The sequence below is a fragment of the Rodentibacter trehalosifermentans genome, from assembly GCF_002000545.1.
Lineage (GTDB): Bacteria > Pseudomonadota > Gammaproteobacteria > Enterobacterales > Pasteurellaceae > Rodentibacter > Rodentibacter trehalosifermentans.
Map to the genome: position 1 here is coordinate 1 of NZ_MLHL01000031.1, position 57,671 is coordinate 57,671.

At 42.0% G+C, this 57,671-nt stretch carries 51 protein-coding genes, 1 tRNA gene and 1 other RNA gene (1 of these 53 running past the window's edge); 30 read left to right on the plus strand and 23 right to left on the minus strand.

Going from position 1 to position 57,671, the window contains the following annotated elements; all coding sequences use genetic code 11:
* Positions 1-219: 219 nt before the first annotated feature.
* The 4 genes from mglC to BKK52_RS06095 all read right to left on the minus strand — a co-directional run bounded on the left by mglC (position 220) and on the right by BKK52_RS06095 (position 4,986).
* Complete coding sequence (gene mglC, locus BKK52_RS06080) at positions 220-1,230, minus strand: galactose/methyl galactoside ABC transporter permease MglC (RefSeq protein ID WP_077474595.1); 1,011 nt, start codon at positions 1,228-1,230, stop codon at positions 220-222.
* Between the two features lie 18 nt (positions 1,231-1,248).
* Entirely contained in the window at positions 1,249-2,769 is a 1,521-nt protein-coding gene (mglA, locus tag BKK52_RS06085) for a galactose/methyl galactoside ABC transporter ATP-binding protein MglA (RefSeq protein WP_077474596.1), read from the minus strand.
* A 59-nt stretch (positions 2,770-2,828) separates the two neighbouring features.
* Positions 2,829-3,824: a galactose/glucose ABC transporter substrate-binding protein MglB gene (mglB, locus tag BKK52_RS06090; protein WP_077478250.1), complete on the minus strand. Its 996-nt coding sequence runs from the start codon at positions 3,822-3,824 to the stop codon at positions 2,829-2,831.
* 160 nt (positions 3,825-3,984) lie between these two features.
* Positions 3,985-4,986: a substrate-binding domain-containing protein gene (locus tag BKK52_RS06095; RefSeq protein ID WP_077474598.1), complete on the minus strand. Its 1,002-nt coding sequence runs from the start codon at positions 4,984-4,986 to the stop codon at positions 3,985-3,987.
* A 225-nt stretch (positions 4,987-5,211) separates the two neighbouring features.
* Here BKK52_RS06095 and galT point away from each other — a divergent pair, with 225 nt between their 5' ends.
* From galT to galM, 3 genes are read left to right on the plus strand one after another with little or no spacing between them, the layout of a single operon-like run.
* The gene (gene galT, locus BKK52_RS06100; protein WP_077474599.1) at positions 5,212-6,264 is read left to right on the plus strand and encodes a galactose-1-phosphate uridylyltransferase; all 1,053 of its coding nucleotides are present in this window, start codon (positions 5,212-5,214) and stop codon (positions 6,262-6,264) included.
* Between the two features lie 60 nt (positions 6,265-6,324).
* Positions 6,325-7,482: a galactokinase gene (gene galK / locus BKK52_RS06105; protein WP_077474600.1), complete on the plus strand. Its 1,158-nt coding sequence runs from the start codon at positions 6,325-6,327 to the stop codon at positions 7,480-7,482.
* 9 nt (positions 7,483-7,491) lie between these two features.
* A complete protein-coding gene (gene galM, locus BKK52_RS06110; RefSeq protein ID WP_077478252.1) occupies positions 7,492-8,517 on the plus strand; it encodes a galactose-1-epimerase in 1,026 nt (341 codons plus the stop codon).
* Positions 8,518-8,534: 17 nt separating this feature from the next.
* Here galM and BKK52_RS06115 read toward each other — a convergent pair whose 3' ends face one another.
* Together BKK52_RS06115 and BKK52_RS06120 are read right to left on the minus strand one after the other, a co-directional pair.
* Positions 8,535-9,794: an NTP/NDP exchange transporter gene (locus BKK52_RS06115; RefSeq protein WP_077478254.1), complete on the minus strand. Its 1,260-nt coding sequence runs from the start codon at positions 9,792-9,794 to the stop codon at positions 8,535-8,537.
* 90 nt (positions 9,795-9,884) lie between these two features.
* A complete protein-coding gene (locus BKK52_RS06120) occupies positions 9,885-10,700 on the minus strand; it encodes an NAD-dependent epimerase/dehydratase family protein (protein WP_143531393.1) in 816 nt (271 codons plus the stop codon).
* A 195-nt stretch (positions 10,701-10,895) separates the two neighbouring features.
* Here BKK52_RS06120 and corC point away from each other — a divergent pair, with 195 nt between their 5' ends.
* The 10 genes from corC (at position 10,896) to BKK52_RS06170 (ending at position 19,908) form a co-directional block, all read left to right on the plus strand.
* Positions 10,896-11,798 carry a CNNM family magnesium/cobalt transport protein CorC gene (corC, locus tag BKK52_RS06125; protein WP_077478257.1) on the plus strand — a complete coding sequence of 301 codons (903 nt, stop codon included), beginning with the start codon at positions 10,896-10,898 and terminating at the stop codon, positions 11,796-11,798.
* 25 nt (positions 11,799-11,823) lie between these two features.
* Positions 11,824-13,362: an apolipoprotein N-acyltransferase gene (gene lnt / locus BKK52_RS06130; RefSeq protein ID WP_077478259.1), complete on the plus strand. Its 1,539-nt coding sequence runs from the start codon at positions 11,824-11,826 to the stop codon at positions 13,360-13,362.
* Between the two features lie 95 nt (positions 13,363-13,457).
* A complete protein-coding gene (gene mlaF / locus BKK52_RS06135; protein ID WP_077420316.1) occupies positions 13,458-14,252 on the plus strand; it encodes a phospholipid ABC transporter ATP-binding protein MlaF in 795 nt (264 codons plus the stop codon).
* Positions 14,249-15,034 (plus strand): lipid asymmetry maintenance ABC transporter permease subunit MlaE, encoded by a 786-nt coding sequence (mlaE, locus tag BKK52_RS06140; RefSeq protein ID WP_077420315.1) that lies wholly within the window; start codon positions 14,249-14,251, stop codon positions 15,032-15,034. Before mlaF ends, mlaE begins: the two co-directional genes overlap by 4 nt.
* A 12-nt stretch (positions 15,035-15,046) precedes the next feature.
* A complete protein-coding gene (gene mlaD, locus BKK52_RS06145; RefSeq protein ID WP_077420313.1) occupies positions 15,047-15,553 on the plus strand; it encodes an outer membrane lipid asymmetry maintenance protein MlaD in 507 nt (168 codons plus the stop codon).
* A 28-nt stretch (positions 15,554-15,581) separates the two neighbouring features.
* Positions 15,582-16,226 (plus strand): phospholipid-binding protein MlaC, encoded by a 645-nt coding sequence (mlaC, locus tag BKK52_RS06150; RefSeq protein ID WP_165688475.1) that lies wholly within the window; start codon positions 15,582-15,584, stop codon positions 16,224-16,226.
* A 4-nt stretch (positions 16,227-16,230) separates the two neighbouring features.
* Entirely contained in the window at positions 16,231-16,566 is a 336-nt protein-coding gene (locus BKK52_RS06155; protein WP_077474360.1) for an STAS domain-containing protein, read from the plus strand.
* A gap of 13 nt (positions 16,567-16,579) precedes the next feature.
* Positions 16,580-16,837 (plus strand): BolA family protein, encoded by a 258-nt coding sequence (locus BKK52_RS06160; RefSeq protein ID WP_077474359.1) that lies wholly within the window; start codon positions 16,580-16,582, stop codon positions 16,835-16,837.
* A 22-nt stretch (positions 16,838-16,859) separates the two neighbouring features.
* Positions 16,860-18,140: a UDP-N-acetylglucosamine 1-carboxyvinyltransferase gene (gene murA, locus BKK52_RS06165; RefSeq protein WP_077478261.1), complete on the plus strand. Its 1,281-nt coding sequence runs from the start codon at positions 16,860-16,862 to the stop codon at positions 18,138-18,140.
* Between the two features lie 163 nt (positions 18,141-18,303).
* Complete coding sequence (locus BKK52_RS06170) at positions 18,304-19,908, plus strand: tannase/feruloyl esterase family alpha/beta hydrolase (protein ID WP_077474357.1); 1,605 nt, start codon at positions 18,304-18,306, stop codon at positions 19,906-19,908.
* A gap of 99 nt (positions 19,909-20,007) precedes the next feature.
* Here the strand turns inward: BKK52_RS06170 and cysK are convergent, their stop codons facing one another.
* Both cysK and cysZ read right to left on the minus strand, forming a co-directional pair.
* Entirely contained in the window at positions 20,008-20,955 is a 948-nt protein-coding gene (gene cysK, locus BKK52_RS06175) for a cysteine synthase A (RefSeq protein WP_077420301.1), read from the minus strand.
* Between the two features lie 101 nt (positions 20,956-21,056).
* On the minus strand, positions 21,057-21,905 hold the full coding sequence (gene cysZ, locus BKK52_RS06180) for a sulfate transporter CysZ (protein ID WP_077478262.1): 849 nt from the start codon (positions 21,903-21,905) through the stop codon (positions 21,057-21,059).
* A gap of 137 nt (positions 21,906-22,042) precedes the next feature.
* Between cysZ and zipA the strand changes: the two genes are divergently transcribed.
* Together zipA and ligA are read left to right on the plus strand one after the other, a co-directional pair.
* Positions 22,043-23,002: a cell division protein ZipA gene (zipA, locus tag BKK52_RS06185; RefSeq protein WP_077474355.1), complete on the plus strand. Its 960-nt coding sequence runs from the start codon at positions 22,043-22,045 to the stop codon at positions 23,000-23,002.
* A 102-nt stretch (positions 23,003-23,104) separates the two neighbouring features.
* A complete protein-coding gene (gene ligA, locus BKK52_RS06190; RefSeq protein WP_077478264.1) occupies positions 23,105-25,111 on the plus strand; it encodes an NAD-dependent DNA ligase LigA in 2,007 nt (668 codons plus the stop codon).
* 302 nt (positions 25,112-25,413) lie between these two features.
* Here the strand turns inward: ligA and plsY are convergent, their stop codons facing one another.
* Positions 25,414-26,013 (minus strand): glycerol-3-phosphate 1-O-acyltransferase PlsY, encoded by a 600-nt coding sequence (gene plsY, locus BKK52_RS06195; RefSeq protein ID WP_077420293.1) that lies wholly within the window; start codon positions 26,011-26,013, stop codon positions 25,414-25,416.
* Positions 26,014-26,098: 85 nt separating this feature from the next.
* Between plsY and folB the strand changes: the two genes are divergently transcribed.
* Positions 26,099-26,452: a dihydroneopterin aldolase gene (gene folB, locus BKK52_RS06200; protein WP_077420291.1), complete on the plus strand. Its 354-nt coding sequence runs from the start codon at positions 26,099-26,101 to the stop codon at positions 26,450-26,452.
* A 29-nt stretch (positions 26,453-26,481) separates the two neighbouring features.
* Here the strand turns inward: folB and cpxA are convergent, their stop codons facing one another.
* The 4 genes from cpxA to yejK form a co-directional block, all read right to left on the minus strand.
* Positions 26,482-27,891 (minus strand): envelope stress sensor histidine kinase CpxA, encoded by a 1,410-nt coding sequence (cpxA, locus tag BKK52_RS06205; RefSeq protein ID WP_077478266.1) that lies wholly within the window; start codon positions 27,889-27,891, stop codon positions 26,482-26,484.
* A gap of 9 nt (positions 27,892-27,900) precedes the next feature.
* Positions 27,901-28,608, minus strand: coding sequence for a response regulator (locus tag BKK52_RS06210; protein WP_077420287.1), 708 nt, complete (start codon positions 28,606-28,608; stop codon positions 27,901-27,903).
* 67 nt (positions 28,609-28,675) lie between these two features.
* A complete protein-coding gene (bamE, locus tag BKK52_RS06215) occupies positions 28,676-29,089 on the minus strand; it encodes an outer membrane protein assembly factor BamE (protein WP_077420285.1) in 414 nt (137 codons plus the stop codon).
* 63 nt (positions 29,090-29,152) lie between these two features.
* The gene (gene yejK, locus BKK52_RS06220) at positions 29,153-30,169 is read right to left on the minus strand and encodes a nucleoid-associated protein YejK (RefSeq protein ID WP_077478268.1); all 1,017 of its coding nucleotides are present in this window, start codon (positions 30,167-30,169) and stop codon (positions 29,153-29,155) included.
* A 130-nt stretch (positions 30,170-30,299) separates the two neighbouring features.
* Here yejK and BKK52_RS06225 point away from each other — a divergent pair, with 130 nt between their 5' ends.
* The 3 genes from BKK52_RS06225 to BKK52_RS06235 all read left to right on the plus strand — a co-directional run bounded on the left by BKK52_RS06225 (position 30,300) and on the right by BKK52_RS06235 (position 33,476).
* Positions 30,300-30,518: a YejL family protein gene (locus BKK52_RS06225; protein WP_077420332.1), complete on the plus strand. Its 219-nt coding sequence runs from the start codon at positions 30,300-30,302 to the stop codon at positions 30,516-30,518.
* Position 30,519: 1 nt separating this feature from the next.
* A complete protein-coding gene (locus tag BKK52_RS06230) occupies positions 30,520-32,268 on the plus strand; it encodes a DUF3413 domain-containing protein (protein WP_077478269.1) in 1,749 nt (582 codons plus the stop codon).
* 215 nt (positions 32,269-32,483) lie between these two features.
* Positions 32,484-33,476: an amidohydrolase family protein gene (locus BKK52_RS06235; protein WP_077420279.1), complete on the plus strand. Its 993-nt coding sequence runs from the start codon at positions 32,484-32,486 to the stop codon at positions 33,474-33,476.
* Between the two features lie 271 nt (positions 33,477-33,747).
* Here the strand turns inward: BKK52_RS06235 and hfq are convergent, their stop codons facing one another.
* Together hfq and rluC are read right to left on the minus strand one after the other, a co-directional pair.
* Positions 33,748-34,029, minus strand: a complete 282-nt coding sequence (gene hfq / locus BKK52_RS06240) for an RNA chaperone Hfq (protein ID WP_077420277.1) — start codon at positions 34,027-34,029, stop codon at positions 33,748-33,750.
* Between the two features lie 92 nt (positions 34,030-34,121).
* On the minus strand, positions 34,122-35,090 hold the full coding sequence (gene rluC, locus BKK52_RS06245) for a 23S rRNA pseudouridine(955/2504/2580) synthase RluC (RefSeq protein WP_077420275.1): 969 nt from the start codon (positions 35,088-35,090) through the stop codon (positions 34,122-34,124).
* 400 nt (positions 35,091-35,490) lie between these two features.
* Here rluC and rne point away from each other — a divergent pair, with 400 nt between their 5' ends.
* Positions 35,491-38,286 carry a ribonuclease E gene (rne, locus tag BKK52_RS06250; protein ID WP_077420273.1) on the plus strand — a complete coding sequence of 932 codons (2,796 nt, stop codon included), beginning with the start codon at positions 35,491-35,493 and terminating at the stop codon, positions 38,284-38,286.
* A 132-nt stretch (positions 38,287-38,418) separates the two neighbouring features.
* Positions 38,419-38,508 (plus strand) — tRNA-Ser (locus tag BKK52_RS06255).
* A 220-nt stretch (positions 38,509-38,728) separates the two neighbouring features.
* On the opposite strand, the gene cmoB is transcribed toward BKK52_RS06255, so the two are convergent.
* Positions 38,729-39,694 (minus strand): tRNA 5-methoxyuridine(34)/uridine 5-oxyacetic acid(34) synthase CmoB, encoded by a 966-nt coding sequence (cmoB, locus tag BKK52_RS06260; RefSeq protein WP_077420271.1) that lies wholly within the window; start codon positions 39,692-39,694, stop codon positions 38,729-38,731.
* Positions 39,691-41,205 (minus strand): sodium/proline symporter PutP, encoded by a 1,515-nt coding sequence (putP, locus tag BKK52_RS06265; protein ID WP_077478271.1) that lies wholly within the window; start codon positions 41,203-41,205, stop codon positions 39,691-39,693. Before putP ends, cmoB begins: the two co-directional genes overlap by 4 nt.
* A 91-nt stretch (positions 41,206-41,296) precedes the next feature.
* Between putP and rng the strand changes: the two genes are divergently transcribed.
* Positions 41,297-42,772: a ribonuclease G gene (gene rng / locus BKK52_RS06270; protein ID WP_077420267.1), complete on the plus strand. Its 1,476-nt coding sequence runs from the start codon at positions 41,297-41,299 to the stop codon at positions 42,770-42,772.
* 165 nt (positions 42,773-42,937) lie between these two features.
* Here rng and clpB read toward each other — a convergent pair whose 3' ends face one another.
* The 4 genes from clpB to BKK52_RS06290 form a co-directional block, all read right to left on the minus strand.
* Entirely contained in the window at positions 42,938-45,508 is a 2,571-nt protein-coding gene (clpB, locus tag BKK52_RS06275; RefSeq protein ID WP_077420265.1) for an ATP-dependent chaperone ClpB, read from the minus strand.
* A gap of 138 nt (positions 45,509-45,646) precedes the next feature.
* Positions 45,647-46,213: a 5-formyltetrahydrofolate cyclo-ligase gene (locus tag BKK52_RS06280; protein ID WP_077420330.1), complete on the minus strand. Its 567-nt coding sequence runs from the start codon at positions 46,211-46,213 to the stop codon at positions 45,647-45,649.
* A 14-nt stretch (positions 46,214-46,227) separates the two neighbouring features.
* Positions 46,228-46,434, minus strand: a non-coding RNA gene (ssrS, locus tag BKK52_RS06285) — 6S RNA.
* A gap of 77 nt (positions 46,435-46,511) precedes the next feature.
* Entirely contained in the window at positions 46,512-46,808 is a 297-nt protein-coding gene (locus tag BKK52_RS06290) for a cell division protein ZapA (RefSeq protein ID WP_077416471.1), read from the minus strand.
* A 158-nt stretch (positions 46,809-46,966) separates the two neighbouring features.
* Between BKK52_RS06290 and polA the strand changes: the two genes are divergently transcribed.
* Positions 46,967-49,765, plus strand: a complete 2,799-nt coding sequence (polA, locus tag BKK52_RS06295; protein ID WP_077478272.1) for a DNA polymerase I — start codon at positions 46,967-46,969, stop codon at positions 49,763-49,765.
* A 34-nt stretch (positions 49,766-49,799) separates the two neighbouring features.
* Positions 49,800-51,104, plus strand: coding sequence for an L-cysteine desulfidase family protein (locus tag BKK52_RS06300; protein WP_077473652.1), 1,305 nt, complete (start codon positions 49,800-49,802; stop codon positions 51,102-51,104).
* Positions 51,105-51,224: 120 nt separating this feature from the next.
* Here BKK52_RS06300 and bcp read toward each other — a convergent pair whose 3' ends face one another.
* Positions 51,225-51,692, minus strand: coding sequence for a thioredoxin-dependent thiol peroxidase (gene bcp, locus BKK52_RS06305; protein WP_077420259.1), 468 nt, complete (start codon positions 51,690-51,692; stop codon positions 51,225-51,227).
* A gap of 104 nt (positions 51,693-51,796) precedes the next feature.
* Between bcp and dapA the strand changes: the two genes are divergently transcribed.
* The 3 genes from dapA to BKK52_RS06320 all read left to right on the plus strand — a co-directional run bounded on the left by dapA (position 51,797) and on the right by BKK52_RS06320 (position 54,541).
* Positions 51,797-52,693 carry a 4-hydroxy-tetrahydrodipicolinate synthase gene (gene dapA, locus BKK52_RS06310; RefSeq protein WP_077473653.1) on the plus strand — a complete coding sequence of 299 codons (897 nt, stop codon included), beginning with the start codon at positions 51,797-51,799 and terminating at the stop codon, positions 52,691-52,693.
* A 185-nt stretch (positions 52,694-52,878) separates the two neighbouring features.
* Positions 52,879-53,883, plus strand: coding sequence for an outer membrane protein assembly factor BamC (gene bamC, locus BKK52_RS06315; RefSeq protein WP_077473654.1), 1,005 nt, complete (start codon positions 52,879-52,881; stop codon positions 53,881-53,883).
* Between the two features lie 292 nt (positions 53,884-54,175).
* On the plus strand, positions 54,176-54,541 hold the full coding sequence (locus tag BKK52_RS06320) for a hypothetical protein (RefSeq protein ID WP_077420253.1): 366 nt from the start codon (positions 54,176-54,178) through the stop codon (positions 54,539-54,541).
* On the opposite strand, the gene BKK52_RS06325 is transcribed toward BKK52_RS06320, so the two are convergent.
* Complete coding sequence (locus tag BKK52_RS06325) at positions 54,528-55,436, minus strand: LysR family transcriptional regulator (protein ID WP_077420251.1); 909 nt, start codon at positions 55,434-55,436, stop codon at positions 54,528-54,530. The two genes, BKK52_RS06320 and BKK52_RS06325, sit on opposite strands and share 14 nt — an antisense overlap.
* A gap of 192 nt (positions 55,437-55,628) precedes the next feature.
* Here BKK52_RS06325 and BKK52_RS06330 point away from each other — a divergent pair, with 192 nt between their 5' ends.
* From BKK52_RS06330 to pyrG, 3 genes are all read left to right on the plus strand, one after another.
* On the plus strand, positions 55,629-56,765 hold the full coding sequence (locus tag BKK52_RS06330; RefSeq protein WP_077420249.1) for an alpha/beta hydrolase: 1,137 nt from the start codon (positions 55,629-55,631) through the stop codon (positions 56,763-56,765).
* A gap of 113 nt (positions 56,766-56,878) precedes the next feature.
* Positions 56,879-57,223: a cyclophilin-like fold protein gene (locus tag BKK52_RS06335; protein WP_077420247.1), complete on the plus strand. Its 345-nt coding sequence runs from the start codon at positions 56,879-56,881 to the stop codon at positions 57,221-57,223.
* A gap of 249 nt (positions 57,224-57,472) precedes the next feature.
* A protein-coding gene (pyrG, locus tag BKK52_RS06340; protein WP_077478274.1) for a glutamine hydrolyzing CTP synthase crosses the window boundary here: on the plus strand, positions 57,473-57,671 show its beginning. Its footprint extends 1,436 nt past the window's final position; 199 of the gene's 1,635 nt are visible here — the first part of the coding sequence; its start codon is at positions 57,473-57,475; its stop codon lies beyond the right edge, outside the window.

Below are 57,671 nucleotides of genomic sequence, written 5' to 3' on the forward strand. Positions count from 1 at the left end.
AACATCAACCTAATCAGCGATAGTGAAACAAAAACAAAGTGCGGTCGATTTTTCCGAAGTTTTTATTTTATGCTATCAGTCTAAAAACTCATGAAAAATCAGCCGCTCTTTTAGTGCAACCATCTTTACGATTTTGTTAAAACTACATATAAATTATGTCGTAAAAAAATCCACCTCTGTGGAAATTAAAGGTGGATATTTTGCATCAAACTTACTATTTTATTTTTTCTTCGCGTATTTTAGAGAATCAATAGCTACAGCTAAAATAATAATGCTTCCCTTGATAATGTATTGCCAATAAGGATTTACGCCGATATAAGTTAAGCCGTAGTTGATGACGGTAAAAATAATGACTCCCGTTACCACACCGATCACTGTGCCTACACCACCGGCGAATGACACCCCACCCACTACACAAGCGGCAATGGCATCTAATTCATACATGAAACCTAAATTGTTCGTTGCCGAACCTATACGACCGGCCTCCAACATTCCGCCGAAGGCATAGAACATCCCTGCGATGATATAGATAGCTACAAGATTGCGTGCCACATTAACACCTGAAACTTTAGCCGCTTCTGGATTGCCACCAATAGCAAAGATATTTTTACCGAAACGGGTTTTATTCCACATTACCCATACTAAGAAGGCGGCAATGGCAGCATAAATTGTGATATAGGAAAGTTTAAAGCTGCCAAAGCGGAAAAAGCCTTGAGCAAAAGCGGAGAAATTTTCGTTAAATCCGGCAATTGGAGAGCCACCTACTGCATCATAGTAAAGCGAGTTAAAACCATACACGATAATCATGGTGCCCATTGTTGCAATAAATGGTGTAACGTTTAAGTAAGCAATAACTAAACCATTGACCAAACCGATGACAGCTCCTACAGCGCAAACAGTCAGAATTACAACAGGAATAGGAATTTCTCCCAGCTCAGGGAATACTCGATTCATATTTTCCATAGATTGCAGTAAAGTTGCGGAGATAACCGCAGCTAAACCAACCTGACGACCGGCAGATAGGTCGGTACCTTGAGTAACCAGTAAACCTGCTACACCCAGTGCGATAATAAGACGGACAGAGGATTGAGTCAGGATATTACTGAAATTCATCAGATTTAAGAATGTTGGATCTTGTGCAATGATAATGCCGAGTAAAATCAATAGCACAAAATAGATCGCATTTTGTTTTAAAATATCAAAGGATTTATTTTTATCTAAGGCACTCATAATTCGTTCCTTTTGTTGTTATAAATATTTTGCTGCTAACTGCAAAATTTCTTCTTGGGAAGTTTTTGCGCTTTCGACAATGCCTGCCATTCTACCGTTACTCATCACGAGAATACGATCTGTGGTACCGAGTAATTCCGGCATTTCAGAGGATATCATAATGATCCCCTTATCTTTTTTGGCAAGTTCTTGAATGAGTTGGTAAATTTCAAATTTTGCCCCGATGTCAATACCACGCGTCGGTTCATCAAGCATAAGAACCTCCGGTTGGGTAAGTAACCAACGACCAATGATGACTTTTTGTTGATTCCCACCTGAAAGCGAACCAATTGTGGTTTTATGTGAAGGCGTTTTTACATTCATCGCATCAATCACCCATTGAGTATCGCTACGCATTTTTTTATTACTCAGCAATTTCCAAGGCGTGAGATAGGATTTCATATTTGAAATCAAAGAGTTAAATTCAATGCTTAGATTAGAATAGATCCCGGTGGAACGACGTTCTTCGGTGACGAGTGCAAATCCATTATTAATTGCCTCAAGTGCGGTTCGATTTTTCACAATTTTATCGTGAAGTTTAATCGTTCCACTTTTTAGTTCTCGTACACCAAAAATTGCTTCCACAATATCTGTTCTTTTTGCACCCACTAAGCCGGCAATACCTAGAATTTCACCTTTACGCAATTCAAAAGAAATATCTTGAATGGAAGGTTGGTTTAATGCGGTTAAATTTTCAACTTTCAGAACCACTTCTTTTGGCACATTGGTTCTTTCAGGAAAACGTTGTGTAAGCTCACGTCCTACCATCATCGAAACGATTTGTTCCATGGTTGAATCTTTGACAGAAACAGTATTGATCCATTTTCCATCACGTAAAATAGTAATTTCGTCACAAATCTTGAAAATTTCATCCATCTTGTGAGAAATATAAATAATACCGCAACCTCTCTCTTTTAATTTTTGAATGATTTTAAACAGATGTTCCACTTCTTTTTCTGAAAGAGAGGAGGTTGGTTCATCCATAATTACAATTTTGGCGTTATAAGAAAAGGCTTTCGCAATTTCGATCATCTGCATCTGAGAAACGGAAAGCTTGGCAACTTTTTCTCTTGGATCCACATCAATATCCAGTTCATCAAAAATCGCTTTAGTATCATTGTACATTTTAGTGTGATCTACGAACGGACCTTTAAGCGGATAACGTCCAAGCCATAAGTTGTCCATCACGGTGGTTTGGCGTACAAGATTAAGTTCTTGGTGTACCATTGAAATTCCATTTTCGAGAGCTTCTTTTGATGTTTTGAAATTTACAGTTTTTCCTAAAAAAAGAATTTCACCCTCGTCTTTGGCATAAATGCCAAACAGGCATTTTAACAATGTGGACTTTCCCGCACCATTTTCTCCCATCAAAGCATGAACAGAATGTGAACGAACGGTTAGATTTGCATTATCTAAGGCTTTTACACCGGGAAAGGATTTACTGACATTCGTCATAGTGAGTAACACTTGACTATCTTGACTTAAATTTTGAGCCGTCATATCAACCTCATTTAAAAATGGGGAAGAAAACTTCCCCTAAGGTTTATATCATTGAGTGATTATTTTAAGAACTCATCCAAATTATCCTTATCTACTCCGACATAAGGAATGCGTACAACACGATCTTTTAATTCCCATTTTGTACCTTCAGTTGCGCTTTTGCCTTGTGCAAGATTATTAGCTAATTGAACAACAGCTTTTCCTTGATTTACACCGTCATTTAATACTGTTCCGGCAAGCTCCCCTTTTTTGATAAGTTGGAGTGCCTCAGGTAACGCATCTACACCAAAAATAGGTAATTTTTTACCGTGAGCTCTTGTGGCCTCCAATGCACCTAATGCCATACCGTCATTATTAGAAATAATCACTTCAATACTATTCGCTTTTGAACTGGATAACCAAGCATCGACTTTATCTTTTGCCATCGCCGCATCCCACATACCGGTATCAATAAATAATTGCTCGGTTTGGATACCTACTTTATTTAATTGATCGACAACATATTTTGTACGGGCTTCCGCATCAGGGTGTCCCGGCTCGCCTTTTAAGAGAACAAACTGGATTTTGCCATCTTTATTTAAATCAAGCTCAGGCATCGCTTTCCATTGTTTGGCGATTAAATCGCCTTGGATAATGCCGGATTCTTTTGGATCAGTTCCCACATAGTAAGCTTGGTCATAGCTACCGATTGCTTTTGCACCGGGATCTTTATTGAAGAATACGACAGGAATATTATCTGGTTTGGCTTTACCTATGATGGTCGGTGCTGCAGCCGGATCAACCAAATTAATTGCAAGCGCTTTCACGCCTTTAGAAAGTAATACATCAGCTTGATCGTTTTGAATTGACTGAGCATTTTGTGAATCATTCATCAATAGTTCAATACCTTTTAATGCCTGTGCTTCCTTGTTAATTTCTTTTCGCATTAATGACATAAAGTTGTCATCGTATTTATAAATAGTTACACCAATACGATTATCTGCGGCATAGCCCGCTGTTGCTGTAGTTAAACCGATTGCTAATGCGACTGCACTTAATACTGCTGTTTTTTTCATAAAACACTCCTAATTGGAAGGTTGATGTGAACAAAAAATGTATTTACTTCTACAACTCGCTACTGAGCATACTTAAAAAATCTTCTTTAGTCTGTGATCAAACTCACATAAATGGAAACGATTACAAAACAATATTGAAATTTGTGATAATTATCACATTTTAACTTATCGATTCAACTGAGAAACGGCGTACTAAAGTTGGGTTAAATTGAATCACTGATGGCGTTTCAATTTTTTGATCGACCAAACTTAATGCAAGGTTTGCTGCATAAGTTGCCATTAAATCAATAGGATAGCGAATTGTTGTGAGCTTAGGGATCAAGTAACGTGCAATCGGCATATCATCAAATCCGATAATGGAAAACTGACCCGGTACTTTGATATTGTTTTCATTTAGGACCGAAATTGCCCCCGCCGCCATGGAATCATTGTAGGCAATAACAGCTGTTAAGTCCTTGTTATAACTGAGTAAATCAATCATTGCTTGTTCGCCTCCTTCAAAATCCGGTGAATTATGGGTGATGGCGTGTTCGACAATCGGATAATTATATGCTTTTAAGGCTTCCAGATAGCCGCTTCGACGTTCAACCTCATCAAAAATGGCGTGATTTGAACCGATATAAGCAATTTTTTTATGGCCATGACGGATCAACATTTCTGTTGCGATATAAGTGCCTTTTTGATTATCCAAACTGACACAGCGATTCTCGTATCCCTTAATGACACGATTAATAATCACCATACCTTTCACACTATTGAGGTAGTCTGTAAGTTCTTTATCGGAAAGTGCTTTTGAATGAACGACCAAACAGCTACAACGTTTCCGCAATAGGGTATTAATAGCTTCCCGTTCTTTTTCTGCATGATGATAACCAATACCGATTAAAATAGTTTTATGATGTTTTTCGGCAACTTTATCGACAGCTTTGACTAAGATAGCAAAAAATGCATCCGTGACATCGGTTACAACCACCCCAATCGTATCCGTATTTTGTACGGCAAGTGCTTGTGCATTAGCATTAGGTTGGTAATTTAATTGAGCGATAGCCTCCTGCACGGCAAGACGGGTTTTAGAGCTGACCGAAGGGTGGTTATTTAACACGCGGGATACTGTTGCCACGGAAACTTTTGCCAATTCTGCAACATCATGAATAGTGCTCATAATCTTCTCTCTATGATTTAGACTTATGACAAAATCATCATAATAATTTATTGTAAATTTGAAAACGGTTACTTTCTTATTTTGTAATAAAGATCACAAAATACCATTGTTGAATTTTGATTTTGTGATATGGATCACGGTTTACTTTGAAGAATTTAGGTATCTTAAGAAACCAATAAATGTAACCGATTACAATTTAATAAGTATAATGAAGGAGTCAAGTATATGAATAATGAGGTTGTATTTGAACCAACGAATCACCCGCACCGTCGTTATAATCCACTGATTGATCAATGGATATTGATTTCCCCTCATCGGGCAAAGCGACCATGGCAAGGTCAGCAAGAAAAAGTCAATGAAGAACAGAAACCTCATTACGATCCGAATTGTTATCTTTGTCCGCGTAATAAGCGGATAACGGGAGAAATCAATCCTAATTATCACAAGCCCTACGTATTCAAAAATGATTTTTCCGCTCTTTTAGAGGATACGCCCGCACCGGAAACATCACAGGATCCGCTTTTTCAGAGCTCGCAAGCTCGTGGTGAAAGCCGAGTGATTTGTTTTTCGCCGGATCACAGCAAAACATTGCCATTATTGACCGCACTTGAAATTGAAGAAGTCATTAAAGTTTGGCAAGCGCAGCTGCAAGAACTGGGTAAAAAATATCAATGGGTTCAGATTTTTGAAAACAAAGGTGAAACAATGGGGTGTTCTAATCCACATCCACACGGACAAATTTGGGCGAACAGCTTTTTACCAAATGAGGTTGTTCGTGAAGATCGCTCTCAGCACGATTATTTTCAAAAATACGGTTCAGTAATGTTGGTAGATTATGTGAAGCGTGAGTTGGAATTAAAAGAGCGAATTGTCGTGGAAACGGATCATTGGGTGGCTCTCGTTCCTTATTGGGCGGCTTGGCCTTTTGAAGCCTTGTTACTTCCTAAAACTCATGTGAAACGTTTAACGGAATTAAGTGACACTCAATCGAAAGATTTAGCCATCGCATTGAAAAAATTGACAACGAAATACGACAATTTATTTGAAACTTCCTTTCCTTATTCCATGGGGTTTCATGCTGCTCCTTTTAATGGTGAAGAAAACGAACATTGGCAGCTCCATGCGCATTTTTATCCGCCATTACTACGTTCTGCCACCGTACGTAAATTTATGGTGGGTTATGAGATGTTGGCAGAAAGTCAGCGGGATTTAACTGCTGAGCAGGCAGCAGAACGGTTACGGGCATTGAGTGAAATTCATTATAAAGAGAGAGCATAGCCCCTTTTAAACAAAAGAGCGGTCTATTTTTATAAAATTAATCAATTAGGGGATATAACAATGAGCCATCCAATCCAACAATCACAGCATATTTTCACACAAACATTTCATTCCCGTCCCTCACTTACCGTTTATGCACCGGGACGTGTCAATATTATCGGTGAACATACTGATTATAATGACGGTTTTGTGATGCCCTGTGCGATTAATTTTGGTACAGCGATTAGTGGAACAAAACGGAATGATTGCATTTGGCAGGTTTATGCGGCAGATTTAAACGAAACCGATGAGTTTTCCCTCAATGAAACTATTGAAAAAAGTACGCAAAAATGGGCGAATTATGTACGTGGGGTCGTGAAATTTATTCAAGAGCGTTGCCCGGATTTTAAGCAAGGGGCGAATCTGGTGATTTCAGGCGATGTGCCGCTTTCTTCCGGGCTAAGTTCCTCCGCTTCCCTTGAGGTTGCCGTGGGTAAATTTTGCCAACAATTGTCGGATTTACCTCTTTCCCATACGAATATTGCATTGATTGGACAAAAGGCAGAAAATCAATTTGTGGGGGCAAATTGCGGCAATATGGATCAACTTATTTCCGCATTAGGGCAGCAAGATCATTTATTAATGATCGACTGCCGTAGTCTTGAAACGAAGGCAACACCGATGCCACAAGATGTGGCGGTGATTATTGTGAATTCCAATGTGCCGCACGATTTAGTGACCGGAGAATATAATACCCGCCGCCGCCAATGTGAGCGTGCCGCAGGATTTTTTGGCGTGAAAGCCCTACGTGATGTATCTGTGGAAAAATTCAAAGAAAAAGAAGCGGAATTGACCGCACTTGATCCCTTCATCGCTAAACGAGCTCGCCATGTAGTGACAGAGAATCAACGCGTATTGGATGCGGTGGAGGCATTAACAAACAATGATTTAGCCCGATTAGGCGAATTAATGGCACAATCTCACGATTCAATGCGTGACGATTTTGAAATTACCGTGCCGCAAATTGATTATTTGGTCGAATTGGCGCAACTTGCCATTGGTAAAAATGGCGGCGCAAGAATGACGGGCGGTGGCTTTGGCGGTTGCATTGTTGCCCTTGCACCACATGATAAAGTGGATGCCGTGCGTAAAATCATTGAGGATAATTATGAAAAAACAACCGGCTTAAAAGAAACGTTTTATGTTTGTACCGCATCGCAGGGCGTGCGTGTCGTCTAAAGGAAAATTATGTTAGAAAAAACTACATTCAATGCGCCTGATGGCAAACCTTATCAGATTGTTTCCTTACAAAATGAAAAAGGGATGCGAATTAAATTAATGGACTGGGGCGCAACTTGGCTTTCTTGCCAAGTTCCTGTAAAGGATGAATTACGAGAAGTATTATTGGGTTGCAAAATAGAAGATTACCCCGTTCAACAAGCTTATTTAGGTGCAAGCGTGGGGCGTTACGCTAATCGCATTGCCAACGCTCAATTTGAGCTAAACGGGCAAATGGTGCATCTTACCGCAAATCAAGGGAAGCATCAGCTCCATGGCGGAGAGGGATTTGCTCAACGCCGTTGGGAAATGCAAAAGTGCGGTGAAAATTTCGTGTGTTTTTCCCTTTATTCCGCTGATGGTGATCAGGGTTTTCCGGGAAATGTAAATGTCACTGTGACCTACACTGTTACTGAAGATAATGCGGTGAAAATCGAATATGAGGGGGGTAGCGATCAAGATACCGCATTAAATCTCACCAATCACGCCTATTTCAATTTAGAAAATGCGGAGCAAGGTTCGGATATCCGTGAACATAGTTTACGTCTAAATGCGGATTTTTACCTATCGGTGGATGAGGAGGGGATTCCCAATTCGCCCCTTAAACACGTGGTGGGAACAAGTTTCGATTTCCGAGTGGCGAAAGCGATCAAACAGGATTTTTTACAAGACGATCAGCTAGCGACCAAAGGTTATGATCATTCTTTCATTGTGAACAAAGCCTGGCAGAAACCTTGTGTTTTATTGACTTCGCCCAACGGAGATTTAAGCCTCGAAGTGCGAACTTCCCAAGCTGCCTTGCAGGTTTATACGGGCAATTATCTTGCCGGCACACCAAAACGAAATGGCGAAAAATATGCCGATTTCGCCGGTGTCGCACTGGAAACCCAGTGTTTACCGGATACGCCGAATCACCCGGAATGGCAAAATTATGGCGGAATCCAAAAAGCAAATGAGCGGTATTATCAGTGGACGGAATTTCAATTTAGGGGCTAAGTTAAGCCCCTGTAGATTTAATTTTTATAAGGATTTTCTTTTTTGGCTAACCAAAAGGCTAAAAGAAACCAAATCCCACAGAGTGGCACTGCCAACCAAGAAATTGCTGTTAAGCTGAGTCCGAGTGCCGTTAGCCCTGCATAGCCCCAAGAGCCGATTTGATCTCCAGAGCGATAAATTAAGGTATCAATAACACTTTTCGCTTTATAGCGATCCTCACGATTTAGCCGGGTAAATAACACTTCACGTGCCGGACGGGTAAAGGCGAAATTGCTAACCCGTCTGGCGACTTGTACAAAGACAAAAACCGCCACAGTAGGATAAGCGGCCAACAGGGCGAAACTTGCCGCACTCAGTAATGGCAAGACGGCTAATACGGGAAGAATGCCAAAATATTTCATTAAGCGTCCGGTTAAGCCTAATTGGAAAAGTAAAGTCAGACTGTTTACCCACAAATCAATGTTGGCGAAAAATGCCGTTCGTTCCGCTTTATTTGTGATATTGGCGTTCACAATATCCGCTTGCTGGAAATAAAGTACCGTTGAGGTGATGGAATAAAGCAAAATAAAGGCGGAAATACCAAGTAAATAAGGGGAGCGAAACACTCGGATTAAACCCGACCAAACATTCCCACCAATTTGTTTATTATCATTCTGATGAGTTTGAATTTCTTTTGTGCCTAAGGTGGAAATCCGTTTGGCAGCGAATACGGTGATTTCCAATAAAAAGACCGAAAATGTAAGCCACACATAATGATTAAATGTCGCGGAAAAAGCGGAAACAAAAGCAGAACCGGCAATGCCACCCACGGTTGCCCCTGTTGCCAAAAAGCCAAATAAGCGTTTGCCTTGCTCGGTGGTGAAAACATCGGACATTAACGACCAAAACACCGACACCACAAAAAGATTGAAAACCGAGACCCAAATAAAGAAAATTCGACCGGTCCACACTAGTATATCGCCCGTTGCGATCGCCATTAAAACGGCGAAGATGGCAAGGTTGAGCATAAAGAAACGGTAGGCAATGGCGATAAATTTTTCACGCCGCCAACGTTTCACCAAGTAACCATAAAGCGGAGTGAGCAATAACATCGCCACAAGAGATGCGGTAAACAGCCAAGTGAGGGATTTTACTCCGCCTGCCGCCCCTAACTCATCACGAATGGGGCGAAGGGTATAATAGGCCAAAAAAAGCGCAAAAACATAAAGCCAAGACCAAGCGAGTGCTTTGATTTCATTGGGTTTGACATCGACAAATTTTTGAAAAAATTGGTTCATAAGATACTCAGAAAAAAATAATTGCCGAACCTTACATCATTGAGTATTGAAAGGTTCAGCAACAAATTTAGATTAGCATTAAGGACGGAATTATTTTGCGTTCCACTCAGGCACGGCGTTTTTGAATTTGCTTGAGTCCACGACAGGGCCGTCTTCCGCCACATTATACACGCCGTTTAAATTTGCTTCGACAGCACGAACGGTGGCATCAACCAATGCGTTTACATGAATGCCCGCATAGCCTTCCGGTGCAGTATCAAAGCCTGATTTACCGCCATAGATCCAGCCATAGCGTAAAACAACTGGGGTGAATTTGCCCGCTAATGTTTGCGTTTCCAATGATTTGATTGATTTGATTGATTCACCATAGAGAGCATCATTTTCATCATACCATTCCCCTTCTTCCGTCACCGAGTGATCACTTGGGGCATAATACATAAAACTTTGTGCGATATATTTTTTCACACCGGCTTTTTCTGCCGCCGCAACTAAATTTTTTGTTCCTTCAATGCGAATTTTACTATCACGTTTTAGCCCTTCTTCCATTTCTTCTTCTTTCAACCCTTTTGGTAAGGAAGAAAGCTCATTAATCACCACATCGGGTTTTGCCTCCACAACGGCTTGTTCTAACGCTGCGGCATTAAACACATCCACCACAACGGGAACAACGCCCATTTCTTCAAGGACTTTAGCCTTATTTTCACTGCGTGTCGTGCCATAAACTTTGTAGCCTTTTTCTACCAAGGTTTTGCTTAACGGCTCGCCAATAACACCGGTCGCTCCGGCTAAGAAAACCACTTTCGGTTTCGCTTGTTCAACGTTTTCGCCCGAATTTTTCTCATTACAAGCCGCCAAAACGAAGGCAGAGGCAGCAAGTGCGGTTAATTTTAAAAATGTTTTTTTCATCATAAAACTCCTATTTCATCTAAAAAGCCGAAGATTATAATGAGTGAGGAAAAACATACAAGACGAATCTTGCGACCCAACTAGGTGAAAAATATTGAGTATTTCACTGCAGCTTGCTTTTTTATGTATTCTCTTTGCGAACCCTGGCAAAATATGGTACTTTTCCGCCGCAGATTTGAACTATCAAAATAAAATATGAGTGACGAACAACAAAATTTAACGCAATCGGAAAATAACAAAAAATCTTTTTTTCAATCTTTATTCGGTCGCTTTTTTCAAGGTGAGTTAAAAAATCGTGAAGAACTTGTGGAAGTGATCCGCGATTCCGAGCAAAACGATTTAATCGATCAAAACACCCGCGAAATGATTGAGGGGGTAATGGAAATTGCCGAGCTTCGTGTACGTGATATTATGATTCCCCGCTCTCAAATTATTTTTATCAAAGAAGAACAAGATTTAAATGCCTGTCTGAGCACCATTATTGAATCTGCCCACTCCCGTTTTCCGGTGATCGCCGATGCCGATGATCGGGATAATATCGCCGGTATTTTGCATGCTAAAGATTTATTGAGATTCCTACGCGAAGATGCGGAAGAATTTGATATGGCAAAACTTTTACGCCCGGCGGTGATCGTGCCGGAAAGTAAACGCGTTGATCGTATGTTAAAAGATTTCCGTTCAGAACGTTTTCATATGGCGATTGTGGTGGATGAGTTTGGTGCGGTATCCGGATTGGTGACCATTGAAGATATTTTGGAACAGATTGTGGGCGATATTGAAGATGAATTTGATGAGGAAGAAATTGCCGATATCCGCCAACTTTCCCGCCACGCCTATGCGGTGCGTGCATTGACGGATATTGATGATTTTAATGAACACTTTAATACGAATTTTGATGATGAAGAAGTAGATACCATTGGCGGTCTTGTTATGCAAGCCTTCGGTTATTTACCGAAACGTGGTGAGGAAGTCGTTTTAGGCAATCTTCAATTTAAAGTCACCTCCGCAGACAGCCGCCGTTTGATCCAGTTGCGTGTGACGGTGCCGGACGAGCATTTGTCGGATATGGCGACAATAATAGAAGAAAAAACCGAGTAATTTCCTTGAACGGATAGTTTCCCCAATGAAAAATTTATTGACTTATTTCATTGCGATGGTCTCCGGTATTGCCGGTGTCTTTGCTTTCTCCCCTTTTGATTATTGGGGAATGGCGTATGTATCGCTAATTGGGCTACTTTATGTGGCAAAAACTGCGAAAAAATCCACCGCACTTTGGGGCTCATTCTTATGGGCGATGGGCTTTTTTTGTTTTGGCGTGAGCTGGTTGAATGTCAGCATTCATCAATTTGGCGGTGCCTCTCTGGGCGTGAGCTATCTCCTTGTGGGTTTGCTTTCCGCCTATCTCGCCCTCTATCCGATGCTTTTCACCTACCTTGTGCAACGTTTCCAAGTGCAAAGTGCGGTGATTTTTGCGGTAATTTGGACGTTCACAGAATTTTTACGGGGTTGGATTTTCACCGGTTTCCCTTGGTTACAGTTTGGTTACACTCAAATTGATAGCCCGTTTTCAGGTATTGCCCCAATATTCGGTGTTGACGGATTAACTTTCTTTACCGTTTGGGCAAGTGCGGTCATTTTTAATGGCATTTTGGTGTTATTTAAAGAAAAAAATAGCAAATTATTATCGGCGAGTGCTTTATTGCTTGTCGTTGTTGGTAGCTTGGCGACTTATGCGCAAAAAATCACGTTTATAAAATCCATTGAAGATAAAGCCTTAACCATAACCCTTGCACAGGGCAATATTGAGCAAAACCTCAAATGGGATCCGGCGTATTTTTATTCCACATTGGAAATTTATCAAAAATTAATCGCAGAAAATTTGGGGAAAAGTGATTTGATTGTGCTGCCGGAATCTGCCTTGCCGACATTGGAAAATAATATTGTGCCATTTTTTGAAAGCCTTGATCGTGTGGCAAAAGAAAAAGGCACGGAGATTATGATTGGCACGGTGTATCAAGATGCGGAATCCGGCAAATTGCTTAATTCCATTGTGACCGCGGGCAATCCAGATTTTCCCTATCAACTCTCAACGGAAAACCGTTATAACAAACATCATTTAGTGCCTTTTGGCGAATATGTCCCACTAGAAAATTGGCTACGCCCATTAAATTCCGTGTTTAATTTGCCGATGTCAGCTTTTCAAAGCGGTGAGGTAATACAGCCCGCTTTAATGGCAAAAGGGCGGTCATTTTCGCCGGCAATTTGTTATGAAATTATTTTTGGTGAGCAAGTTCGCAAAAATTTGAAAAAAGACACGGATTTCTTACTGACGATCTCTAATGATGCGTGGTTTGGTGATTCAATCGGACCGTGGCAACATTTACAAATGGCGAGAATGCGGGCATTGGAGTTGGGGAAACCTTTAATTCGAGCCACAAACACCGGTATTTCCGTGTTTATTGGGGCAAAGGGGGAAATTTTAGCCCAAGCACCACAATTTGTGGAAACCACATTGATGCATAACATTGCGCCAACGGAAGGCAAAACGCCTTATGCGGTGTTGGGGAATATACCGCTTTACGGTTTATCGTTGTTGTTTTTAATGTTGCGTGGTCTGATGATGTTAGTACATCGTCGTATGAACCTTTTGTTAAAACCATAGTCAAAACGACCGCACTTTTTACGATGGGCTTAATCCATTACAAATTGAATATTATCGGTGGTGTAAATCACCATCATTGAAAGAATGAGATTTTAATGAATCAAAATCTAATTGAAGTAAAAAACCTTACCTTTAAACGGGGGGAACGGGTGATTTACGATAACCTGAATTTAAAAGTCCAAAAGGGCAAGATTACGGCAATTATGGGGCCGTCAGGAATCGGAAAAACCACGTTACTGAAATTAATTGGTGGGCAATTACAAGCAGAGAAAGGTGAAATTTGGTTTGATGATAAAGATATTTGTCGTCTTTCCAATCGAGAATTATACGAAGTGCGTAAACGTATGGGAATGTTGTTTCAATCCGGTGCACTTTTCACGGATATTTCTACCTTTGATAATGTAGCGTTTCCTATTCGGGAGCATACCCGCTTGCCGGAAAGTTTAATTCGTCAGATTGTGTTGATGAAATTGGAAGCCGTTGGATTGCGTGGTGCCGCACAATTAATGCCTTCCGAGCTTTCAGGCGGTATGGCACGTCGTGCCGCTTTAGCGAGAGCTATTGCACTCGATCCCGATTTGATTATGTTTGACGAACCTTTTACGGGACAAGATCCCATCAGTATGGGCGTGATTGTGAGTTTAATTAAGCGATTAAATGAAGCTCTCAATTTGACCTCCATTGTTGTTTCCCATGATGTGCAGGAGGTGTTAAGCATCGCAGATTACGCCTATATTATTGCGGATAAACGCGTGATTGCAGAGGGCACTTCCGAACAATTATTGGCGAGCCAAGATCCGCAGGTTTTACAATTCTTAAAAGGCGAGGCGGACGGCCCGGTGAGATTTCATTATCCGGCTGAAAATTATGTGGAGGAATTATTCCAATGATCGTTGAAACAATTTCTTCGCTTGGGCGTAAGGTAATCCGCTTTTTCCGTGCGTTGGGGCGGGCCGGTTTTATGCTGTTTGGGGCGTTGGTGGGAAAACCTCAAGTTCGCCAACATTTTCCATTGTTAATTAAGCAATTGCATGTTTTGGGTGTGCAATCGCTGTTGATCATCTTGCTTTCCGGTTTGTTTATCGGAATGGTGTTGGGCTTGCAGGGTTATGTGGTGTTGGTAGATTTTTCTGCCGAGACCAGCCTTGGGCAACTGGTGGCATTGTCGCTTTTGCGGGAATTAGGTCCTGTGGTGACCGCACTTTTATTCGCCGGTCGTGCCGGTTCTGCATTGACGGCGGAAATCGGTTTAATGAAAGCGACCGAACAACTTTCCAGTCTTGAAATGATGGCGGTAGATCCATTGCGTCGGGTGATAGCCCCACGTTTTTGGGCAGGTATTATTGCAATGCCGATCCTTTCTATTATTTTTATTGCGATCGGTATTTGGGGCGGATCACTGGTTGGTGTTGATTGGAAAGGGGTTGATGCCGGCAGTTTTTGGTCGGTGATGCAAAATTCCGTAAGCTGGGGCTATGACATTTTTAACGGACTGATTAAAAGTCTGTTTTTTGCAATGGCTGTAGTGTGGATTGCATTATTTAACGGCTATGATTGTGTCCCAACTTCGGAAGGGATTAGTCAAGCCACAACTCGAACCGTTGTACACGCTTCGTTAGTGGTACTCGGATTAGATTTCATCTTAACTGCCATTATGTTTGGGGCAGGTTAAAAGGATATTTTTATGCGACAAAATGTTAAATATGAATTTTGGGTCGGATTATTTTTATTACTCGGTATTGGTGCTCTCGTGTTTTTAGGTTTACGTGTGGCAAATGTGCAAGGGTTCGGTGAGAATAAATCTTATATCGTGACGGCAACTTTTGATAACATCGGCGGACTAAAAGTCCGTGCCCCATTAAAAGTTGGAGGTGTAGTAATTGGGCGGGTCAGCAGCATTGAATTAGACGAGAAAACCTATTTGCCGAAAGTGAATATTGCGATTAATGAAGAATATAATGAAATTCCGGAAAACAGCTCCCTGTCCATTAAAACCTCAGGGTTATTGGGGGAGCAATATATCGCATTAACAATGGGATTTGATGACGGCGAAACCGCAATGTTAAAAAACGGCAGTCAAATACAGGACACTAAATCCGCCATGGTATTGGAAGATCTGATCGGTCAATTCCTTTATGGTGATAAAAAAACGGAAGGTAATGTGGAAAACACAGAACCGGCAGCACAATAAGCACAACCTTTAATTTAGGAGATTTATGATGAAACTCACTCAGTTTAAAAGATGGTTTGCCATTTTAACCTTTGCAATGACCGCACTTTTTGTTGCCCGCTCAGCAGTGGCGGCGACAAGCCCTTATGTTTTAATGCAGCAGGCATCGGATAAATTGTTTGCCGATATTAAAAACAATCAGGCAAAAATTAAACAAAATCCAAACTATTTGCGTACGATTGTACGTAATGATTTATTACCTTATGTGCAAGTGAACTATGCGGGTTCCTTGGTGTTAGGCTCACACTTTAAATCCACCACACCGGAACAACGTGAGAAGTTTTTCAAAGCCTTTGGGGATTTTATTGAACAAGCCTATGCGCAGGTGTTAACCGCATACAGCAACCAAAACATTCAAATCGAGCCGGCAAAAGAAGTAGGCGATAAAAACTTGGTGAGTATTCGTGTCAATATTATCCAAAATGGGGGGGCTGCACCGATTAAATTGGATTTTAAATGGCGTAAAAACAGTAAAACTGGTGAATGGCAAGCCTATGATATGGTGGCTGAAGGGGTAAGTATGGTAGTGACCAAACAGAATGAATGGAGCGGTATTTTACGCCAACAAGGAATTGATGCCTTAACCGCACAAATTCAAAAATCTGCCGCTCAACCTGTAACCTTAAGTAAATAATCCCATGGCGACATTAAATTGGGATTTGACCCAAAACAATGATAAGATAGCGCTCCGATTTTTTGGGGAGCTATCTCGTAACACGTTGTTACCTTTATGGCAGCAACGTGCTTCTTTTTTATCTGAAAGTAAGTTAAATCAGCCGATTATCGAATGGGATTTAACAGAGATAACAAAAATTGATTCTGCCGGTTTTGCATTGCTTTGTGATTTTTTGCATGATAGTCAAAAGTTACCAAACAAAACGGTGTATTTGGTTAATCCTCCCCAACAATTATTGACCTTAGCTGATTTAGTCAATTTATCAGAATGGATCACTGCTTTTATCGGCCGTCATTAAAATGGAAATCTAAATGGAACTGAAAGAAATCGAACGAATTTTAAAAGAATCTTTAAATGTTGATGAAGTGTACGCACAAGGTGAAAATGCTCATTTTGGGGTGATTGTGGTGAGCGATGAACTGGCTGCGCTCTCTAAATTAAAACAACAACAAGCGGTTTATGCCCCTCTTATGCCTTACTTTAGCACCGGTGAAATTCATGCTTTAACCATAAAAACCTACACCACCGAAAAGTGGAAAAGGGATCGTCTTCTACATCAATTCAGTTAAATAAAATACTAGGATTTCTAATATGGAAAAATTTCGTGTTTATGGCGGACAATCCCGCCTAAGCGGTACGGTCACGATTTCTGGGGCAAAAAATGCCGCACTTCCCATTCTTTTTGCTACTATCTTGGCGACCGAGCCGGTAAAACTCACCAATGTTCCGGAACTTAAAGATATTGAAACCACTCTTAAAATTTTACGCAAATTGGGTGTTGTGACGGAACGTGATGAAACCGGTGCGGTTTTATTGGATGCTTCAAAAATCGATCATTTTACTGCGCCTTATGATTTAGTGAAAACCATGCGAGCCTCCATTTGGGCATTGGCCCCGTTGGTTGCACGTTTTCACCAAGGTCAGGTTTCCTTGCCGGGGGGATGTTCGATTGGAGCACGCCCTGTGGATTTACATATTAGCGGTCTTGAAAAGATGGGCGCCGAAATTGTGCTTGAAGAAGGTTATGTAAAAGCGCAGGTTATGGATCGCTTAATCGGTACGCGTATTGTGATGGAAAAAGTGAGCGTGGGTGCGACTTTATCCATTATGATGGCAGCGACCCTTGCAAAAGGCACAACCGTGATTGAAAACGCTGCACGTGAACCGGAGATTGTGGATACGGCGGATTTCCTCAATAAAATGGGGGCAAAAATCAGTGGTGCGGGTTCGGATCATATTACGATTGAAGGTGTGGATCATCTAACAGGTTGTGAGTATAGTATCGTACCGGATCGTATTGAAACCGGAACATTCTTAGTGGCGGGGGCTATTTCAGGCGGACGTGTCGTCTGTAAAAATACCAAAGCGGATACCTTAGATGCGGTGATCGATAAATTACGTGAAGCCGGTGCGCAAGTCGATGTGACGGAAGATTCTATTACCTTGGATATGTTTGGTAATCGTCCAAAAGCCGTGAATATTCGCACAGCGCCCCACCCGGGATTCCCAACGGATATGCAGGCGCAATTCACCTTATTAAATATGGTGGCAGAAGGAACGAGTATTATCACCGAAACCATTTTTGAAAACCGATTTATGCATATCCCAGAACTCATCCGTATGGGGGGCAAGGCTGAAATTGAGGGTAATACGGCGGTATGCCACGGTGTCGCTCAACTTTTCGGGGCGGAGGTGATGGCAACGGATTTACGGGCGTCAATCAGTTTGGTTTTGGCGGGGTGTATTGCAACAGGGGAAACCATCGTTGATCGTATTTATCACATTGATCGCGGTTACGAACATATTGAAGAAAAACTTCGTTGTTTAGGTGCAAGAATCGAACGGTTTTCAGAAAAAAACGAAGAAGTATAGTCATTTCTCCTGATAGAGAGTAGGAAAGAGCGGTTAAATTTAACCGCTCTTTCCCGTTTAATGGAGATTAAATTTGAACGGGAAGGATGATTGGTATTTTATAAATTGATGATCTATTTCCTGTTAAAGTGCGGTCAGTTTTTTTATATTTTTTGGAGTAACAATGAATAAATTTTCCCTTTCTATATTTTCTCTCGCCATACTTGGTATTTCCCAGTCTGCTTTGGCAGAAGCGTCCCCAAATTCAACTGTTTTCAATGAGGCACAATGTCTTGCATTGAAGGCTTCATCTATTTTTGATACAGAGATTCAAAAAGTGGAATGGAATGCCGGTGGCGAAGTGCCGGCGGATAGAATGTCAGAACTTACCGGTGGTGCAAAGCAAAGCCTAAGAGCGGGTTCCCATTGTATTGTGGAAGGCGAGATTGCAGCGCGAACAGGGGCGGACGGCAAGCACTACGGTATTAAATTCCAGCTGCGTTTGCCTGAAAATTGGAACAATAAATTCCTGTTCCAAGGGGGCGGTGGGCTTGATGGTTTTGTTGCGCCTGCGGTGGGCGCTATTCCGGTTCGCACCTCAACGGCAACGCCTGCGTTAATGCGTGGCTATGCGGTGATGTCAATGGATTCAGGCCACCCAACGCCGACACCTGATTTTGGGGCGGATCAGCAGGCGCGTCTTGATTATGCCTATCAAGCCATCGGCAAGGCAACGCCTGTGGCGAAACAGTTAATTCAAACCGCTTATCAACAAAAAGCGAAACACCATTATTTTATGGGGTGCTCAAATGGTGGACGTGCCGCGATGATGGCAGCACAACGTTATCCACTTGAATTTGATGGTGTGATTGCGGCGAATCCCGGTTTTCGCCTTTCCCGCGCAGCGGTGGCGGAACAATGGGATAATCAGCAGCTGATGAAAATTGCCCCAACGAACGAAAAAGGTGAGAAAATTTTTGCCAATGCCTTAACTCAAGTGGATTTGGATAAAGTCGTCAACGGGGTGTTGGCACAATGCGATGCCAAAGACGGCTTGAAAGACGGCATTATCAATGGGTGGGAAAAATGTGATTTCACACCGGATTCTTTGGATTTGCCAAAAGAAAAAATTTCCGTATTGAAAGCGATTTTTGAGGGGGCAAAAAATAGTCACGGCGAACAAATTTATAGCGGTTGGTATTATGATTCAGGTATCAACCAAGAAGGCTGGCGTTCTTGGAAATTGGGCGATTCTCAAACTGCTGAGCCTAATGCCCGCAACATTGTGCTTTCCGGTGGCTCAATGACCTACTATTTTATGACTCCGATGCAGCCTGATTTTGACTTGATGAAATTTGATTTCGATAAAGATACACCGCGAGTTTATCAAACCGGCGCCATCAACGATGCCATTTCCACGGATTTAAGTAGTTTCAAAGCCAACGGCGGTAAATTAATCGTAGTGACAGGGGCGTCAGACCCGGTGTTTTCCGCCAAAGACCAAGTGGCTTGGTTCAATGCGTTACAAAACGACACCCAAAGTGCGGACAAATTTTCCCGACTTTTCGTCGCCCCGGGGCTTACCCATTGCGGTGGCGGCAACGGTTTGGATGATTTCGACCCATTAACCGCATTAGAACAATGGCACGACAACAACCAAGCCCCTGAGAGTTTGCTTGCCAAAAGCAAAACCTACCCAAATAAACAAATGCCAATTTGTGCCTATCCTAAAGTGGCAACTTATATCGGTGGCGATGAAAATAAAGCGACAAGTTTTGAATGTCGTTAATTAAAAAATGGCCGCAAGTGCGGTCATTTTTATGTGCGTTTTATCTTCCACAAAAAATGCGGCGATTTTCAGCCGCACTTTGTGATTGATGAAATGATATTAGGCTTCAATGCCTTCAAATAACGCCGTGCTGAGATAGCGTTCTGATGCGGATGGAAGAATAACCACGATCAACTTATCTTTAAATTCTGGTAGTTTTGCAATACGGTCAGCAACGGCAACCGCAGCTCCGGAAGAAATGCCGGCTAAAATACCTTCCTCTGCCATCAAACGACGGGCTGTAGCGATGGCGGTGTCACTGTCCACGGTTTCCACGCGATCAATTAATGATAAATCCAAATTTTTCGGCACAAACCCGGCCCCGATGCCTTGAATTTTGTGCGGACCCGGTTTCACTTCTTCGCCGGCTAAGGTTTGAGTGATAACAGGTGATTCGGTTGGCTCAACTACCACTGAGGTGATAGCTTTGCCAAAATCTAATTTAATGGCACGGGAAACCCCGGTAATCGTGCCACCGGTGCCGGCACCGGCAACCACCACATCCACTTTCCCTTCTGTGTCTTTCCAAATTTCAACTCCTGTGGTTTCACGGTGAATTTGTGGGTTTGCCGGGTTTTCAAACTGTTTTAACATCACATAACGATTCGGATCTGAGGCAACAATTTCTTCCGCTTTGGCAATCGCACCTTTCATACCTTTTGCCCCTTCGGTCAGCACAAGGTTCACGCCTAAGCCACGTAATAAACGCTTACGTTCCAAACTCATGGTTTCCGGCATTGTGAGGGTAATTTTATAACCACGAGCCGCTGCTACATAGGCTAGCGCAATACCGGTATTACCGCTGGTGGCATCCACAATTTCTTTGTCTTTGGTGAGGATTCCGTCTTTTTCTGCTTGCCATACCATATTGGCACCAATGCGGCATTTCACGCTAAAACTCGGGTTTCTGCCTTCAATTTTTGCCACAATATTACCATGACCAAAATGTTTTAAACGTACAAGCGGTGTGTTACCGATACTGTAAGAATTATCCGCATAAATTGTCATATTTACTCCCTTATGAAGATGATTTTATTTTTGATGGCTCAGTTATAACACCGAACATTAGATAAAAAAAATAGTTATTGGATCTATTTTATAACCAAACGCTATTTCACAATTTGATTATTGTTTGTACGAATACCCGTGCCTTTCGTGTGAGCTACCACCTCGGTGGGAGCGCTATCACGGCGATAATTAAAATTCATATCAAAACGTAAACGATCACGATAGTTTTCGACCCACATCACCGTTGCACCGCATACAGCAACGGGAATAATCACTAAATTTACGATAGGTAAAAACGTGCAACAAGTGACTAATCCACCAAAAGTGAGGCTTTGCGAACGTTGTTCACCCAAGGCATTTTTCATTACATTAAAGGAAATTTTATGATTATCAAAAGGATAGTCACAGTATTGAATCGCCATCATCCAAGCGGTGAATAAAAAGGTGAGAACTGGCACGATGGTTTGTCCCACCACAGGAATAAAACCCAATAAAAACAAGCCGATAATTTTGGGCAGGCTGTACCACAATTTTTGCCATTCACGGTGTAACATTCGAGGCACGTCTTTCATCATATCCAGCCAACCGTCATCGTTAATCGGTTCGCCGGTGAGCATTTTTTCTAACTTTTCCGACAATAATCCGTTAAAAGGCGCGGCGATAAAACCGGATAATGTGGTGAAAGTGAAATAAAACAGTAATAAAATCATCCCCACCGACAGCACTAATAAAATGACACTTAAAAAGCCGAGCCAATCCGGAACAAAGCTCATCAGCCAATCAATCATTGTGCTAATTTGTGAAATAAACAGCCAAAATAATCCGGAAAGTAAAACCACATTGAGTAAAATCGGCATAAGAACGAAACGGCGAAGCCCTTTTTGCGTAATGAAATGCCAGCCCATTACAAAATAATGAAAACCGGCTTTAATTTCTTGTTGATGAATCATTTTTTTCCTTCTTAACGGTGAGTAAGTGCGGTCGGTTTCGACCGTGTTTTTGCCACAAAATTCCCCATCCATCCTGTTTTTTAACTTTTCAAAATATGGTAGCATTAGCGCAATTTCATTGCCTGTAGGGAGCAAAAATGGATCTGAATACCATCTTGATTATTTTAGGCGTAGTGGCACTTGTTGCCCTTGTTGCACACGGATTATGGTCAAATCGTCGTGAGAAATCAAAGTATTTTAAAAACGCAGACACATTTAACCGCACTTTCACACAAAACCAACAAGAGCCGTCGGCACAATCCCTTACCGAATCAGAAGCGGTTTCTGTGCAGCCATCTCAACCCCTTTCTATCGCTACACAGCAATCTTTTGATTACGAACAACCTGTGGCGCAGGTCGATTATCGTGAAACCGAACGAACTGTCGATGATATTAAAATTTCCATTCCGAATGCTACACCTGTGCGTGAACCGGTTCGTATGGAATATAATATGAAACCTGCACAGCCTCAAACTTCGGCAAATCCTGCAACAATGACCCTTGAGCAATTGGAATCGCAAAATAATGAATTGGAAGGGATTAATTCTTCCTCGCCCGAATTGCGTGAACAGCTTTCACAAATGGCACGAGGCGAATTGGATGAAGTCAAACCGAGCGTGCATTTTAATGAAACCCGCCAGCCTGAAGCGGAAGTGAAAAAGCAAACGTCAGGTTATATTCAGCTTTATGTCATTTCACCGCAACATCGTGAATTTCACGGTGTACGTTTGGTGCAATCTCTTGAATATTTAGGCTTTATTTTCGGCAAAAATAATATGTATCACCGCCATTTTGATTTAAGTGTGGCAAGCCCGATCTTATTTAGTGTGGCGAACTTACAAAATGAAGGCGGTTTTGACTCCTATAATACGGATTTCAGCACGATTGGCATTACATTGTTTATGAAGTTACCTTCGCCGGGCAATGATCTTGCCAATCTGAAATTGATGATTCGTGCCGCTAAAACCCTTGCGGAAGATTTGGGTGGTTCGGTGCTGACCGAAGATGAACAAATCTTTGATGATTACCAAGAACAACGTTACCTTGCACGAGTATAAAACCCATTAATTTTCTACCGCACTTTTCATTTGGGCGAACGTTAAGTTCGCCTTTATTATGCGAAAGATTAAAAAGTGCGGTCATTTTTCATCGAGAATTTTATGACTGACATTCAAACTCAGATTAACAATCTACGCAAAATCTTGCGTCAATACGAATATGAATATCACGTTTTGGATAACCCAAGCGTGCCGGATAGCGAATATGATCGTCTTTTTCACCGGCTCAAAGCCTTAGAATTAGAACATCCCGAACTGATTACCACCGACTCACCAACCCAACGGGTTGGAGCAAAGCCTCTTTCAGGATTCAACCAAATCCGTCATGAAATTCCTATGCTATCCCTTGATAATGCTTTTTCCGATGAGGAATTTCACGCCTTTGTCAAACGTATTGAAGAGCGTTTGACAGTGGCACCAAAATCGCTCACTTTTTGTTGCGAGCCAAAACTGGACGGACTGGCGGTGAGCATTTTATATGTGAACGGCGTGCTGACCCAAGCGGCAACCCGAGGCGATGGCACCACGGGGGAAGATATTACAGCGAACATTCGCACCATTCGTAACATTCCGTTGCAATTACTCACAGACAATCCGCCGGCACGCCTTGAAGTACGGGGAGAAGTATTTATGCCCCATAAAGGGTTTGAACGTTTGAACGAATACGCCCTAGCACACGGTGAGAAAATCTTTGCCAATCCACGCAATGCGGCGGCAGGATCACTGCGTCAGCTCGATCCGAAAATCACCAGTAAACGTCCCCTTGTATTGAATGCTTACGGTATCGGCATTGCAGAAGGCGTGGATTTACCCGATACCCAATATGAGCGTTTACAATGGTTGAAATCTATCGGTATTCCGGTCAATCCGGAAATTCGTTTGTGCAACGGTTCGGATGAGGTTTTGGCGTTTTATCGCGATATTCAAAATAAACGCAGTGAGCTTGGTTATGATATTGACGGCACAGTGCTGAAAATTAACGATATTGCTTTGCAAAATGCGTTGGGTTTTATTTCGAAAGCGCCCCGCTGGGCGATTGCTTATAAATTTCCGGCACAAGAGGAATTAACAGTATTAAATGGTGTGGAATTCCAAGTGGGACGCACAGGGGCAATTACCCCGGTGGCGAAATTAGAACCGGTATTTGTTGCCGGCGTGACTGTGAGTAATGCGACCTTACACAATGGGGATGAAATTGCCCGTTTGGACATTGCCATCGGCGATACGGTGATCATTCGTCGTGCCGGTGATGTGATTCCGCAAATTATCGGCGTGTTGCGTGAACGCCGCCCGAACGATGCCAAACCCATTGTTTTCCCGACAAATTGCCCGGTGTGCGGCTCGCAAATTGTCCGCATCGAAGGTGAAGCGGTAGCTCGTTGTACCGGCGGGCTATTCTGTGAAGCACAGCGGAAAGAAGCCTTAAAACATTTTGTTTCACGCAAAGCCATGGATATTGACGGCGTTGGCGGAAAATTGATTGAACAGTTGGTAGATCGTGAATTAATCCACACACCGGCAGATCTGTTCAAACTTGAACTTACCACACTGACACGTTTAGAACGTATGGGGAAAAAATCAGCGGAAAATGCACTAAACAGTTTAGAAAAAGCCAAGCAGACTACTCTTGCCCGTTTTATTTTTGCCTTAGGGATTCGTGAAGTCGGTGAAGCAACCGCCTTGAATCTCGCCAATCATTTTCAAACCCTTGAAGCCTTGCAAAATGCTGATTTTGAACAGCTCCAGCAAGTGCCGGATGTGGGCGAAGTGGTGGCTAACCGCATTCTGGCATTCTGGCGTGAACCTCATAATGTGGAAGTAGTGCAAGATCTCATCGCACAAGGGGTACATTGGGAAGCGGTAGAAATAAAAGAAGTAAAGGAAAACCCGTTCAAAGGTAAAACCGTTGTTCTCACCGGTACACTCAGCCAAATGGGGCGAAATGAAGCCAAAGCCTTGCTACAAGAAATGGGGGCGAAAGTCAGTGGATCTGTTTCTGCCAAAACGGATTTTGTTATCGCCGGCGATGCTGCAGGCTCAAAACTGACCAAGGCACAGGAATTGGGCGTAGCAATTCTTTCGGAAGAGGAATTTTTGGCACAGATTTGAATTTTTTAACAAGAGGAAAGTTGTTCCTTAAATTTGTCGGCAAAGAAAAACTTCTAAAAAAATCGGCATTATATAGCAAATGCACAAAAGGAAAAAATGTAGGGGCATATTGCGTGTGTCCTTTATAAAACCAAATTATTTCAATATATTACAAGCGGACATACGCAGTGTGGCCCTACAAATAAATCCAAAATAAAGTTTTATGCAATTGCTACATAATAGTGAAAAAATCACCGCACTTTTTTCGTAAAGTGCGGTGATTTTTATTGCCAATTTTAATCCATTTTCTAGAAGAGAGATTTTTATTTTTTCTTAAATTTTGACCACATTTTGTCTTCTTGCCCACGCCACAAACGCTGAATGTTGTCGTGGTGGCGATAGACCAAAAGACAGCTTACCAAAGCAACGGGGAAAGTAAATTCCGGTTTAAACCACCAGACATAAAAAGGAGCTAACAGTGCAGTAACGACTGCACTTAAAGAAGAATAACCGCTGACTAAAAATAGGACCATCCAAGTGCCGAAAGTAGTTCCGGCTACCCCCCAGGCGATGGGAGCAATGGCACCAAAAGCGGTGGCAACGCCTTTTCCGCCGCGAAATTGGAAAAAAACGGGGAAAATATGCCCTAGGCAAGCACCTAATGCCACCATTCCTAATTCAAATTGGGTGAACCCAAGATAATACCCCGCCCAAACCGGCAGCATTCCTTTTAAAATATCAAAAATTAGCACGCCTAATGCCGTCCAGCGTCCGCCGATACGGAGAACATTGGTTGCACCGGGATTGTGGGAGCCGTGCTCGCGAGGATCAGGCAAGCCCGTCATTTTGCAAATTAAAATAGCACCGGAAATTGAGCCTAAAAGGTAGGCAAAAATCATATAAAGGATGGCGAACAGGCTCATTTTCACCTCTAATTGATAAAATTGATTCGCTATTCTACCTAAACTTGATAGCATACGCCTACAATAATTTTAGAGGAATCTGACAATGGATAAAATTTTTATTGAAGAATTGACGGTATTTGCACAAATCGGCGTTTATGATTGGGAACAACAAATTAAACAAAAGCTGATTTTTGATCTTGAAATGGAGTGGGATTGCCGAAAAGCGGCAGAAACCGATGATGTACAATATTGCCTGAATTATGCAGAAGTCAGCCAGCTGATTTTGGATTACGTGCAATCTAAACCTTTTTTATTGGTTGAGCGCGTGGCCTATGAGGTCGCAGATTTGCTACAAAAACGCTTTTCCATTTCAGGATTGCGTTTAAAATTGAGTAAACCCCAAGCCGTTTCTCAAGCACGAAGTGTCGGGATTATTGTGGAGCGGGGTTCACTCTAAAACATTGACCATTCAGAAGCAGGCAAAATTTATTTATTTAGCCAAAGCGGTAAGGCGATAGTGACAGCCAAGCCGCCAAATTCGCTTTTCTCAACCCAAACTTTTCCTTGATGTTCTTTAACCACATTGGAAACAATGGCAAGCCCTAACCCTGTGCCGCCAGTTGTGCGTGTACGGGCTTCATCGACACGATAGAATGGATGGAAAATTTTTTCAAACTCAGTGGGACTCACCCCGGATCCGTTGTCATCAATGCGGATCCTGACAAATTCTTCTTCTTCTTCTTCTTGGATAAAAATAGTAAGTTTGATCTTATCCTTTGTGTATTTCAGCGCATTTCTAATGATATTTTCGACCGCACTTTGTAATAATTTAATGTTGCCGTTAAGGAGAATTGGCATGCCGTTATTTGGCAAATTGATATATTGTTCAAATTCAATGCGTTGTTGCTCCGCTTCAAAGAGCGCATCCTGTATCACGTCGTGCCAAATGTTTTCAGCCGGGAAAATATTCCGTTCGGTTTGTGAGTTCATTTGTTGACGGGAAATTAAAAGTAGCTCATTGATCATTTTATCCATTCTCTCAATTTCTTTTTCGATTCGCTTCAGTGCGAGATTATCGCCTATTTGATGGCGAATAAGGGCAGTAGCGAGCTGTAATCGGGTAAGAGGGGTTTTTAGCTCATGAGAAATGGAGGAAAGTAAATTTTGATGGTTTGAGAGCAAATCATTGATTGATTTTGTCATTCGGTTAAAACTTTGTCCTACTTGACGAAGTTCAAGCGGACCATGTTTGGTTAATTGTGAGTCAACCTCAAAATTTCCAAGTGCAACAGAATTAGCCGCTTTCTGTAAACGTGAGATTGGTTTTACGATGGTGTGGGTAAACCACCATAATAATGGGCTGGTAATGAATACGGTAAGTAAAAAAAGTACGATTGGGTAATCAATCATATACCGTAAAATTTCTTGATATGGATTGACACGAGAGATAAAAAAGAGTGAAAAGGGTTCACTAAAATCATCTAAATAAATTTGAAAAGGACCTGCAATTTGAATATCTTTGAAATTCTTTTTCATTGGATGTGAAAATTCATTTGCATTATCAATGAAGCGATAAACATAGTTTTTTTCTTCATTGAATGCGCCGAGAATTTCTTTCTTGTTAGGATCAAATAATATCGGTCGTGCGTTATCTGATTTATCAATTGGTAGAATCGGAACTTTGGCGGCTAACGATTTAATTTTATTGTTACGAATTGATTCTGCGATCTTCTTTTGATAGTGGGTAATTTCATTTTCTTGTAACGAAGAGTAAATAGTACTATCCAAATACGGTAAGGTAACAACAAGAGCCATCATGGCAAAAAATCCAACCCAGAATACGGTAAATGTTCGGATTGTCAGCTGGTTTAAACTAAATTTACTTTGATATTGCATTGGATGTCATTACTCGCTAATTAAAAGATATCCCCGTCCCCGTAAAGTTTTAAACCAAGGTAATCCATCTTTTCTTGGGGGTAATTTTTTGCGTAAATTTGACATATGCATATCAATGGAACGATCAAAAGGGCTAAGGGATTTTCCTAATACGTGCATACTGAGTTCTTCCCGTGTAATAGGTTCACCTTGTGAGAGAATTAATGCTTCAAGTAGTGAAAATTCCGAAACCGTGAGGGGGATTTCTTGTGTTTTGTAGAAGGTTTGCTGGTATCGTTGATTGAGTTTTAATCCGTCAAAATAAATCCAACCTTCATTATTTTGCATTTCTTGTCTATCCTGAACTTTGTTGGAATTATTTTCACTTCGGCGCAAAATAGCCTTAATTCGGGCGATTAATTCACGATCATTAAAAGGTTTTGGCAAATAATCATCGGCACCGAGTTCTAAACCTAACACACGATCAATATCGTCACCGCGCGCGGTAAGCATCATTACGGGAATATTGGATTGACGGCGGATTTGTTTTAGGGTTTCAATACCATTTAATACAGGCATCATTACATCTAGCAAAATTAGTGAATAATCCTGTTCAAGTTTATTGAGTGCTTCTTGCCCGTTATTGGCAATATCTACATTAAAGCCTGATAAGGAAAGGACTTCTGAAAGTAAGTCTGTCAGTTCGGTATCATCATCAACTAATAAAATTTTTGACATAATCAAGACTCTTGAGATTATTTTTTATAACCCAAAAATATGCCTGCTAAAGCAGGCAATAAAAGGATTACCAAAATTTCCACCAAGATTTTTTAGTGGCATCACCTTTGCGTTCAATAATTGTGTTATTTTCGTTTTGTGCGGTTATTTCCGGCAATGGTTTATCTAAAGTTGTTTCGGTAACAATACCACGTTGGTCAAACTTGACCGTAAAAGTATATTGTTCCGGCGTTTGGTAGGCTCGTTGTTGGAGGAAAATGTAGTACCAAGTTAAATTACTGTAAGGATCGATTAAAACGGGCGTACCGAGTAAATATTGGACTTGTTGAACGCTCATCCCCTGCTTCACTTGTGCGACATTGGCGGCTTCTAAATAATTGCCTTGCGGCACATCAATACGATAAACCACTTTTTCAATAGTGGAGCAGGCAGAAAGGCTTAATGCCAATACGGTTGCACCAAAAAGAGTTTTAAATTGCATTTTCTTTACCTTATTTTTTGCAAATTTAGCGAAATAATACCCAAAGTTAATACGCTTGCCAAACTAATTCTCTGATTTCAGTGACTTTTGTAATTGGTCTTTTAAATTAGGCGGTAAACCTTTAATTGTTAGCTCATCAGCTGTTGGGTTCCAATGAATACGGGTATTAAGTAAGTCCGCATCAAAACTTAATGTCACCCCTTTGCCTGAACCGGAAAATTTTGTGAGCGATTTTAATGTTGAACGCACAGGCGGAATATTTTCTTCCAGTCCGTAATCTTGTGTTTCGGCAAAGGAAATAAAAGATTGCTCGTTTAGAGTGGGTAAGTTTTCGGAAAGTTCCGTTAATTCAATTTCTTCACCGCCGGCAAGTTGTCCTTTGCAATACTCAAAAACTTGTTTTTTTACCGCTTGGGTTTGTTCTTTATTCAGTTCGCCTTGTTCGCAATAATCACTCACCGCTTGCAGTAAACATTGATTTTGAACTTGTGGATTTAATCCTTCTTCCGCCCCTAAAAAATCCATAAAGAAATCACTGATTTTTCTCCCTACGCGTCCCTTAATAAAGGTTAAATAACGGTTGGAATTGGCGTTTACCTGCAAATCCGTCAAATTCACCCGGGCGGCAATATCAAATTGGGTGATGTCTAAATATTCCGTGCGACGAATGTCCAAATGCTCATCTACCAACATACTGTGGCGGTTGTCGAGCAATGCGATGAATAAATAATCCGTGGCTAAAAAATTATATTGGCACAAAATCAGCGTGCCGCTATCAGCAAAATTATATTTGCTCAATTCCTCCGCCAGCAGTTTGGTGGCATATTGGCTGAATCCCAAAAATTCCATTTCCTGCTCCAATAAACGGTTCAAATGTTGAGCGAAGACGGAATGTTCTTGGAAAACACCAAAGGCTTTGGCTTTGTTTTGATAGCATTGGTGGAGTTGTAGCATCATTTGTTCCACTTCGGGTGTAATCGTCAGCAATTCGTCACGCAGAATGCTTTCCATTTTAGTATTTTCATCGTTAATTTTTTTGATTAATTGGTGTAGCACAATTTGATTTACGGTAATGCTCATTTATTTTTCCTCTTTCAAAAACACCGCAAATTATAACCGCACTTTTTCTGTAAGAAAAAAGAAATTATTTAGGATCTTGTCAATAATCGGGTATGATAGAGCAACTTTTTTCTCTTTTATTTTTTTACAAATGGCTCAACATTCAAAATATTCCGATGCACAGCTGAACGCCATCATCAACGATATGATTGCGGTGTTGGAAAGACACAAAGCACCGGTGGATTTATCGCTCATCGCACTGGGCAATATGGCTAGTAATTTGCTCACTACCAGTGTGCCGCAAAGCCAACGTGAAGCCTTAGCGAAAGCATTCTCCAATTCTTTAATCAATGCAGTGAAAACGCACTAATATGATGTGGTTTAAAAAAGGCACGTTCAGCGGAAAACAATACCGTGACGACACTTCACGAAAAATTTCGTGGGGTCATTGGTTTGCCTTTTTTAATATTATTATTGCCGTGTTAATCGGCGCCCGTTATGCCTTCCTGATTGATTGGCCGGATACCCTAAGCGGCAAACTTTACTTTTTTGTCAGCTTGCTGGGACATTTCAGTTTTAGCGTGTTTGCCCTGTATTTGTTGGTGATTTTTCCCCTAAGTTTTATTGTCAAAAATCACCGCACTTTCCGTGGTTTAACCGTGATTTTTTCCACCATTTGCACGACTTTACTGCTTTTTGATACTGAAGTGTTTCACCGCTTTAATTTGCATTTGTCCTCCGTGGTGTGGAATTTATTGGTGAATCCGGAAAACGGCGAAATGTCCCGTGATTGGCAAATTTTCTTTGCGCCAATGCCGATAATTTTACTGGTGCAAATGCTGTTTTCCCGTTGGAGTTGGGAAAAACTGCGCAGTTTGGAACGCCAAAAATGGTTGAAGAAAGTGGGGATTTTTTTCACTTTAGCCTTTATCGCCACTCATCTGATTTATGCATGGGCGGATGCGTATTTGTATCGCCCTATTACCATGCAGCGTTCAAACTTTCCCCTTTCTTACCCGATGACGGTACGCTCATTCTTGGAAAAACACGGCTTATTAGACGGCGAACAATATACGCAAAAATTAGATCAGGAAGGGCGGTTAGATGCATTAAAAATTGATTATCCAAAAAATAAACTTCATTTCGCCCCAATGGCTGTGAAACCGAATATATTAATCATCACGGTTTCTGGGTTGCGTTATGATGCGATTTCCAATGAAAAAATGCCAAAATTAGCGGAGTTCTCCACCAGTTCAAGCCAATTTGCCAATCATTACAGTAGTGGCAATACAAATAGGGCGGGATTAGTCGGCTTATTTTACGGTTTAAATGCCAACTATGTGGACAGTATTTTGAGCAATCACACCCCTTCCGTATTGATTGAAAAATTACGAGCGGAGCAATATCAAATGGGGTTATTCTCGGCAACCAATTTTAAAGAGAGCCTTTTCCGCCAAGCATTGTTCCGTGGAATAAAATTGCCTCAGCGTAAATTGGGTAATGAAAGTGCGGTCAAAAATTTCAATGAATTTATGGCGGTAAGAAAAGCAAATGAGGCTTGGTTTGCTTATCTTGATCTTGAACTACAAGTCAAAAACAAAGCGGAATATGACCGCACTTTAGGGCAAATTGATCGGTTGATTGAAGAGGCATTAGCGAATACGCCGCTAGACAATACGATGGTGATTATTACCGCAGAACACGGGTTGACATTCGATGATATGAATGAAAAAGAGCGGTTAAATTATTTTGCTCGTGATCAAATTCAAGTGCCGTTGTTGGTTTATTGGAAAGCCTTGCCGGTGGGAATAAAAGAAGGGCTGACGAGCCATACCGATATATTGCCGGCATTAATGACACACCTTTTTAACCTTCAGAATCCTCTCAATGATTATTCGCAAGGTCGTAACTTATTTGATTTGAAAGGAGATGACTGGGTGCTTGTTTCCAATTATCGTTGGAATGTGCTGATTCAACCTGATGGTACGCAATACCACATCGATCGCAAAGGAAACTACAAAAAATTTGACCGCACTTATCAAGAGCTGTCTTCGACTCGTCCTCCGCTCGGGTTATTTTTGGAAATGTTCAAACGAGAAAATTCATTTTTTGAAAAATAGCAAAGTATTAGTTGAACTCTTTACGCAATAAAAATGAATAGCTTTTTGAGATTTAACCCTTTATACTTGCGCTCCAGTTTAAGACTGGAAAGATGTTATTAATGAAAATCCGTGAGTTTTCATAACATTATTACAATGCTTCTCGCCGCGTTTTTTGCGCCTTTCAATTAATACGCTTCTCGTCTTTTTATCCTCATTCTTTTTATGGAGTTTGTATGAAAAGCCATGTTCGTAGTTTCAAAACCTATATTCGCGATGAAATCATTAAAAAAGGCGGCTGGGTGAATGCCCACGCTCACGCTGATCGCGCCTTCACTATGACACCGGAAAAAATCGGGATTTATCATAGTAGTAATTTACAACAAAAATGGGATTTGGTGGATGAAGTAAAACGCACGTCCAGTGTAGATGATTATTATGCCCGTTTTTGCCAATCAATTGAGTTAATGATTTCCCAAGGGGTGACGGCATTTGGAACTTTTGTGGATATTGACCCGATTTGTGAAGATCGGGCGATTATCGCAGCCCATAAAGCTCGAGAAGTGTATAAACACGATATTATTCTTAAATTTGCCAATCAGACCTTAAAAGGGGTGATTGAACCAACCGCACGAAAATGGTTCGACATCGGGTCGGAAATGGTGGATATGATTGGTGGCTTGCCTTATCGTGATGAGTTGGATTACGGACGTGGTCTTGAGGCAATGGATATTTTACTCGATAAAGCCAAATCTCTTGGTATTATGTGCCACGTTCATGTGGATCAATTCAATAATCCGAGTGAAAAAGAAACGGAACAACTGTGTGATAAAACAATTGAACACGGTATGGAAGGGCGTGTAGTAGGGATTCACGGCATTTCAATCGGCTCTCATTCAAAAGAATATCGCTATAAACTTTACGAAAAAATGCGTAAAGCAAAAATGATGATGATCGCCTGCCCTATGGCGTGGATTGATAGTAACCGGAAAGAAGATCTTATGCCATTTCATAACGCTTTAACTCCGGCAGATGAGATGATTCCGGAAGGAATTACCGTTGCCTTGGGAACGGATAATATCTGTGACTATATGGTTCCCCTTTGTGAAGGGGACTTATGGCAAGAGCTAAGTTTGCTTGCGGCGGGTTGTCGTTTCCCGCATTTGGATGCGATGGTGGATATTGCGAGTATTAACGGACGGAAAGTGTTAGGGTTGGATCCGATTTAATTGGATCGGATAAACGTAAAGAATAAAAAAGTGCGGTGAAAAATAAAATGGTTTTTTTATATTTACCGTGATGGTGTAAAGGGTTACCCATTTAAAAAATCTCCATTGGCTAATTAGCCAATGGAGATTTTATATTATTGCGGGAGGTTTTTATAAAAGATGTAAAAATAAGGGCAATCCAAAAGTCACCCTTTGTTAAAAATCGACTTTGTGCAGTTGTAATATAAACACCTTAAATTTTAACCGCACTTTGAGAAGATATTTGAATCGGCTATTCGGCTTTTGTTTCAGTTTCTTCCGATACTTCTGTTACTGCTTGCACATTATGATGGTTATTATTGTGATGAGAAACAGAGCGAACCGGCACCACAGTCGAAATTGCGTGTTTGTATACCATTTGGTTAACGGTATTTCTTAGTAGAATCACAAACTGATCAAATGATTCAATTTGACCTTGTAATTTGATCCCGTTGACGAGATAAATTGACACGGGGATACGCTCTCGACGTAATGCATTTAAATAAGGATCTTGTAAAGATTGTCCTTTTGCCATTTTGCTATCCTTTTGTTGTCGTTATTATGAAAAAATATTGATAGAAACAAGTTGTCTCCGCGTGCAAATATAGCAATAAATACCAAATTTGTCTATTTGCTTTCCCGTAACTTTTTCAGTACCGCTTTCATTTTCTCATCAAGAGGTGCATTTACCCGCAAGATTTCATTTGTTTTAGGGTGCTCGAAACGAATAGAGAAAGCGTGCAAAAATAAACGATTTAAGCCTAATGCTTTCATTTTTTCGTCAAAATCTTTGTCGCCATATTTATCATCTAACGCAATAGGATGCCCTGCATATTGGGTATGCACACGAATTTGATGGGTTCGTCCGGTGATTGGCGAGGCTTTTATCAGTGTGGCATTCGGATAACGTTCTTCAATGGAAAAACGGGTTTCAGAAGGTTTACCCTGTTCATTTACACGCACAATGCGTTCGCCGCCGGAGAGTTCATTTTTAAGTAAAGGGGCTTTGACTATTTTTGTGTGGGATTGCCATTGTCCGCGGACCAGGGCTAAATAATCCTTTTGTACGGTTTTTATGCGGAGTTGTTCGTGGAGATGACGTAATGTCGAACGTTTTTTGGCAATGAGCAAAATACCGGAGGTATCCCGATCCAAACGATGAACTAATTCTAAAAAACGTGCCTCGGGGCGTAGGGCACGCAGGGCTTCAATCACGCCAAAGTTTAATCCGCTCCCTCCGTGAACCGCAATGCCGGAAGGTTTATTTAGCACGATCAGGCAATCGTCTTCAAACAAAATTTTGTGTTCAAGATCGGCGACTTTATTTAAATTTTTCGATATCGGGGCATTATTTTTTTCTGTCGTACGCACCGGTGGTATCCGTACCACATCACCCATTTGCAATTTATACTCAGGTTTAATCCGTCCTTTGTTCACCCGCACTTCACCTTTACGAACAATGCGATAAATTAAACTTTTTGGTACACCTTTGAGTTTTGTCAACAAATAATTATCAATGCGCTGACCGGCTTCATCCTCATTAATTGTGAGTATTTTTACCGTGGCATTGATGATGTTTTCTTTTTGTTCCGTCATTTTTTCACCTTTCGAAAATTGGCGCGAATCATATCATAAAAGCCTTTTTGAGGGGAATTCTCGCCTTGCTAATTTATCGGTTTCTATGGATAATAGAGCGTCTTTTTATGCCTAAAATCCGGCGTAAAGAAATGGCAAGTTTGTTGGTAAAAACTCAATGCAGCATTTGGCATAAGACATTGATAATCAACATTTTTTCTCTAAATAAATGTGCCGCTTGCAACGCGTGGGAAACATTGCGTTGTTTTATAAAACAATCCTTTAATTGTTTCATAACGTTATCAATGCACCCAGCAACATACAATCGTGAGATTGACTGGCGCGAGAAACACGAGGTCGATAGCGAAGCAAAGTGCGGTTTATTTTGAGGTATTTTTTAATTTAAGAAAGAGAATTGACAATGAAAAGAATGTTAATTAATGCAACGCAAAAAGAAGAGTTGCGCGTGGCACTTGTCGATGGACAGCGCCTTTTTGATTTGGACATTGAAAGTCCGGGTCATGAACAGAAAAAAGCGAATATTTACAAGGGAAAAATTACCCGTGTGGAACCTAGCCTTGAGGCGGCATTCGTTGATTATGGTGCAGAACGCCACGGTTTTTTACCGTTAAAAGAAATTGCACGAGAATATTTTCCGGCCGATTATGTTTTCCAAGGCCGCCCGAATATTCGTGATATTTTAAGCGAAGGACAAGAAATTATTGTTCAAGTGAATAAGGAAGAACGTGGGAACAAAGGTGCTGCGCTTACCACATTCGTTTCTCTTGCCGGCAGCTATTTGGTGATTATGCCAAACAATCCTCGTGCTGGGGGAATTTCCCGTCGTATTGAAGGGGATGAACGCACCGAATTAAAAGAGGCATTAAGTGCTTTAGACGTGCCGGAAGGCGTAGGGTTAATTGTACGGACTGCTGGTGTGGGTAAATCACCGGAAGAATTACAATGGGATTTAAAAGTATTATTACACCACTGGGAGGCGATTAAACAAGCTTCGCAAAGTCGCCCGGCCCCTTTCTTAATTCACCAAGAAAGTGATGTGATTGTTCGTGCGATTCGTGATTATTTACGTCGCGATATCGGCGAAATTCTCATTGATAGCCCGAAAATTTTTGAAAAGGCAAAAGCTCACATCAAATTGGTTCGTCCGGATTTCATCAATAGAGTGAAACTTTATCAAGGTGAAGTACCGCTTTTCAGCCATTATCAGATAGAATCCCAAATTGAATCCGCATTCCAACGTGAAGTGCGTTTACCGTCCGGCGGTTCTATTGTGATTGATGTCACAGAAGCCCTCACGGCGATTGATATTAACTCCGCCCGCTCAACCCGTGGCGGCGATATTGAAGAAACCGCACTGAATACCAATTTAGAAGCCGCAGATGAAATCGCCCGTCAATTACGTTTGCGTGATTTAGGGGGATTGGTTGTCATCGACTTTATTGATATGACCCCGGTTCGCCACCAACGAGAAGTGGAAAACCGTATTCGTGATGCCGTACGTCAAGATCGGGCTCGTATTCAAATTAGCCGAATTTCACGTTTCGGTTTATTGGAAATGTCCCGTCAGCGTTTAAGTCCCTCATTAGGGGAATCCTCCCATCATATTTGCCCTCGTTGCCAAGGCACAGGGAAAGTGCGTGATAACGAATCGCTCTCTTTGTCTATTTTGCGTTTGATCGAAGAAGAAGCGTTGAAAGAGAATACCAAACAGGTTCACACCATTGTGCCGGTGCAAATTGCATCTTATCTTTTAAATGAAAAACGTAAAGCGATCAGTAACATTGAAAAACGCCATGATGTTGATGTTATTGTGGTGCCGAATGAAGCAATGGAAACACCGCATTTCAGTGTATTCCGTATGCGTGATGGCGAGGAGCTGAATGAATTAAGCTATAATTTAGCGAAAATTCATTGTGCACAAGATGAAACAGGGGATGAAACTTCAGTTTCTCGAAGTGTGGAAGCGATGGCGGTGCAGGAACAGGCTGCCGTAGAAAGCGCAGCAGTATCACTTTCTATTTCGGAAGCAGCACCAACGCCATTAGAACGTAAATCCAATGAACCGTCATGGTTGGCAAAAATTATTGCTAAAATTAAAGCTTTGTTTGCTTCCGAGCCGGTAGTGGAAGAAAAAAGTAAAAATCGCCATAACCGTAATAGTCGCAACCCACGCCGTTCAACAGATCGTCCGCGTAGTACGCGCCGTGCGAAGGTGGAAAATCAGGAGGCGGAAAACTCAGAAGAAAATATTCGTTTAACGCGTGAACGTAATCAGCGCCGTTCCCGCCGTAATAACATTGCAGATGAAAATCTCAGCGAAAGTGCGGTTAGTTTTGCCGCTGTTTCTGACGACCATCAGGAACAGAAAATTGAGCAAATGCCGCCCCGCCGCCAACGTCGTGAGCTGAATAAGCGTGTGCGAATTGAGGAAAATACTCCAACGGCAGAAAATTCTGTAAAGGTGGAAAATTTTGAGGTAGTTGAGAAGGTTGAAACCTCTTCAATAACGGAAGAAAAACCGCCACGTCAGGAACGCCAAGAACGTCAACGTCGTATGCCACGCCATTTACGTGTGGCAAACAATCAACGCCGTCGCCGTCATGAGATGAAATCTCCAGTGCCGTTATTTGCTGCGGTCGTTTCACCGGAATTGGCAAGCGGTAAAGTATGGGTAGATTATTCAACAGTGAATGTATTGTCACCGAAAGAAAATCAATTCTTATCGGTGGACGAGTTGCTTGAGCAAGAGAAAACCAAAAAAGGATTTATTACACCGGCTACCGGTATTGTGGTTGAAAATACCGCTGTGGAAGTAAAACCTGCCTTGGATTTTATTACTCAACCGGCGAATGAATCGGTACAGAAAAAAGTACAGGAATCATTAGATCGTCTTAAAGCGGAAAACGCTCAAAGTGAGATTTCAGTTGATCCGATACAGGTTGAACATCCCGAGATAGAAAACACTAAGGAATTTATCCGCACTTATGAGTTTAACGGTCGTTTAGGAACCGTTTCTTCAGTTGCTCATACAAAGGCGGAAATGACACTTGCAAAAGCGAGTGAAGAAATGGGAAAACCTTTTCCGATTATTGAATGGATAGAGTCCCGTTATTACTTCTATGGGAAAGGTTCTGCAGGGCATCACAGTGCGATTAGCCATGTCTATTCCGAACCAACCCGGGCAAAGGTTGAATAAAAAGAAAAATTGGTGCAATAATGCACCAATTTTTTTATGGTTGAACTAAAATTAATCACTTGAATAAAATATTGTTTTTTTATTCTTGACGGAGATAGGTAAAAAACGTATTATTCACCTCGCTTAAATCACGGAGGAATGGTCGAGTGGTTGAAGGCACCGGTCTTGAAAACCGGCGAGGGTTTACGCCCTCCGTGAGTTCGAATCTCACTTCCTCCGCCATCAAATCTTTAGAAGTCGTAAGTTAATTTATTAATAGCTTACGGCTTTTTTATTTTCCAAAATTATTTCTATTATTCCATTTCATCTCTTAACTAAATTAATGAAATATTTTTTGTGCAAAATGCTGAGAAATTAATATTCTCTGATTTCAAGTGAAACTAAAAAGCCGACCCTGTATGTTATAGAGTCGGCATTAGTGTAGGCATTTGGTTTTGTGCTATTACTTATTTGCTAGGATCACTGCTCTTGTGGGGGCTTGGTAGCCTTCAATAGTTTTTTTGTGATCGTTGGGATCTAAAAAATCAATCAGGCTTTCGTTTTCCAACCAATCGGTTTTACGTTGTTCTTCTAGAGTTGTTGGCGCTACATCAACACAGCGGATATTGCGGAACCCTACTTTTTCAAGCCAGTTAATGAGTGCGGCAACGGAAGGGATAAAATAGACATTTTTCATTTTGGCATAGCGATCCGTTGGTACAAGAACAGTATTGGTATCGCCATCAACTACTAAAGTTTCTAGCACTAATTCCCCGTCTTTTTTTAATTGATTTTTGATTTGAGTGAGGTGATCGAGGGGGGATTTTCGATGGTATAGCACGCCCATGGAAAACACTGTATCAAAAGCGGCGAGCGGTTGCATTTGCTCAATGCCGAGAGGAATAAGATTTACACGACGATCATTATTGAGTAGTTTACGCACTGCTTCAAATTGGCAAAGGAATAATTCTGTTGGGTCGATACCCACTACCATTTTTGCGCCTTCACCCAGCATTCGCCACATATGATACCCACTACCGCAGCCTACATCTAAAATAGTGCGATCTTTCAGTGGTGCGAGGTGGGGGAGAACCCGATCCCATTTAAAATCGGAACGCCATTCACAGTCCACATGAATCCCAAAAAGGTGATAGGGGCCTTTTCGCCACGGCATAAGTTGTTTTAAATGGTGGATTATGCGTTGTTTTTCTCCTTCGGAGAGCGGGGAAGTGCGGTCAGATTTGACCGCATTTTTGAGATCGATACGCTCTGCCGTCAAATCAGGTAAAAAATCCACAATTTTTGACCATTTTGCATAATCACCGTGGGTTTGCTTTTCCCATTCTTTTAATTGAAGAGGAAGGGTTTCCAGCCAATCAGAAAGAGAACTTGTGGCGATTTGTTGATAAAAAGGGCGAAAATCAATCATTTTGCATCCTTATAAGCTTTTTCAGCTTGGTTGAAAGTATCTAAAATTGCTTGCTCCGGCTTATCTGAAAGCAAGGAAACGATAACGATGGTGAGGGCGGCAAAAGCAAAACCCGGGATCATTTCATAGACTTTAAACCAATCGCTTTCTGCAGGAATGAGGACTTTCCAACAAAAAACGGTGATCGCACCGACAAGCATTCCTGCCATTGCGCCCGAAGAAGTCATACGTTTCCAAAATAGCGAAAATAACACCACCGGACTAAATGCACTGCCAAATCCTGCCCATGCAAATTCTACCAGTTTTAATACTTTGCTGTTTTCATCCTGAGCAATCCAAATGGCAATAGCGGCAATCACCAATACCATGGCACGACCGATCCAAACTAACTCTTTTTCTGAGGCGTTTGGGCGAATAAAACCTTTGTAGAAATCTTCCGTAATGGAACTGGATGAAATCAATAATTGTGCGCTTAAGGTGCTCATCACGGCAGCTAAAATCGCAGAAAGTAAAATACCGGCAACCCAAGGATTAAATAATAATTTTGACAGTTCGATGAAAACTTGCTCAGGTTCATGATTCACGGTGCCGGCAATATCAGGATTAGCGAAGAAATAAGGAATCGCAAAGAATCCAATCCCAATTGCGCCGCCAAGGCAAAGGATCATCCATGTCATACTAATACGGCGTGCTTTAATTAGGGATTTCACAGAATATGCCGCCATAAAGCGAGCGAGAATGTGCGGCTGCCCAAAATAGCCCAACCCCCAAGCCGCAAGACTTAATAAGCCAAGCGGGGTCGTTGCGGTAAAGAGCGAGGTAAAATCTTTATTAGCAGTAATTTCAGCTTGGTGTAAAACATCAGAAAATTGTGAAATATCGCCAATACTGAATAACACGAAAACGGGGGTAAGAATTAAGGCAAAGATCATTAAGGTGGCTTGAATGGTATCTGTCCAACTCACTGCGAGGAAGCCGCCGATAAAGGTATAGGCAATGGTTGCAGCGGCACCAAACCAAAGTGCGGTTGAATATTCTACTGAAAATAGATTTTGGAAAAGTTTTGCACCGGCAACTACGCCTGATGCGCAATAAATTGTGAAGAATACTAAAATAATGGTGGCGGAGACCAGTTTTAAGAATTTATGGGAAGTGCCAAAACGATTGTGAAAATATTCAGGCAAGGTGAGTGCGTTATTATTAAATTCGGTATAAATACGCAATCTTCCTGAAACCAATAACCAGTTAAAATAAGCACCGAGAATTAAGCCAATAGCAATCCATCCCTCCACTAAACCCGATAAATATACCGCACCGGGCAGCCCCATTAATAACCAGCCTGACATATCGGATGCGCCGACAGACATAGCGGTGACAAAACTGCCTAACCTGCGACCGCCCAAAATATAATCGGATAAATTGTTTGTATAACGATAAGCCAAGATACCAATCAGGAGCATACCGAAAATATAGATTGTAAATGTGATTAGTGTCGGGTCAAAACCAAACATTAAAATAACCTCAAAACATATAGAAAATTTGAGAAAGGGCGCATTTTACCCTATTATGCAATCTCTTAAAACAAGATTCAGAGAAGACAGAATGGATGCCGTAGAATTATTGATGAACGTTACGCCCAACGAAACGCGTATTGCTTTGATGGAAATGGGAGTACTGAAAGAAGTCCATATAGAACGCCAAGCAAAGCGGGGTATTGTGGGAAATATTTATAAGGGAAGGGTGATGCGTGTGCTGCCCGGTATGCAATCTGCATTTGTCGATATTGGCTTGGAAAAGGCGGCATTTTTACATGCCTCAGATATTGTATCGCACACAGAATGTGTAGATGAAAACGAGCAAAAACAATTTAAAGTAAAAAGTATTTCAGAATTGGTTCGAGAGGGGCAGGATATTGTGGTACAAGTGGTGAAAGATCCTCTTGGCACAAAGGGTGCCCGTTTAACTACGGATATTACCTTACCTTCCCGTTATCTTGTATTTATGCCGGAAAACAGCCACGTGGGAGTGTCGCAACGTATTGAGAGTGAAGAAGAACGGGCTCGTCTCAAAGCTTTGGTGGAGCCGTTTTGTGATGATTTAGGCGGGTTTATTATTCGTACGGCGACAGAAGGTGCGATGGAAGAAGAGTTGCGACAAGATGCGGAATTTCTCAAACGCTTGTGGCGAAAAGTGTTAGAACGCAAAAGTAAATATCCTACCCGCTCGAAAATTTATGGCGAACCGGCTCTGCCGCAACGTATTTTACGGGATTTTATTGGGACGAGATTGGAAAAAATTCGTATTGATTCCAATCTTTGTTTTAATGAAGTGAAAGAATTTACCGATGAATTTATGCCCGAATTAAGCGATAAGCTGGTACTTTATTCGGGAAATCAACCGCTCTTTGATGTGTACGGCGTAGAAAATGCTATTCAACAAGCCTTGGATAAACGCGTGAATTTAAAATCGGGCGGTTATTTGATTATCGAACAAACGGAAGCCATGACCACCATTGATATTAATACCGGTGCTTTTGTAGGGCATCGCAATTTGGAAGAAACCATTTTTAATACCAATATTGAAGCGACCAAAGCTATCGCCCAACAACTTCAGCTTCGCAATCTTGGCGGCATCATTATTATTGATTTTATTGATATGTATTTGGAAGAACACCGCCAGCGTGTATTGGAATCCTTGCAAGATGCCCTCGCCGGTGATCGGGTCAAAACCAATGTGAATGGTTTTACCCAGCTTGGTTTAGTGGAAATGACACGCAAGCGAACCCGTGAAAGCCTTGAACATATTCTTTGTGACGAATGCCCGGTATGTCGAGGTCGTGGTCATATAAAAACGGTGGAAACCGTCTGCTATGAAATTATGCGTGAGATTATCCGTGTTTATCATTTATTCAGTAGCGAACAATTTTTGGTTTATGCTTCTCCGGCTGTAGCGGAATATTTGATTAACGAAGAATCTCACGGGCTTCTCCCCGAAGTGGAAATGTTTATTGGTAAACGTGTCCAAGTGAAAACAGAACCTTTTTATAACCAAGAACAATTTGATGTGGTGGTGATGTAATAAATCGGTATGTAGCAAATGCAAAAAAGGAAAAATGTAGGGACACAGTGCGTGTGTCCCTACAAATAAACTCAAAATAAAGTTTTGTGCAACTGCTACATAATACCGGAATAAATGAAAAGTGCGGTCAATTTTGACCGCACTTTTGGTATCTAGAATGTGGAATTATTGTCTTGCGACCACCTGGTCATCAAGGTAATCCACCGTCACCACAAGACCCGGCAACAATTTCCCGGAAAGAATTTGTTGTGCCAACGAATTTTCGATCTCTTGCTGAATTGCCCGTTTTAACGGACGTGCGCCATAAACCGGGTCATAGCCCACTTCACCAATGAAATCAATAAGCGCTTCGCTAAACACAATCTCGTAACCTCGGGTTTCCATACGTTTTGCCAAGCGTTCCAATTGGATACTTGCAATAGCACGGATATTTTCTTTTGCAAGTGGGTGGAACACCACGGTTTCATCTATACGGTTGATAAATTCAGGACGGAAATGTTGTCCGACCACCGACATCACCCGATTTTTCATTTCCTCATAGCTTTCGCCTTGATGTTCTTGAATTAAATGAGAACCCAAGTTAGAGGTCATAATCACCACGGTATTACGGAAATCAACCGTTCTGCCTTGTCCATCAGTTAAACGCCCATCATCCAACACTTGTAGCAAGATATTGAATACATCTGCATGGGCTTTTTCCACTTCATCGAGCAAAATCACAGAATAGGGACGGCGGCGTACGGCCTCGGTTAAATAACCGCCTTCCTCATACCCCACATAACCCGGAGGGGCCCCCACTAAACGGGATACACTGTGTTTTTCCATAAATTCCGACATATCAATGCGCACCATGGCATCATCACTATCGAATAGGAATTTGGCTAAGGTTTTGCACAATTCCGTTTTCCCCACCCCTGTTGGCCCAAGGAATAAGAAAGAACCTATCGGACGGTTTGGATCAGATAAGCCTGCACGGCTACGGCGAATCGCATTCGCTACCGCATCTACCGCTTCGTTTTGGCCAATCACACGTTTGTGTAATTCCTCTTCCATCCGCAGCAGTTTTTCCTTTTCCCCTTCCATCATTTTGGATACCGGAATACCGGTGGCTTTGGAAAGCACTTCGGCAATTTCTTCATCGGTTACTCGATAACGCAATAAGCTCATTTCTTTGCCTTCAGTGGTTTCAGCTTGTGCCAGTTGTTTTTCCAATTCAGGAATACGCCCATATTGGAGCTCTGACATTTTGCTTAAATCACCTGCACGGCGGGCTTGCTCCATTTCCGTTTTTGCCGCATCTAGTTCTTGTTTAATGTGTTGTGAACCGGATAGGGTGGCTTTTTCCGATTTCCATACTTCTTCTAACTCTGCATATTCACGCTCTTTATCAGCCAGTTCTTTTTCTAAGGTTTCTAAACGTTTACGGCTGGCATCGTCTTCTTCTTTTTTCAATGCCTGCTGTTCCAATTTCAATTGGATAATTCGGCGCTCAAGACGATCAAGCGGTTCCGGTTTGGAATCAATTTCCATACGAATACTGGAAGCAGCCTCATCAATTAAATCAATGGCTTTATCCGGTAACTGACGATCGGAAATATAACGATGTGAAAGGGTTGCCGCTGCCACAATGGCCGGATCGGTAATCTCCACATGGTGATGAATTTCATAGCGTTCTTTCAAACCACGCAAAATGGCAATGGTGTCTTCCACACTCGGCTCGTCCACAAACACTTTTTGGAAACGGCGTTCAAGTGCCGCATCTTTTTCAATATATTGACGATATTCATCAAGCGTGGTCGCCCCCACACAGTGCAATTCTCCCCGAGCCAGGCTTGGCTTTAACAAGTTACCGGCATCCATTGCACCATCGGTTTTACCAGCCCCCACCATAGTGTGAATTTCATCAATAAATAAAATGACCCGCCCTTCTTCTTTTGCCAATTCATTCAGCACAGCTTTCAAGCGTTCCTCAAACTCACCACGGTATTTTGCCCCGGCAATTAATGCACCCATATCTAAGGAAAGCACCCGTTTATTCTTCAGTCCTTCCGGCACTTCGCCGTTCACAATACGCTGGGCTAATCCTTCAACAATGGCGGTTTTACCCACCCCCGGCTCACCAATTAAAACCGGGTTATTTTTAGTTCGGCGTTGTAATACCTGAATGGTTCGACGGATTTCTTCATCACGCCCAATCACCGGATCCAATTTGCCGCTTTCTGCCCGTTGAGTTAAATCAATGGTATATTTTTCAAGGGCTTGTCGGCTTTCTTCTGCATTTTGATCGTTCACGTTTTGTCCTCCACGAATTTGTTGAATTGCCTGCTCAATTTGTGCTTTTTTTGCACCACTGCGGGTTAATACATCCTTTAATGTGCCACGTTCTTCGAGTGCAGCAAGCAAAAACAATTCGCTTGAAATAAATTTATCTTGTCGTTGTTGTGCGAGTTTGTCGCATAAATTCAATAAGTTAAGGAGTTGGCGGGAAATTTGCACATCGCCGCCATTGCCTGAAACCAGTGGCAATTTATTTAATTCTTGGTTTAATTCATTTCGCAATAGCGCCACATTGACACCACTTGCGGTTAGAATCGGCGCAACTGAGCCATCTTGTTGGTTTAAAAGGGCGGTCAATAAATGCACCGGTTCGATAAATTGATTATCCTTGCCAAGCGCAAGAGATTGCGCTTCACTCAAGGCTTGTTGGAATTTTGTGGTAAATTTTTCTATATTCATTGGTCTGTTTTCCTTCTTCATTAATCGTCAATTGGCTTTCGCCGTTCACACAGGGTAAGTAAGATCGTTTGAGATGATTTCAAGGGGAAAGTGGAAATATTTTTAGTTTTACCTATCAATTTAAAACTAACGATAGCTTTAGCCAACTAAAATATCGAAAAGCGGCACATCCCAATGTTCAATAGGCAGTGCCTCCACTTGCTGGCAGGCATGTGCCAAACCAATAGGAAGAAAGGATTTTTGTTGCCAATTTTGCAAGGTGCGATCATAAAAACCCCCGCCCATACCGAGGCGATTACCTTGTTTATCAAAAGCAACCAAGGGGCTAAAAAGCATATCCAACGCATTGATTGGCAATACATTTTGTACATTTAATTTGGGTTCCCAAATTCCAAAATGATTTTGCACCATCGGCGTGTCGGGCAAATATCGCAGAAAAAGTAAATGATTTTTGGCAAATGGATGTAAAACGGGCAAAAACACCTTTTTATCTTGTTGCCATAGGGCTTTTATTAACGCTTGGGTTGAAATTTCACCATCAAAGGCGAGATATAACCCAATATGTTTTGCCTGATGCAACGCAATCATATCCAATGCCTGAGAAGTAATGCGTTGCTCTGCCTGCTGTTGCTGAAGTGCGGTCAAATTCGCACGAGTTTTTCGAATTTGACGACGAATTTGTTGACGTTGTTGATGAATATTCATAGAAATGGAAGAAGAAAGGACCCAGAGTGCCGTTGTAGGCGGTAGTCCTTGAACCCGACGGTTCAAGGAAATCGATAAGGTCATTTTCAGGTTTCTTAATTCCTTTATTCTCCAAAGGAACAATAAAGGCAAAGCCTACACACCAATGACGGGAAACCGATTTATAAGATTTTAAGTATCGGCTCAGGGACATAACCCACTGACGAACACTCCAGGAAATCTTTATGTGGCTTATACTAGCGGAAAGCCCGCCTTTTTGCCAGCCTTAATTTTTAAAAATTGCGATCTTGTTCACAAATTATTCTCTTGTTGTTCGGATACTCCCCAAAGAATGATCCAATTGCTGAATTCGGGTTTTCAGCACCTCTTCAATTTGCGCATTTTTATTTTTTTCTTGCGTGAGTTCAAAACTTAAATTTAACGCCACAATGGAAAGCACACGATCAAGCTGAATTAAACCGGTTTTTTCTTTCATTTCGGAAACCAAGCCATCTAAATGGCGTGCTGCTTGACGTAATGCCTCTTCTTGCTCCTGTGGCACATTTAAACGTAATACTTGCCCTAATACAACAATTTCAACCAGTTTTAACGACATTGTATTTCCTTTATTCACAGTTTTTTTAATGAGCAATATTATGCCATAGGCAAGTTTTTTCGTCATATATTTTACTCGCCTCTTACCCGCTATTTGTTCGCCCCTTTCTGAATTTACGCTATAATGCCTGCCACTTTATTCTAATAAACGAGATTTTTATGGCACAGATCGCAGCAAATCCCCTTGTCTTAGTGGACGGGTCTTCTTATTTATATCGTGCATTTCACGCCTTTCCTCCCTTTACTAATTCAGCCGGTGAGCCCACCGGTGCCATGTATGGCGTATTAAATATGCTGAAAAGCCTGATTTCACAAGTACAACCAAGCCACATTGCGGTCGTGTTTGATGCCAAAGGCAAAACTTTCCGAGATGAATTGTTTGAACAATATAAATCGCATCGTCCGCCAATGCCGGATGATCTCAGGAAACAAATCCAACCGCTGCATGATATGATTCGAGCCCTTGGTATTCCGCTTCTCGTTGTCGAAGGGGTGGAAGCCGATGATGTCATCGGTACCCTCGCGGTGCAAGCCTCCCGGACGGGTAAAAAAGTGCTGATTAGTACGGGGGATAAAGATATGGCACAGTTGGTTGATGAGAATATTATGCTTATCAATACCATGAACAATACCTTATTGGATCGTGAAGGTGTCATCGAAAAATACGGTATTCCGCCGGAACTCATTATTGATTACCTAGCGCTGATGGGCGACAGTTCCGATAACATTCCCGGTGTTGCCGGTGTCGGTGAGAAAACAGCCCTTGGGCTGTTACAAGGGTTAGGGAGTATGGCTGAAATTTATGCCCATCTCGACAAAGTAGCAGAATTACCGATTCGTGGAGCCAAAAAACTTGGGGATAAATTACTGGCAGAAAAGCAAAATGCAGATTTGTCTTACACCCTTGCCACCATTAAAACTGATGTCGCATTGGATATCACTCCTGATGAATTATTACTCGGTGAAAGTGATAATGACCGTCTGATTGAATATTTCGGGCGCTATGAATTTAAACGCTGGCTGAGTGAAGTAATTAATGGCTCAGATTCTATCACTCAAGCAACCGAACAGGCAGTCAAAATCAATCCTTATCAGGCGACACCGACGGTTTCCACAGACACGGCAGTTGAAAATTTACCGAAAATTCACATTGATCGCAGCCAATATGAAACCCTTCTAACAGAAGCGGATTTAGCCCGTTGGATTGAGAAATTATCAAACGCCAGTTTATTCGCCCTCGATACCGAAACCGATAGCCTTAATTATATGGCAGCGAACCTCGTCGGGCTTTCTTTCGCCCTAGAAAATGGCGAAGCGGCTTACCTTCCGTTGCAATTGGATTATCTCGGTGCACCAAAAACACTGGAAAAAACCACCGCACTTTCCGCCCTCAAACCGATTCTCGAAAATGCCGCCATCAAAAAAGTGGGACAAAATATCAAATATGATCTCACCATTTTGGCTCGCAACGGTGTTGAAGTGCGGGGTGTGGCATTCGATACGATGTTGGAATCCTATGTGTTAGACAGCACCGGGCGCCACAATATGGACGATCTCGCCAAACGCTATTTGGGGCATCAAACCATCAGTTTTGAAGAGATTGCGGGAAAAGGCAAAAATCAACTGACCTTTAATCAAATCCCCTTGGAACAAGCCGCAGAATATGCTGCTGAGGATGCGGATGTGACAATGAAACTCCAACAGGTTTTGGGAGAAAAATTAAAAAATCAGCCAAGTTTGACCGCACTTTTTGAACACATTGAACTCCCCCTACTCAGTGTACTTTCCCGTATGGAACGAACCGGGGTGTTAATTGATAGCGATGCGCTTTTTATCCAATCCAATGAAATCACCGCCAGATTAACTGAGCTGGAAACGCGGGCCTATGAACTCGCCGGGCAAACTTTCAATCTCGCCTCCACCAAACAGTTGCAAGAAATTTTGTTTGATAAATTAGGCTTACCGGTTCTACAAAAAAACCCAAAAGGCGCGCCATCTACCAACGAGGAAGTGCTGGAAGAATTGGCTTACAGCCATGAATTACCCAAAGTTTTAGTGGAACATCGAGGCTTGAGCAAATTAAAATCCACCTATACGGATAAATTACCCCAAATGGTGGACCCAAACACCGGACGGCTGCATACCTCTTACCACCAAGCGGTCACCGCCACCGGTCGGTTATCTTCCAGCGATCCAAACTTACAAAACATTCCGATCCGTAATGAGGAAGGTCGCCGTATTCGCCAAGCGTTTATTGCCCGTGAGGGGTATTCCGTGGTCGCCGCCGACTATTCCCAAATCGAATTGCGTATTATGGCGCATTTATCTCAGGATCAAGGGTTGATTAACGCTTTTGCGCAGGGTAAAGATATCCACCGCTCCACTGCCGCAGAAATTTTCGGTGTGCCTTTAGATGAAGTAACAAGCGAACAACGGCGCAATGCAAAAGCCATTAACTTTGGTTTGATTTATGGGATGTCCGCTTTCGGACTTTCCCGTCAGCTTGGTATTCCTCGGGGCGATGCGCAAAAATATATGGATTTGTATTTCCAACGTTATCCGGGGGTACAAACCTTTATGCAGGATATCCGAGAAAAAGCCAAAGCACAGGGGTATGTGGAAACCCTATTCGGTCGCCGCTTATATTTACCGGATATTAACTCTAGCAACGCCATGCGCCGCAAAGGGGCAGAACGGGTGGCTATCAATGCGCCAATGCAAGGTACGGCTGCCGATATTATCAAACGGGCTATGATTAAACTTGATGAGCTTGTTCGCCACGATTCTGACATTGAGATGATTATGCAAGTTCATGATGAATTGGTGTTTGAAGTGCGCTCGGAAAAAGTCGAATTTTTTAGCCACCTCATTAAACAAAATATGGAAAGCGCCGCTGAATTGGTCGTCCCACTCATTGTCGATGTGGGCGTAGGGAAAAATTGGGACGAAGCCCATTAGTATTAACATATTTATAACGCCATGTTGAAAGATGATGAACCAAGCAAGATTACAGCAAATTGAAGCCCCCTTACTGCATATTGTCGAACGTGATGTCGTGCCTGCCTTAGGTTGCACCGAGCCGATTTCTCTCGCCCTTGCTTGTGCGACGGCAGCAAAATACTTAGGCAAAACACCAAACCGTATCAACGCTAAAGTTTCCCCCAATTTGATGAAAAACGGCTTAGGTGTCGCCGTCCCCGGCACGGGGATGGTAGGCTTGCCGATTGCAGCCGCAATTGGTGCATTAGGCGGTGATCCTGACGGGGGCTTGGAAGTCTTAAAACCGATCACAAAAGAGCAAGTTTTGGCAGCAAAAGCTATGCTTGAGCAAAAACGGGTGAGTGTCGATATTCACCCGACAGAGCATATTCTCTATTCTGAAGCCGTGCTTTTTGCAGAAAATGATTGGGTAAAAGTGCTCATTGAAGATCAACATACCAATGTAATATTGATTGAGCACAATGGTGAAATTCTCTTTGAAAAAACGGAAAGTGAATCGGCTGATGCCAATCCCTATGAGATCTTCACACAAATCACGGCTCGTGAAATTTTTGAATTTTCCTGTGACGTGGCCTTAGATAAAATTCGCTTTATCGGGCAAGCGGCTGAACTTAATCGTGCCCTTTCCAACGAAGGATTAAGGGAAGATTACGGCTTACATATTGGGCGAACCTTACGCAAACAGGTAGGAAGCGGTTTAATTTCAGATGATTTACTCAGCAAAATTATGATCGAAACCACCGCCGCCTCCGATGCCCGCATGGGTGGTGCCACCTTGCCTGCCATGAGCAATTCCGGCTCGGGAAACCAAGGGATTACCGCCACCATGCCGGTTGTTGTGGTGGCCGATTATTTGAACGTCGATGAAGAAAAACGCCTGCGAGCCTTATTTTTATCCCATTTAATGGCGATTTATATTCACAGTAAACTGCCAAAATTATCCGCACTTTGCGCGGTCACCACCGCCTCAATGGGAAGCTGTGCCGGTATTGCTTATTTGCTGACGGGCAAATTTGAAACCGCCAGCATGGGCATTTGCAGTATGATTGGGGATATTAGCGGTATCATTTGTGATGGTGCGGCAAACAGTTGCGCAATGAAAGTGTCCACCAGCGTGGCATCGGGTTATAAAGCGGTGCTTATGGCAATGGATGAAACCCATGTCACTGGCAATGAAGGCATTGTTGAACACGATCTCGACCGCACCATCGATAACCTCTGTGCCATCGCCTCAAAAAGCATGCCACATATTGATCGCCAAGTAATTGAAATTATGGTGAATAAGCCTTGTCCTTAATCTTCTTTTAAGTAAAAAGAGCGGTCGGTTTTTGGGGAAATTTTCAGTATTCTGTAGGGATGCCAGCGTAGCGTCCCTATATTTTCACTTTTGTATAATACCTACATAATTTCGGAAATGTTAAAGAGATTGAAGATAATCTAAAACTACCTGATGATGCTCACCGGTTTTAAATTTGCGGAACACTTGTTGAATTTTGCCCTGTTCATCAATTAAAAAACTGATGCGGTGAATGCCGTCGTAGGTTTTCCCCATAAATTTTTTCTCACCCCACACGCCGAATTGCTCCGCCACCAAGTGATCTTCGTCGGCAAGCAAAAGGAAATTAAGATCTTTTTTCTCGGTGAATTGTGCCAGTTTTTTTGGCGAATCGGGGCTGATGCCTAAAATTACTACACCTAATTTTTCCAGCTCGTTTTTCGCATCACGCAAGCCGCAAGCCTGTGTGGTGCAACCCGGTGTGAGGGCTTTGGGGTAAAAATAAATCAGCACTTTTTTGCCTTTAAATTGTTCAAGGGAAATCAAGCGTTCCTTTTGATCTTTTAATGTAAACAGTGGCGCGGCTTCACCGATCTCTAATGTTTTCATAGAAAAATCCTCAAAATAAAAAAATGATTTGCAAATTGCCCCTATTTTAGCGATCCTAACGAATATTTTTCAAATAATTAATCATCATTGATGACGGAGGTTTTATGTCCACACAAAACGCCCTATTTTACGGTAGTATTGTTGCGTTAGTTACGCCGATGGATAACCACGGTGAAATTGATTTTGAAACACTGGAAAAATTAGTGGAATTTCATATTAATGCCGGGACGAATGCCATTGTTTCGGTCGGCACGACAGGTGAATCCGCAACACTCAGTATTGAAGAAAATGTGAAGGTCATTGAAAAGACCGTAGAATTGGCGAAAGGGCGCATTCCCGTCATTGCAGGAACCGGTGCCAATGCCACCAGCGAGGCTATTATGATGACCAAATTATTACGCGATAGCGGTGTGGCGGGTTGCCTTTCTGTGGTGCCTTATTACAACAAACCGACCCAAGAGGGGATGTACCAACATTTCAAAGCTATTGCGGAATGTACCGATTTGCCGCAAATTCTTTACAATGTGCCGGGGCGTACCGGTAGTGATATGAAACCGGAAACCGTTGCCCGTTTGGCTCAAATTGAAAATATCGTGGGCATTAAAGAAGCCACCGGTGAAGTGGAAAGGGTAACGGAAATCAAAAAATTAGCCGGTAAGGATTTCATCGTGTTAAGCGGTGATGATGCCACTGGATTGGATGCCATGAAGCTCGGTGCGGAAGGGGTGATCTCCGTCACCAACAATTTGGCGGCGAAGGATATGGCGGAAATGTGCCGTTTGGCGCGTGACGGCGAATTTGCCAAAGCCGAAGAAATCAACCAACGCTTAATGGCATTACATCGTGATTTATTTGTGGAATCCAACCCGATTCCGGTGAAATGGGCAGCGTACCGTTTAGGTTTGATTAAAACACCATTCCTGCGTCTGCCGCTCACCATACTTAGTGAAAACGCACAGGCGAAAGTGGAAGCCGCATTAAAAACTGCGACCTTGCTTTAAGCGATAATACCGATGGGGTTGATTTTTCAACCCCAAACTTTTTGAAAAATTGGCTGTCGGATTTTGTCGTCAAAGTGCGGTTACAAAGAACAACGTTTTTTAAATATTGGCTTTGCTAACGCTCCCGATGGGGATAAACAAACGAATTTGTGAATAATTTTTTTATTTATTTAAAAGGATCTATGATGAAAAAAATATTCTTAGGATTGGTGGCATCGGGTCTATTATCAGCCTGTTCGACCGACCCTGAAACCTTACAACAAGCAAATGACACTTATCAAAAATCGGAAATTTCCCTTCCTAACTTCACCCCTTTAGCAAATGGTGGGGTTAATTTACCGACACAAGATGCTACCTATGAATTGCCAAAAATTAACATCCAAAAAGGTGCGACCGTTGATATTCGTCCGCCTTCAACTCCGTTGGCGATCATTAAAAACTCGCTCACGCAATTTGATGGCGAACGTTCCTTGATTGTTTACCCCGATGATCAAGCCTCGCTTTATAATCTGCAACAAGTTCAACGCTTGTTAAAAGAGGAAAACATTGATTCCACAATCAACGGGGAAATCTTAACCACGGATTGGCACAACACCGGGCGCTCGGATGATAAAGCCAACACTGAAATTCAATATCAGGTGGAACAGGTTTCTGCGCGGGATGCCGGCGCCTTGGCGGTTTCCGTTAAACAAATGCGTCGTGACGGGATTATTTTCACCCCAAGCGTGGCGGAAAAACAACGCTACACTTCAACCCGTTTAAACCGTTTTGTGACGGATTTAACCAACGCCTATAATGCGCAACAGCAGGCCCTCAGCTATGCTGTGGTCGGACCGTTTCAATCGGGCTTAATTACCGATGGGAATGGAAGAACTGCATTGGGGATGGATGCCGGCTTTGTGCAAGCTTGGGAAAAGTTGGGCTCCGTATTGCCAAAAATAGGATTTGAGATTAAATCGGAAACTGCCGGTCGGGGACAACGGGAATTAAAATATTCACCATTGGATAAAGAAGATTGGCTCCGTTTAGGGGTGAACGAGCCGGAACTTGAAAAGGGAACTTACTTTATGCAAATTTCTGCCATCGGTAAACAAAGTTCGCTTGTGATTACCGATGAAAAGAACAAAGCATTAAACGGCGAATCCGCCCAAGCGGTTTATCAAGCCCTCGGTGCGTTACTTGGTAAATAAAGTAAAGCCAAACAAAAAAGTGCGGTTGATTTTCTCGGTATTATGTAGCAAATGCACAAAACCATTATTTCAACGAAACATAGGGACACACTGCGGGTGTCCTTTATAAAATTAAATAATTTCAATATGCTACAAGCGGACACACGTAGTGTGTCCCTACCAATAAACCTCAAATAGAGTTTGTTCAACGGCGACATAATGCCGGATTTTTTCCCGGAATTTCAACCGCACTTTGATCTACTCCCCAAATTTGCGCAATCATAAATTAACTTAAACATTGAGGGCAATCGCTATGTGGTTCGCAGGCATCTTTCTTGGCATTTTGACCGGTTTGGGATTCATCGCATTGGCAGTGGGCTACTTACTCGGCTTTTACTGTTTGATGAGGATTGTCTATTCCATTGCCGCTAGATTTATCAGAAATCCCGATAACCGTCTCGTTTTTCTCGCTTTTGTCGTAATTCCCTTATTTATACTTTATGACGGAACTGTGCGGCATCGCGATCCCTTGTATCTCTACCACACAGGAAAAGCGTTGCGGGAACAAGAGAAAAAATCGCAGCCTATAACGCCCCAAACATTAAATGAACTCCATCAATCCGATCATGATGGGGGAGATATTTTGCACAAGACAGAAAAAGAAGTTAATTATCCTTAAAAAAATCCTTCAAAATCTTTTCCAACAGCTCAAAGACTTTTAATACCCGTTTTGGTGTGATTGTTTCATAGGGCCGGTATAAAAAAAGTTGCCATTTTTGAATTTCCAGCTCACTGAAAAGTTGGCGTAGTTCACCCGTTTTCAAATAAGGTTTGGCAATAAAATCGCTTATTAAACCGACCGCACTTCCTTGCAATACCGCTTGCAAACCACTATAAATATCCGTACTTTGAAAGCAAATATGGTGCGGTTTGAGTTCCCTTTGTTGATTTAACGGAAAATGCCAGGCACGCCCTGTCGCCGGATTAATTTGAGCAACAAAAGGAAAGCGTTGCTCTAACTCTTCCAAGGATTTCGGCTCACCCAATCGTGCCAATAGGGCTGGTGAAGCCACTAATACATCACCGATTTCAGTGATATTTCGCACAATAAAATTCGGGTCGGGTTCTAATCCAATGCGCAATCCAATATCAATGCGGTGATTGACGGAATCCAGCTTCAGCATATCGTCCCGCCAATCAATAATCAGGTCGGGATAAGGCGAAAGGGCGGTTAATAATTTCGCTAAAATTTTATCGTTAATCCGCCAGCTTGGTACAGTAACACGCACTATGCCGCTCATTTCTTTTTCTGTGCGTTGCTTGCCCGGTACGAACAGGCGCTCACTGTCTGCCAATAATCGTTGGGCTTGTGGCAAAAACTGCTCACCAAAATCCGTTAAATGAACCTGCCTTGTATTGCGTTGAAATAACGGCTCGCCCAAATAATCTTCTAACTCCGCAATCAATCGGGTGACCACCGGCGGCGATACTGCCAAACGGTTGGCGGTTTCTTTAAACTGTAACGTTTCGGCAAGGGAACAAAACACTTTTAAGGTTTCAAAACGGTTATTCATTGATTATTCCATTTTTAGAAATTATGAAATTCATTTTTACAAATTAACCTGAAATAGTCCACCTATTATAATGCCCTCCACAAACAAGAGAGACACAAAAAGAAAAAAATGCTTGCGGACGAATTGTTTTTTTTTTGTACAATCTCGCCGCGAAAATTTCGCATTTTTTAATTATTAATGAGGAAGCAAAATATGAAAAAAACATTTTTCAAAAAGACCGCACTTATCGTTACTTTAGGCTCAGCATTATTAGGAGGCAACGCCATGGCAACTTTACCGCAAAACGCAACGGCAATTGAAATTCCGGCACAACAGATTCAATTAACCCAAGAATGGGATAAAGTTTTCCCGAAATCAGACAAAGTTGAACATCGCAAGGTCACTTTTAAAAACCGCTATGGTATAACATTAGTGGGTGATTTATATGTACCAAAAGATGCTAAAGGCAAACTCCCCGCTATTGCGGTGAGCGGTCCGTTCGGTGCGGTGAAAGAACAGTCTTCAGGATTATATGCACAACATCTCGCAGAACGTGGTTTTGTCACCCTTGCCTTTGATGGTTCATATACCGGTGAAAGCGCAGGTTTGCCTCGTAATATGGCAAGCCCTGAAATTAATACCGAAGATTTTAGTGCGGCGGTCGATTTTTTAGGCTTACAAGATTTTGTTAACCCTGACGAAATCGGGATTTTAGGGATCTGTGGTTGGGGTGGCTTTGCCCTTAATGCCGCAATCGTAGATACACGAGTGAAAGCGGTAGCTGTGAGTACGATGTATGATATGACCCGTATTATGGCAAACGGCTATGAAATCAAATTGGATCCGAAAGGACAATATGACCGAGTGCCGGGATTGGATGCCAAAGGGCGTGACAAAATGAAACAATCCCTCAACGCACAACGTTGGGTTGATACCAAAAACGGGACATTTGCTTTAACCCCGAAAGACAATCACTTACCACCGCAAGAAAAATTGACGGATGATACCCCATTATTTGTGAAAGAATATTCCAACTACTACAAAACCGAACGTGGTTATCACCCTCGTTCCATCAATTCAACCAGCGGTTGGACACAAACTGCGCCACTTGCTTTCATCAATATGCCGATTTTACAACGTGCAGCAGAATTGAAAACCCCGGCATTAGTGGTTCACGGTGAAAAAGCCCACTCCCGCTATTTTGGCGAAGAGGTGTTTAAATCACTTGGCAGCAAAAATAAAGAGTTATATATCGTGCCAAACGCCAACCACACAGATTTATACGACGACGTGGCAAACAAAATCCCTTACGATAAATTTGAAGCCTTCTTTAAAGCAAATTTAAAATAATCACTCATACAAAGACCGCTCAAAAGAGCGGTCATTTTTTTAGAGAGATTTGCAAAATGAGAATGTTAGCCCCACTTTTTCTTAGTTTAATCAGTCTATGCACGGGAGCAGAAATGAAAGTAAAAGTAACCCTTGATAGCGGTGTTTATTTCGCCACATTAGCCGATAATCCCACTGCTCAAAGTTTTTGGCAAAAATTACCCATTGAAGCCACATTGGAAAATTATGGGCACAACGAAAAAATTGTTTATTTGCAGGATAAACTCAGCATCGAAAATGCCCCTTCAGCTTACACCGGCAAGAAGGGGGATATTACCTATTATGCCCCTTGGGGAAATATCGCGATGTTTACCGATAAAGGTCCGCACGCAAGCGGTTTAATTTATATGGGAAAATTTGACGGCGATTTGACAGCCCTTTCCCGTGCAACGATGATTAAATTTGAGCGGGAGGAATGATTGGTATTTTATAAATGAATGATCGCCTTAGCATTTCCTGCTAAAGTGCGGTTGGTTTTTTGCTGGTTTTTGGGTTTGTTCTTGCGGTCATTCCGCACTTTTGCCCGTTGAGTTAGAGCGATAAATCGGGTACACTACCGTCCCGTCTTTGATAGCTAATCCTCTTCAATTTTCCACTGCACTTTTGTGAAATGGCTCGAAAGATGATTAGCTATAATCATTTCTTATCCCAACAAAAATAGGTTTCCTATGGCTACAAATTATATTTTCGTCACAGGCGGTGTGGTTTCATCGCTCGGTAAAGGTATTGCAGCGGCATCATTGGCGGCAATTTTAGAAGCACGCGGTTTAAATGTTACGATTATGAAACTTGATCCCTATATCAATGTGGATCCGGGGACGATGAGTCCGACTCAACACGGTGAAGTGTTTGTAACACAAGACGGTG

What these genes read in the sequence shown, in the direction of transcription:
- mglC (WP_077474595.1), bottom strand. Translation starts at nt 1,230, where the DNA reads ATGAGTGCCTTAGATAAAAATAAATCCTTTGATATTTTAAAACAAAAT.
- mglA (WP_077474596.1), bottom strand. Translation starts at nt 2,769, where the DNA reads ATGACGGCTCAAAATTTAAGTCAAGATAGTCAAGTGTTACTCACTATG.
- mglB (WP_077478250.1), bottom strand. Translation starts at nt 3,824, where the DNA reads ATGAAAAAAACAGCAGTATTAAGTGCAGTCGCATTAGCAATCGGTTTA.
- BKK52_RS06095 (WP_077474598.1), bottom strand. Translation starts at nt 4,986, where the DNA reads ATGAGCACTATTCATGATGTTGCAGAATTGGCAAAAGTTTCCGTGGCA.
- galT (WP_077474599.1), top strand. Translation starts at nt 5,212, where the DNA reads ATGAATAATGAGGTTGTATTTGAACCAACGAATCACCCGCACCGTCGT.
- galK (WP_077474600.1), top strand. Translation starts at nt 6,325, where the DNA reads ATGAGCCATCCAATCCAACAATCACAGCATATTTTCACACAAACATTT.
- galM (WP_077478252.1), top strand. Translation starts at nt 7,492, where the DNA reads ATGTTAGAAAAAACTACATTCAATGCGCCTGATGGCAAACCTTATCAG.
- BKK52_RS06115 (WP_077478254.1), bottom strand. Translation starts at nt 9,794, where the DNA reads ATGAACCAATTTTTTCAAAAATTTGTCGATGTCAAACCCAATGAAATC.
- BKK52_RS06120 (WP_143531393.1), bottom strand. Translation starts at nt 10,700, where the DNA reads ATGAAAAAAACATTTTTAAAATTAACCGCACTTGCTGCCTCTGCCTTC.
- corC (WP_077478257.1), top strand. Translation starts at nt 10,896, where the DNA reads ATGAGTGACGAACAACAAAATTTAACGCAATCGGAAAATAACAAAAAA.
- lnt (WP_077478259.1), top strand. Translation starts at nt 11,824, where the DNA reads ATGAAAAATTTATTGACTTATTTCATTGCGATGGTCTCCGGTATTGCC.
- mlaF (WP_077420316.1), top strand. Translation starts at nt 13,458, where the DNA reads ATGAATCAAAATCTAATTGAAGTAAAAAACCTTACCTTTAAACGGGGG.
- mlaE (WP_077420315.1), top strand. Translation starts at nt 14,249, where the DNA reads ATGATCGTTGAAACAATTTCTTCGCTTGGGCGTAAGGTAATCCGCTTT.
- mlaD (WP_077420313.1), top strand. Translation starts at nt 15,047, where the DNA reads ATGCGACAAAATGTTAAATATGAATTTTGGGTCGGATTATTTTTATTA.
- mlaC (WP_165688475.1), top strand. Translation starts at nt 15,582, where the DNA reads ATGAAACTCACTCAGTTTAAAAGATGGTTTGCCATTTTAACCTTTGCA.
- BKK52_RS06155 (WP_077474360.1), top strand. Translation starts at nt 16,231, where the DNA reads ATGGCGACATTAAATTGGGATTTGACCCAAAACAATGATAAGATAGCG.
- BKK52_RS06160 (WP_077474359.1), top strand. Translation starts at nt 16,580, where the DNA reads ATGGAACTGAAAGAAATCGAACGAATTTTAAAAGAATCTTTAAATGTT.
- murA (WP_077478261.1), top strand. Translation starts at nt 16,860, where the DNA reads ATGGAAAAATTTCGTGTTTATGGCGGACAATCCCGCCTAAGCGGTACG.
- BKK52_RS06170 (WP_077474357.1), top strand. Translation starts at nt 18,304, where the DNA reads ATGAATAAATTTTCCCTTTCTATATTTTCTCTCGCCATACTTGGTATT.
- cysK (WP_077420301.1), bottom strand. Translation starts at nt 20,955, where the DNA reads ATGACAATTTATGCGGATAATTCTTACAGTATCGGTAACACACCGCTT.
- cysZ (WP_077478262.1), bottom strand. Translation starts at nt 21,905, where the DNA reads ATGATTCATCAACAAGAAATTAAAGCCGGTTTTCATTATTTTGTAATG.
- zipA (WP_077474355.1), top strand. Translation starts at nt 22,043, where the DNA reads ATGGATCTGAATACCATCTTGATTATTTTAGGCGTAGTGGCACTTGTT.
- ligA (WP_077478264.1), top strand. Translation starts at nt 23,105, where the DNA reads ATGACTGACATTCAAACTCAGATTAACAATCTACGCAAAATCTTGCGT.
- plsY (WP_077420293.1), bottom strand. Translation starts at nt 26,013, where the DNA reads ATGAGCCTGTTCGCCATCCTTTATATGATTTTTGCCTACCTTTTAGGC.
- folB (WP_077420291.1), top strand. Translation starts at nt 26,099, where the DNA reads ATGGATAAAATTTTTATTGAAGAATTGACGGTATTTGCACAAATCGGC.
- cpxA (WP_077478266.1), bottom strand. Translation starts at nt 27,891, where the DNA reads ATGCAATATCAAAGTAAATTTAGTTTAAACCAGCTGACAATCCGAACA.
- BKK52_RS06210 (WP_077420287.1), bottom strand. Translation starts at nt 28,608, where the DNA reads ATGTCAAAAATTTTATTAGTTGATGATGATACCGAACTGACAGACTTA.
- bamE (WP_077420285.1), bottom strand. Translation starts at nt 29,089, where the DNA reads ATGCAATTTAAAACTCTTTTTGGTGCAACCGTATTGGCATTAAGCCTT.
- yejK (WP_077478268.1), bottom strand. Translation starts at nt 30,169, where the DNA reads ATGAGCATTACCGTAAATCAAATTGTGCTACACCAATTAATCAAAAAA.
- BKK52_RS06225 (WP_077420332.1), top strand. Translation starts at nt 30,300, where the DNA reads ATGGCTCAACATTCAAAATATTCCGATGCACAGCTGAACGCCATCATC.
- BKK52_RS06230 (WP_077478269.1), top strand. Translation starts at nt 30,520, where the DNA reads ATGATGTGGTTTAAAAAAGGCACGTTCAGCGGAAAACAATACCGTGAC.
- BKK52_RS06235 (WP_077420279.1), top strand. Translation starts at nt 32,484, where the DNA reads ATGAAAAGCCATGTTCGTAGTTTCAAAACCTATATTCGCGATGAAATC.
- hfq (WP_077420277.1), bottom strand. Translation starts at nt 34,029, where the DNA reads ATGGCAAAAGGACAATCTTTACAAGATCCTTATTTAAATGCATTACGT.
- rluC (WP_077420275.1), bottom strand. Translation starts at nt 35,090, where the DNA reads ATGACGGAACAAAAAGAAAACATCATCAATGCCACGGTAAAAATACTC.
- rne (WP_077420273.1), top strand. Translation starts at nt 35,491, where the DNA reads ATGAAAAGAATGTTAATTAATGCAACGCAAAAAGAAGAGTTGCGCGTG.
- cmoB (WP_077420271.1), bottom strand. Translation starts at nt 39,694, where the DNA reads ATGATTGATTTTCGCCCTTTTTATCAACAAATCGCCACAAGTTCTCTT.
- putP (WP_077478271.1), bottom strand. Translation starts at nt 41,205, where the DNA reads ATGTTTGGTTTTGACCCGACACTAATCACATTTACAATCTATATTTTC.
- rng (WP_077420267.1), top strand. Translation starts at nt 41,297, where the DNA reads ATGGATGCCGTAGAATTATTGATGAACGTTACGCCCAACGAAACGCGT.
- clpB (WP_077420265.1), bottom strand. Translation starts at nt 45,508, where the DNA reads ATGAATATAGAAAAATTTACCACAAAATTCCAACAAGCCTTGAGTGAA.
- BKK52_RS06280 (WP_077420330.1), bottom strand. Translation starts at nt 46,213, where the DNA reads ATGAATATTCATCAACAACGTCAACAAATTCGTCGTCAAATTCGAAAA.
- BKK52_RS06290 (WP_077416471.1), bottom strand. Translation starts at nt 46,808, where the DNA reads ATGTCGTTAAAACTGGTTGAAATTGTTGTATTAGGGCAAGTATTACGT.
- polA (WP_077478272.1), top strand. Translation starts at nt 46,967, where the DNA reads ATGGCACAGATCGCAGCAAATCCCCTTGTCTTAGTGGACGGGTCTTCT.
- BKK52_RS06300 (WP_077473652.1), top strand. Translation starts at nt 49,800, where the DNA reads ATGAACCAAGCAAGATTACAGCAAATTGAAGCCCCCTTACTGCATATT.
- bcp (WP_077420259.1), bottom strand. Translation starts at nt 51,692, where the DNA reads ATGAAAACATTAGAGATCGGTGAAGCCGCGCCACTGTTTACATTAAAA.
- dapA (WP_077473653.1), top strand. Translation starts at nt 51,797, where the DNA reads ATGTCCACACAAAACGCCCTATTTTACGGTAGTATTGTTGCGTTAGTT.
- bamC (WP_077473654.1), top strand. Translation starts at nt 52,879, where the DNA reads ATGAAAAAAATATTCTTAGGATTGGTGGCATCGGGTCTATTATCAGCC.
- BKK52_RS06320 (WP_077420253.1), top strand. Translation starts at nt 54,176, where the DNA reads ATGTGGTTCGCAGGCATCTTTCTTGGCATTTTGACCGGTTTGGGATTC.
- BKK52_RS06325 (WP_077420251.1), bottom strand. Translation starts at nt 55,436, where the DNA reads ATGAATAACCGTTTTGAAACCTTAAAAGTGTTTTGTTCCCTTGCCGAA.
- BKK52_RS06330 (WP_077420249.1), top strand. Translation starts at nt 55,629, where the DNA reads ATGAAAAAAACATTTTTCAAAAAGACCGCACTTATCGTTACTTTAGGC.
- BKK52_RS06335 (WP_077420247.1), top strand. Translation starts at nt 56,879, where the DNA reads ATGAAAGTAAAAGTAACCCTTGATAGCGGTGTTTATTTCGCCACATTA.